At 69.3% G+C, this 55,360-nt stretch carries 60 protein-coding genes and 1 tRNA gene (2 of these 61 cut by a window edge); 41 read left to right on the top strand and 20 right to left on the bottom strand.

Annotation, left to right across the window (positions count from 1 at the left end):
* A protein-coding gene (locus DY023_RS15640; RefSeq protein ID WP_116243273.1) for a purine-nucleoside phosphorylase crosses the window boundary here: on the bottom strand, nt 1–116 show its 5' end (the start). 718 nt of this gene lie to the left of the window's left edge; only the first 116 of its 834 coding nucleotides appear in the window; its start codon is at nt 114–116; the stop codon falls past the left edge of the window.
* A gap of 84 nt (nt 117–200) precedes the next feature.
* On the opposite strand from DY023_RS15640, the gene DY023_RS15645 reads away from it, so the two are divergent.
* Nucleotides 201–1,640, top strand: a complete 1,440-nt coding sequence (locus DY023_RS15645; protein ID WP_425453471.1) for an NAD(P)H-quinone dehydrogenase — start codon at nt 201–203, stop codon at nt 1,638–1,640.
* Nucleotides 1,641–1,713: 73 nt separating this feature from the next.
* Here the strand turns inward: DY023_RS15645 and DY023_RS15650 are convergent, their stop codons facing one another.
* Nucleotides 1,714–3,480 carry an acetyl/propionyl/methylcrotonyl-CoA carboxylase subunit alpha gene (locus DY023_RS15650; RefSeq protein ID WP_116243275.1) on the bottom strand — a complete coding sequence of 589 codons (1,767 nt, stop codon included), beginning with the start codon at nt 3,478–3,480 and terminating at the stop codon, nt 1,714–1,716.
* Nucleotides 3,481–3,573: 93 nt separating this feature from the next.
* Nucleotides 3,574–4,230 carry a Maf family protein gene (locus DY023_RS15655; protein WP_116243276.1) on the bottom strand — a complete coding sequence of 219 codons (657 nt, stop codon included), beginning with the start codon at nt 4,228–4,230 and terminating at the stop codon, nt 3,574–3,576.
* Nucleotides 4,231–4,258: 28 nt separating this feature from the next.
* Here DY023_RS15655 and DY023_RS15660 point away from each other — a divergent pair, with 28 nt between their 5' ends.
* From DY023_RS15660 to DY023_RS15675, 4 genes are read left to right on the top strand one after another with little or no spacing between them, the layout of a single operon-like run.
* Complete coding sequence (locus DY023_RS15660; RefSeq protein ID WP_116243277.1) at nt 4,259–5,509, top strand: class I SAM-dependent RNA methyltransferase; 1,251 nt, start codon at nt 4,259–4,261, stop codon at nt 5,507–5,509.
* A 30-nt stretch (nt 5,510–5,539) separates the two neighbouring features.
* Nucleotides 5,540–6,202 carry a response regulator transcription factor gene (locus DY023_RS15665; RefSeq protein ID WP_116243278.1) on the top strand — a complete coding sequence of 221 codons (663 nt, stop codon included), beginning with the start codon at nt 5,540–5,542 and terminating at the stop codon, nt 6,200–6,202.
* Nucleotides 6,192–7,424, top strand: a complete 1,233-nt coding sequence (locus DY023_RS15670; RefSeq protein WP_116243279.1) for a sensor histidine kinase — start codon at nt 6,192–6,194, stop codon at nt 7,422–7,424. Before DY023_RS15665 ends, DY023_RS15670 begins: the two co-directional genes overlap by 11 nt.
* Nucleotides 7,421–8,434 (top strand): hypothetical protein, encoded by a 1,014-nt coding sequence (locus DY023_RS15675; protein ID WP_245958737.1) that lies wholly within the window; start codon nt 7,421–7,423, stop codon nt 8,432–8,434. The genes DY023_RS15670 and DY023_RS15675 overlap by 4 nt, the downstream gene beginning before the upstream one ends.
* A gap of 300 nt (nt 8,435–8,734) precedes the next feature.
* Here DY023_RS15675 and DY023_RS15680 read toward each other — a convergent pair whose 3' ends face one another.
* From DY023_RS15680 to DY023_RS15710, 7 genes are all read right to left on the bottom strand, one after another.
* The gene (locus DY023_RS15680) at nt 8,735–8,956 is read right to left on the bottom strand and encodes an acyl-CoA carboxylase subunit epsilon (RefSeq protein WP_116243281.1); all 222 of its coding nucleotides are present in this window, start codon (nt 8,954–8,956) and stop codon (nt 8,735–8,737) included.
* Nucleotides 8,953–10,542, bottom strand: a complete 1,590-nt coding sequence (locus DY023_RS15685; protein ID WP_116243282.1) for an acyl-CoA carboxylase subunit beta — start codon at nt 10,540–10,542, stop codon at nt 8,953–8,955. Before DY023_RS15685 ends, DY023_RS15680 begins: the two co-directional genes overlap by 4 nt.
* Nucleotides 10,543–10,634: 92 nt before the next feature.
* Nucleotides 10,635–12,023, bottom strand: coding sequence for a sugar porter family MFS transporter (locus tag DY023_RS15690; protein WP_116243283.1), 1,389 nt, complete (start codon nt 12,021–12,023; stop codon nt 10,635–10,637).
* A 99-nt stretch (nt 12,024–12,122) separates the two neighbouring features.
* Nucleotides 12,123–12,425, bottom strand: a complete 303-nt coding sequence (locus DY023_RS15695; protein WP_116243284.1) for a hypothetical protein — start codon at nt 12,423–12,425, stop codon at nt 12,123–12,125.
* 77 nt (nt 12,426–12,502) lie between these two features.
* Nucleotides 12,503–13,441, bottom strand: a complete 939-nt coding sequence (locus DY023_RS15700; RefSeq protein WP_116243285.1) for a hypothetical protein — start codon at nt 13,439–13,441, stop codon at nt 12,503–12,505.
* Between the two features lie 80 nt (nt 13,442–13,521).
* Nucleotides 13,522–14,214, bottom strand: a complete 693-nt coding sequence (locus tag DY023_RS15705; protein WP_116243286.1) for a phosphocholine cytidylyltransferase family protein — start codon at nt 14,212–14,214, stop codon at nt 13,522–13,524.
* Nucleotides 14,215–14,250: 36 nt separating this feature from the next.
* The gene (locus tag DY023_RS15710; RefSeq protein WP_181905876.1) at nt 14,251–15,237 is read right to left on the bottom strand and encodes a hypothetical protein; all 987 of its coding nucleotides are present in this window, start codon (nt 15,235–15,237) and stop codon (nt 14,251–14,253) included.
* Between the two features lie 193 nt (nt 15,238–15,430).
* Here DY023_RS15710 and DY023_RS15715 point away from each other — a divergent pair, with 193 nt between their 5' ends.
* The 3 genes from DY023_RS15715 to DY023_RS15725 are packed head-to-tail and all read left to right on the top strand — an operon-like array spanning nt 15,431 to nt 18,268.
* Entirely contained in the window at nt 15,431–16,411 is a 981-nt protein-coding gene (locus tag DY023_RS15715; RefSeq protein WP_245958738.1) for an ABC transporter ATP-binding protein, read from the top strand.
* Nucleotides 16,387–17,952 (top strand): hypothetical protein, encoded by a 1,566-nt coding sequence (locus tag DY023_RS15720; RefSeq protein WP_116243288.1) that lies wholly within the window; start codon nt 16,387–16,389, stop codon nt 17,950–17,952. Before DY023_RS15715 ends, DY023_RS15720 begins: the two co-directional genes overlap by 25 nt.
* A gap of 49 nt (nt 17,953–18,001) precedes the next feature.
* Nucleotides 18,002–18,268 (top strand): DUF3039 domain-containing protein, encoded by a 267-nt coding sequence (locus DY023_RS15725; RefSeq protein ID WP_116243289.1) that lies wholly within the window; start codon nt 18,002–18,004, stop codon nt 18,266–18,268.
* Nucleotides 18,269–18,279: 11 nt separating this feature from the next.
* Here the strand turns inward: DY023_RS15725 and DY023_RS15730 are convergent, their stop codons facing one another.
* Nucleotides 18,280–19,605, bottom strand: a complete 1,326-nt coding sequence (locus DY023_RS15730; RefSeq protein WP_116243290.1) for a nicotinate phosphoribosyltransferase — start codon at nt 19,603–19,605, stop codon at nt 18,280–18,282.
* Between the two features lie 137 nt (nt 19,606–19,742).
* Here DY023_RS15730 and DY023_RS15735 point away from each other — a divergent pair, with 137 nt between their 5' ends.
* The 7 genes from DY023_RS15735 to DY023_RS15765 all read left to right on the top strand — a co-directional run bounded on the left by DY023_RS15735 (nt 19,743) and on the right by DY023_RS15765 (nt 26,072).
* Nucleotides 19,743–21,209, top strand: a complete 1,467-nt coding sequence (locus DY023_RS15735) for a glycoside hydrolase family 3 protein (RefSeq protein WP_116243291.1) — start codon at nt 19,743–19,745, stop codon at nt 21,207–21,209.
* 14 nt (nt 21,210–21,223) lie between these two features.
* A complete protein-coding gene (gene murQ / locus DY023_RS15740) occupies nt 21,224–22,153 on the top strand; it encodes an N-acetylmuramic acid 6-phosphate etherase (RefSeq protein ID WP_116243292.1) in 930 nt (309 codons plus the stop codon).
* Nucleotides 22,154–22,164: 11 nt separating this feature from the next.
* Nucleotides 22,165–23,007, top strand: a complete 843-nt coding sequence (gene murI / locus DY023_RS15745) for a glutamate racemase (RefSeq protein ID WP_116243293.1) — start codon at nt 22,165–22,167, stop codon at nt 23,005–23,007.
* Nucleotides 23,000–23,731, top strand: coding sequence for a ribonuclease PH (rph, locus tag DY023_RS15750; protein ID WP_116243294.1), 732 nt, complete (start codon nt 23,000–23,002; stop codon nt 23,729–23,731). Before murI ends, rph begins: the two co-directional genes overlap by 8 nt.
* Nucleotides 23,728–24,321: an RdgB/HAM1 family non-canonical purine NTP pyrophosphatase gene (gene rdgB / locus DY023_RS15755; protein ID WP_116243295.1), complete on the top strand. Its 594-nt coding sequence runs from the start codon at nt 23,728–23,730 to the stop codon at nt 24,319–24,321. The genes rph and rdgB overlap by 4 nt, the downstream gene beginning before the upstream one ends.
* A gap of 48 nt (nt 24,322–24,369) precedes the next feature.
* On the top strand, nt 24,370–25,050 hold the full coding sequence (locus DY023_RS15760) for a hypothetical protein (RefSeq protein WP_147303314.1): 681 nt from the start codon (nt 24,370–24,372) through the stop codon (nt 25,048–25,050).
* Nucleotides 25,051–25,157: 107 nt separating this feature from the next.
* Nucleotides 25,158–26,072 carry a cation diffusion facilitator family transporter gene (locus DY023_RS15765; RefSeq protein ID WP_116243297.1) on the top strand — a complete coding sequence of 305 codons (915 nt, stop codon included), beginning with the start codon at nt 25,158–25,160 and terminating at the stop codon, nt 26,070–26,072.
* Here the strand turns inward: DY023_RS15765 and DY023_RS15770 are convergent.
* Entirely contained in the window at nt 26,069–28,468 is a 2,400-nt protein-coding gene (locus tag DY023_RS15770) for an ATP-dependent DNA ligase (RefSeq protein ID WP_116243298.1), read from the bottom strand. The genes DY023_RS15765 and DY023_RS15770 overlap by 4 nt on opposite strands.
* A gap of 83 nt (nt 28,469–28,551) precedes the next feature.
* Between DY023_RS15770 and ku the strand changes: the two genes are divergently transcribed.
* Nucleotides 28,552–29,361 (top strand): non-homologous end joining protein Ku, encoded by an 810-nt coding sequence (gene ku / locus DY023_RS15775; RefSeq protein WP_116243299.1) that lies wholly within the window; start codon nt 28,552–28,554, stop codon nt 29,359–29,361.
* A gap of 27 nt (nt 29,362–29,388) precedes the next feature.
* Here ku and DY023_RS15780 read toward each other — a convergent pair whose 3' ends face one another.
* On the bottom strand, nt 29,389–30,147 hold the full coding sequence (locus tag DY023_RS15780) for a DedA family protein (protein WP_116243300.1): 759 nt from the start codon (nt 30,145–30,147) through the stop codon (nt 29,389–29,391).
* Nucleotides 30,148–30,275: 128 nt separating this feature from the next.
* Nucleotides 30,276–30,357, bottom strand: a tRNA-Leu gene (locus DY023_RS15785).
* A gap of 79 nt (nt 30,358–30,436) precedes the next feature.
* Between DY023_RS15785 and DY023_RS15790 the strand changes: the two genes are divergently transcribed.
* Genes DY023_RS15790 through DY023_RS15820 form a run of 7 tightly spaced genes read left to right on the top strand, consistent with a single transcriptional unit; the run spans nt 30,437 to nt 34,840 of the window.
* Complete coding sequence (locus DY023_RS15790) at nt 30,437–31,579, top strand: TadA family conjugal transfer-associated ATPase (protein WP_116243301.1); 1,143 nt, start codon at nt 30,437–30,439, stop codon at nt 31,577–31,579.
* Nucleotides 31,576–32,433 (top strand): type II secretion system F family protein, encoded by an 858-nt coding sequence (locus DY023_RS15795; RefSeq protein WP_116243302.1) that lies wholly within the window; start codon nt 31,576–31,578, stop codon nt 32,431–32,433. Before DY023_RS15790 ends, DY023_RS15795 begins: the two co-directional genes overlap by 4 nt.
* A complete protein-coding gene (locus tag DY023_RS15800; protein WP_116243303.1) occupies nt 32,430–33,368 on the top strand; it encodes a type II secretion system F family protein in 939 nt (312 codons plus the stop codon). Before DY023_RS15795 ends, DY023_RS15800 begins: the two co-directional genes overlap by 4 nt.
* 20 nt (nt 33,369–33,388) lie before the next feature.
* Nucleotides 33,389–33,577, top strand: a complete 189-nt coding sequence (locus tag DY023_RS15805) for a hypothetical protein (RefSeq protein ID WP_116243304.1) — start codon at nt 33,389–33,391, stop codon at nt 33,575–33,577.
* 54 nt (nt 33,578–33,631) lie between these two features.
* Nucleotides 33,632–33,988, top strand: coding sequence for a TadE/TadG family type IV pilus assembly protein (locus tag DY023_RS15810; RefSeq protein ID WP_245958739.1), 357 nt, complete (start codon nt 33,632–33,634; stop codon nt 33,986–33,988).
* Entirely contained in the window at nt 33,957–34,406 is a 450-nt protein-coding gene (locus DY023_RS15815; RefSeq protein ID WP_116243306.1) for a TadE family protein, read from the top strand. The genes DY023_RS15810 and DY023_RS15815 overlap by 32 nt, the downstream gene beginning before the upstream one ends.
* Nucleotides 34,403–34,840 carry a pilus assembly protein TadG-related protein gene (locus tag DY023_RS15820; RefSeq protein ID WP_116243307.1) on the top strand — a complete coding sequence of 146 codons (438 nt, stop codon included), beginning with the start codon at nt 34,403–34,405 and terminating at the stop codon, nt 34,838–34,840. The genes DY023_RS15815 and DY023_RS15820 overlap by 4 nt, the downstream gene beginning before the upstream one ends.
* 3 nt (nt 34,841–34,843) lie before the next feature.
* Here DY023_RS15820 and DY023_RS15825 read toward each other — a convergent pair whose 3' ends face one another.
* The gene (locus DY023_RS15825; RefSeq protein WP_181905873.1) at nt 34,844–36,103 is read right to left on the bottom strand and encodes an MFS transporter; all 1,260 of its coding nucleotides are present in this window, start codon (nt 36,101–36,103) and stop codon (nt 34,844–34,846) included.
* A gap of 58 nt (nt 36,104–36,161) precedes the next feature.
* Here DY023_RS15825 and prfB point away from each other — a divergent pair, with 58 nt between their 5' ends.
* Entirely contained in the window at nt 36,162–37,274 is a 1,113-nt protein-coding gene (prfB, locus tag DY023_RS15830) for a peptide chain release factor 2 (RefSeq protein ID WP_116243309.1), read from the top strand.
* Between the two features lie 6 nt (nt 37,275–37,280).
* Here the strand turns inward: prfB and DY023_RS18315 are convergent, their stop codons facing one another.
* Together DY023_RS18315 and DY023_RS15840 are read right to left on the bottom strand one after the other, a co-directional pair.
* The gene (locus tag DY023_RS18315) at nt 37,281–38,228 is read right to left on the bottom strand and encodes a DUF2510 domain-containing protein (RefSeq protein ID WP_245958740.1); all 948 of its coding nucleotides are present in this window, start codon (nt 38,226–38,228) and stop codon (nt 37,281–37,283) included.
* 92 nt (nt 38,229–38,320) lie between these two features.
* On the bottom strand, nt 38,321–39,208 hold the full coding sequence (locus tag DY023_RS15840; RefSeq protein ID WP_116243310.1) for a DUF2510 domain-containing protein: 888 nt from the start codon (nt 39,206–39,208) through the stop codon (nt 38,321–38,323).
* Between the two features lie 187 nt (nt 39,209–39,395).
* Between DY023_RS15840 and ftsE the strand changes: the two genes are divergently transcribed.
* The 3 genes from ftsE (at nt 39,396) to smpB (ending at nt 41,888) form a co-directional block, all read left to right on the top strand.
* A complete protein-coding gene (ftsE, locus tag DY023_RS15845; protein WP_116243311.1) occupies nt 39,396–40,421 on the top strand; it encodes a cell division ATP-binding protein FtsE in 1,026 nt (341 codons plus the stop codon).
* Nucleotides 40,418–41,332, top strand: coding sequence for a permease-like cell division protein FtsX (gene ftsX, locus DY023_RS15850; RefSeq protein ID WP_116243312.1), 915 nt, complete (start codon nt 40,418–40,420; stop codon nt 41,330–41,332). Before ftsE ends, ftsX begins: the two co-directional genes overlap by 4 nt.
* A gap of 79 nt (nt 41,333–41,411) precedes the next feature.
* Complete coding sequence (smpB, locus tag DY023_RS15855; protein ID WP_116243313.1) at nt 41,412–41,888, top strand: SsrA-binding protein SmpB; 477 nt, start codon at nt 41,412–41,414, stop codon at nt 41,886–41,888.
* A gap of 9 nt (nt 41,889–41,897) precedes the next feature.
* Here smpB and DY023_RS15860 read toward each other — a convergent pair whose 3' ends face one another.
* Nucleotides 41,898–43,754 (bottom strand): S9 family peptidase, encoded by a 1,857-nt coding sequence (locus DY023_RS15860; protein WP_116243314.1) that lies wholly within the window; start codon nt 43,752–43,754, stop codon nt 41,898–41,900.
* A gap of 246 nt (nt 43,755–44,000) precedes the next feature.
* Nucleotides 44,001–44,687 (bottom strand): transcriptional repressor LexA, encoded by a 687-nt coding sequence (lexA, locus tag DY023_RS15865; protein ID WP_116243315.1) that lies wholly within the window; start codon nt 44,685–44,687, stop codon nt 44,001–44,003.
* A gap of 274 nt (nt 44,688–44,961) precedes the next feature.
* On the opposite strand from lexA, the gene DY023_RS15870 reads away from it, so the two are divergent.
* The 7 genes from DY023_RS15870 to DY023_RS15900 all read left to right on the top strand — a co-directional run bounded on the left by DY023_RS15870 (nt 44,962) and on the right by DY023_RS15900 (nt 50,123).
* A complete protein-coding gene (locus tag DY023_RS15870; RefSeq protein WP_116243316.1) occupies nt 44,962–45,318 on the top strand; it encodes a LysM peptidoglycan-binding domain-containing protein in 357 nt (118 codons plus the stop codon).
* Between the two features lie 30 nt (nt 45,319–45,348).
* Nucleotides 45,349–46,431: a histidinol-phosphate transaminase gene (locus tag DY023_RS15875; protein WP_116243317.1), complete on the top strand. Its 1,083-nt coding sequence runs from the start codon at nt 45,349–45,351 to the stop codon at nt 46,429–46,431.
* Complete coding sequence (gene hisB / locus DY023_RS15880) at nt 46,428–47,030, top strand: imidazoleglycerol-phosphate dehydratase HisB (protein WP_116243318.1); 603 nt, start codon at nt 46,428–46,430, stop codon at nt 47,028–47,030. The genes DY023_RS15875 and hisB overlap by 4 nt, the downstream gene beginning before the upstream one ends.
* Nucleotides 47,027–47,662, top strand: a complete 636-nt coding sequence (gene hisH / locus DY023_RS15885; protein ID WP_116243319.1) for an imidazole glycerol phosphate synthase subunit HisH — start codon at nt 47,027–47,029, stop codon at nt 47,660–47,662. Before hisB ends, hisH begins: the two co-directional genes overlap by 4 nt.
* Nucleotides 47,663–47,782: 120 nt before the next feature.
* Complete coding sequence (priA, locus tag DY023_RS15890) at nt 47,783–48,529, top strand: bifunctional 1-(5-phosphoribosyl)-5-((5-phosphoribosylamino)methylideneamino)imidazole-4-carboxamide isomerase/phosphoribosylanthranilate isomerase PriA (RefSeq protein ID WP_116243360.1); 747 nt, start codon at nt 47,783–47,785, stop codon at nt 48,527–48,529.
* Nucleotides 48,513–49,301 carry an SseB family protein gene (locus DY023_RS15895; RefSeq protein WP_116243320.1) on the top strand — a complete coding sequence of 263 codons (789 nt, stop codon included), beginning with the start codon at nt 48,513–48,515 and terminating at the stop codon, nt 49,299–49,301. The genes priA and DY023_RS15895 overlap by 17 nt, the downstream gene beginning before the upstream one ends.
* Before the next feature lie 42 nt (nt 49,302–49,343).
* Nucleotides 49,344–50,123 (top strand): DUF3626 domain-containing protein, encoded by a 780-nt coding sequence (locus tag DY023_RS15900; RefSeq protein WP_116243321.1) that lies wholly within the window; start codon nt 49,344–49,346, stop codon nt 50,121–50,123.
* A gap of 103 nt (nt 50,124–50,226) precedes the next feature.
* Here DY023_RS15900 and DY023_RS15905 read toward each other — a convergent pair whose 3' ends face one another.
* Nucleotides 50,227–50,631: a DUF1844 domain-containing protein gene (locus DY023_RS15905; RefSeq protein WP_425453472.1), complete on the bottom strand. Its 405-nt coding sequence runs from the start codon at nt 50,629–50,631 to the stop codon at nt 50,227–50,229.
* Nucleotides 50,632–50,906: 275 nt separating this feature from the next.
* Here DY023_RS15905 and infC point away from each other — a divergent pair, with 275 nt between their 5' ends.
* The 7 genes from infC to DY023_RS15940 form a co-directional block, all read left to right on the top strand.
* Entirely contained in the window at nt 50,907–51,500 is a 594-nt protein-coding gene (infC, locus tag DY023_RS15910) for a translation initiation factor IF-3 (RefSeq protein WP_245958741.1), read from the top strand.
* A gap of 79 nt (nt 51,501–51,579) precedes the next feature.
* Entirely contained in the window at nt 51,580–51,774 is a 195-nt protein-coding gene (gene rpmI / locus DY023_RS15915) for a 50S ribosomal protein L35 (protein ID WP_116243323.1), read from the top strand.
* A 30-nt stretch (nt 51,775–51,804) separates the two neighbouring features.
* Nucleotides 51,805–52,191 (top strand): 50S ribosomal protein L20, encoded by a 387-nt coding sequence (rplT, locus tag DY023_RS15920; RefSeq protein ID WP_116243324.1) that lies wholly within the window; start codon nt 51,805–51,807, stop codon nt 52,189–52,191.
* 66 nt (nt 52,192–52,257) lie between these two features.
* Nucleotides 52,258–53,058, top strand: a complete 801-nt coding sequence (locus tag DY023_RS15925) for a TrmH family RNA methyltransferase (protein ID WP_116243325.1) — start codon at nt 52,258–52,260, stop codon at nt 53,056–53,058.
* Nucleotides 53,059–53,149: 91 nt separating this feature from the next.
* Nucleotides 53,150–53,905 carry an amino acid ABC transporter ATP-binding protein gene (locus tag DY023_RS15930; protein WP_116243326.1) on the top strand — a complete coding sequence of 252 codons (756 nt, stop codon included), beginning with the start codon at nt 53,150–53,152 and terminating at the stop codon, nt 53,903–53,905.
* Nucleotides 53,906–53,956: 51 nt separating this feature from the next.
* Nucleotides 53,957–54,877: a glutamate ABC transporter substrate-binding protein gene (locus DY023_RS15935; RefSeq protein ID WP_116243327.1), complete on the top strand. Its 921-nt coding sequence runs from the start codon at nt 53,957–53,959 to the stop codon at nt 54,875–54,877.
* Between the two features lie 60 nt (nt 54,878–54,937).
* Nucleotides 54,938–55,360, top strand: partial view of an amino acid ABC transporter permease gene (locus tag DY023_RS15940; RefSeq protein ID WP_116243328.1) — the 5' portion only. Its footprint extends 225 nt past the window's final position; 423 of the gene's 648 nt are visible here — the first part of the coding sequence; the start codon lies at nt 54,938–54,940; its stop codon lies off the right edge, out of view.

A 55,360-nucleotide genomic window follows, 5' to 3' on the forward strand; every position in this document is an offset into this window, starting at 1 on the left:
GCGATGTCGTGGTGGGAGACCCCGGTCAGCCGCGCGATGTCGGCTGCCGCCTGAGCGGCGACCTCGAACGGGTTCGCGCTCGGGTCGTCGAGGGGGTTGGTGAGAGTGTCTGGCATGAGACCACTCTAGGAACGTGCGGCCCCTGCTGCCAGCTTGGGGCTGTGTGCGGGCTCCCGGCCGGTACTGCGAGAATGGTATCCATGGCTCATTCCCCCTTCGCGAACAGGCAGAGCGTCGCCGTCCTCGGCGGCGGCCCCGGTGGTTACGAGGCAGCGCTCGCCGCGGCCCAGCTGGGGGCTGACGTCACCCTCGTCGAGCGCGTCGGCGTCGGCGGCTCCGCCGTCCTCACCGACGTGGTCCCCTCCAAGAGCCTGATCGCCACGGCGGACGCCGCCGTCGCGATCGCCGAGGCGTCCGATCTCGGAGTGCAGTTCTACGCGAAGGGCGACCACGGCAAGCCGCTCAAGCCCGAGATCGCGATCAACCTCGCTGCGGTGAACAAGCGCCTGATGGCGCTCGCAGGCCAGCAGTCCGAGGACATGCGCACCGCGCTCCTGGATGCCGGGGTGAAGATCCTCTCCGGCCACGGGCGCCTCGACGGACACAATGCGATCGTCGTGTCGACCGCGGTGGGCGGGACGGACTTCGATCGCGTCGAGGCCGACACCATCGTCGTGGCCGTGGGAGCCGCTCCGCGAGAGCTGGACTCGGCCAAGCCCGACGGCAAGCGCATCCTCACCTGGACGCAGCTGTACGACATGAAGGCGCTCCCGGAGCACCTCATCGTCGTGGGATCCGGCGTCACCGGCGCCGAGTTCGCCTCGGCGTACATGAACCTCGGCGCGAAGGTGACGCTGATCTCCAGCCGCGACCAGGTGCTCCCCGGCGAGGATCAGGACGCCGCGGCGGTGCTGGAGCGTGTTTTCAAGCGCGGCGGCATGCAGGTGCTGTCGAAGTCGCGCGCCGACAAGGTCGAGAAGACCAAGGACGGCGTCGTCGTCACTCTCTCCGACGGACGCACGGTCGAAGGCAGCCACTGCCTGCTCGCCGTGGGCTCGATCCCGAACACGCACGGCATCGGGCTCGAGGAGGCCGGCGTCGAGCTCACCGAGTCCGGACACATCCGGGTGAACAAGGTGGCGCGCACCTCGGTCTCGAACATCTACGCCGCAGGCGACTGCACGAACTTCTTCCCGCTGGCCTCCGTCGCCTCGATGCAGGGCCGCACCGCGGTGTTCCATGCCCTCGGCGACATCGTGATCCCGCTCGAGCAGCGCCGGATCACGGCGAACATCTTCACCGCCCCCGAGATCGCGACGGTCGGCTACTCCGAGAAGGACGTGCAGGAGGGCGTGATCGAGGGCATCGTGCACAAGCTTCCGCTGGCCGCCAACCCGCGCGCCAAGATGATGGGCATCCGCGACGGCTTCGTGAAGCTGATCGCCCGGCGGGGCTCTGGCACCATCATCGGTGGCGTGATCGTCGCCCCGAAGGCCTCCGAGCTGATCTATCCCATCGCCGTCGCGGTGGAGCGCCGGCTCACGGCCGACCAGGTGTCGCGCGTGTTCGCCGCGTACCCGTCGCTCACGGGCAGCATCACGGATGCCACCCGCGCGATGCACCAGGTCGCGATCTCCTGACCTCCGCGCTTCGACAGGCTCAGCGACCCACGTGGTTGGGTCCCTGAGCCTGTCGAAGGGCCGTAAGGGTATGTCAGCTGATGGTGAGCAGCTGGTGCCCTGCGGACACGGTGGCGCCTGCGTCGGCGTTGATGTTGCCGATCACGCCGTCCTTGTGCGCCTGCAGAGGCTGCTCCATCTTCATCGCCTCGAGAACCACGACCAGGTCGCCCTTGACGACCTGCTGGCCCTCCTCGACGGCGATCTTCACGACAGTGGCCTGCATCGGAGACTTCACCGCGTCACCGGAGGCGCCGGAGTTCGCCGTGGTCGCGTGGCTGCGACGGGACGGCGGCACGGCTGCCGGGCGTCCTGCGGTGCCGGATGCCACGGCGACACGGTCGGGCAGGCTGACTTCGAGGCGCTTGCCGCCGACCTCGACGACCACGGTGTGGCGTCCCGGCGCGGCGGCCGGGTCCTCGAGCTCGCCGTCCCAGGCGGGGATGTCATTGACGAACTCGGTCTCGATCCAGCGCGTGTAGACGCCGAACTCGCCGTTCTCGGCGGTGAAGGCGGGATCACGGACGACCTTGCGGTGGAACGGCAGCACAGTGGGCATGCCGGACACCTCGAACTCGTCCAGAGCGCGGCGTGCGCGCTCGAGAGCCTCGGCACGGTCCTTGCCGGTGACGATGATCTTCGCCAGCAGGGAGTCGAAGGCGCCGGAGACCTGGTCGCCGGCGGTCACGCCGGAGTCGAGGCGGACGCCGGGGCCGCCGAACGTCTTGAAGACGTGGATCGGGCCGGGCTGGGGGAGGAACCCGCGACCCGGGTCCTCGCCGTTGATGCGGAACTCGAGGGAGTGGCCCTGCGGCTCCGGGTCGGCGTAGTCGATGGTGCCCCCGGCGGCGATGCGGAACTGCTCGCGCACCAGGTCGATGCCGGTGACCTCCTCGGAGACGGGGTGCTCGACCTGCAGGCGGGTGTTCACCTCGAGGAACGACACGGTTCCGTCGGCGCCGATGAGGAATTCGCAGGTTCCGGCTCCGACGTAGCCGACCTCCTTGAGGATCGCCTTCGACGCGGCGTACAGCTGGTCGTTCTGCTCCTCCGTGAGGAACGGCGCGGGGGCCTCTTCGACGAGCTTCTGGTGCCGGCGCTGCAGCGAGCAGTCGCGGGTGGAGATGACGACGACGTTTCCTGCGGAGTCCGCCAGGCACTGGGTCTCGACGTGACGCGGCTTGTCGAGGTACTTCTCGACGAAGCACTCACCGCGGCCGAAGGCCGCGACGGCCTCGCGGGTGGCTGACTCGAACAGCTCGGCGACCTCATCCAGCTCGCGGGCGACCTTCAGGCCGCGGCCGCCGCCGCCGTAGGCGGCCTTGATGGCGATGGGCAGACCGTGCTCCTGCGCGAAGGCGATGACCTCGTCGGCGCCGGCGACGGGACCGGGGGTGCCGGGCGCGAGCGGCGCGCCGACCTTCTCGGCCACGTGGCGGGCGGTGACCTTGTCACCGAGCGCCTCGATCGCCTCGGGGGATGGGCCGATCCAGGTCATTCCTGCGCCGATGACGGCGCGGGCGAAGTCGGCGTTCTCGGCGAGGAAGCCGTAGCCGGGGTGCACGGCGTCGGCGCCTGCGCGGCGGGCGACCGAGAGGATCTTGTCGATCTGCAGGTAGGTCTCCGCGCTCGTGGCGCCGTCGAGGGCGTAGGCCTCGTCGGCGAGTCGCACGTGCATGGCGTCCCTGTCCTGGTCGGCGTACACGGCGACAGAGGAGATCCCGGAGTCCCGGGCGGCGCGGATGATGCGTACGGCGATCTCGCCGCGGTTCGCGATGAGCACCTTGGCGATAGCAGGCATGGGTTTCAGCCTAGCGAGTGTCGGACCGATCTCTTTGACGACTCCCCACAAGAAAAACTCGAATTCGTGTCGGGATGCCTTCAAGCGGGTGGGTCACTGAGCCTGTCGAAGTGTCCAGAGCTCAGTCCACACGACGCCGAGTTCACCGGCCAGCCTGCGCAGCGTCGACAGCGACATCCCGACCACGGTCGACGGATCGCCGTCAACGCGGGTGATGAACGGCCCGCCCATGCTGTCCACGGTGAATGCGCCGGCGACGTGCAACGGCTCGCCCGAGGCGATGTACGCGTCGATCTCGGCATCGGTCACATCGGCGGCGAAAGTGACGGCAGCCTCGGCGACCGCGTGGGCCTCGACCGGGTCGGCACCGGGACGCACCCGGAACACGGAGTGTCCGGAGTGCAGCACACCGGTCTCGCCGCGCATCCCGTGCCAGCGCCGCCGCGCCTCCTCGGCCGTGTAGGGCTTGCCGAGCACCTCACCGCCGATCTCGAACATCGAGTCGCCGCCGATCACCAGTCCGTCGAAGTCCGGAGCATCCGCCTGCAGCCGGCGCACGACGTCCGCCGCCTTCGCACGGCCGAGCAGCAGCACGATCTCCTCCGGGGCGAGGGGCGCCCCGCGCTCGGACTCGGTCGCGGCGACGACGGCGTCCTCGTCGACACCGGGGGAGAGCGTCTCGGGTTCGATACCCGCCTGCCGCAGCAGCATCAGACGGGCGGGTGAGGTGGAGGCCAGGAGCACGCGCATGCCTCCCAGTATCTGGGAAGATCGAGGGATGACCTCTTCCGCGGGCGAACTGCTCGATCTCGACATCACCGGTTTCGCGCACGGCGGCACCGCCGTCGCCCGTCACGAGGGCCGTGTCGTGTTCGTCGCCGACGCCATTCCCGGAGAGCGGGTTCGCGTGCGTGTCGCAGATGCGTCGAAGACCGCATTCTGGCGCGCCGACGCCGTCGAGGTCCTCGAGGCCTCTCCGCACCGGGTGCCGCACATCTGGCCCGAGGCGGACATCTCGCGCGACCCGGTCGACCGCGTCGGCGGAGCCGACCTCGGCCACATCGATCTCGGGCACCAGCGCGTGCTCAAGCGCCAGGTGCTGCAGGAGGCGCTGGACAAGTTCGCGGGCACCGGACTCACCGCACCCGAGGTCGCCGGCCTCGACCCTTCGACAGGCTCAGGGCTGGCGAGCGACGGCACCGGCTGGCGCACGCGCATGACGCTGCACGTCGACGACGCCGGACGTGTGGGCCCGTACGCCGCGCGCAGCCACCGGGTCATCGAGGTCGATTCGCTGCCGCTGGCGCGTCCAGAACTCGCCGCAGCCGCCGAGGCCCTGGTCGGCACGCCCTCCGCCGGGCGCATCATCTTCGTCGAGCCGGCCGACGGCCGTGCCAGGGTGCTGCCGCGACCGGACCGGCCGACCCGGTCGCGACGCGGCGCGCGCGCCCACCGGCGGGAGCCGGAGGTCATCGTCGAGAAGGTCGGTTCGCGGGAGTTCCGTCTCGACGTGGACGGCTTCTGGCAGGTGCATCCGCTGGCCGCCGCCACGCTCGACGCCGAGGTGCGGGCGGCTCTCGAGGGGCGGGTCGACCCGGATGCCACGCACTTCGACCTGTACGGCGGGGTGGGACTGTTCGCCGCGGCCCTCGCCGATCTCGGCGCCACGGACGTGGTGACGGTGGAGTCGGACGCCCGCGCCACAGCGCACGCGGAGCGGAACCTCGCGCCGCTGGACGTGCACGCTGTCACCGCGCGGGTCGACCGCTTCCTGACATCCGTTCCCGCGGGAAGCCGGGCCGGCACGATCGTGCTCGACCCGCCGCGTGCCGGCGCGGGGAAGGCCGTCGTCGAGGCCGTGCACGGCCTCGCGCCGGAAGCCGTCGTCTACGTCGCCTGCGACCCCGTGGCACTGGCTCGCGACCTCGGCACCTTCCGCGCTCTCGGGTGGGAGGCGGACCGGCTTCGCGCGTTCGACCTGTTCCCGCATTCGCACCACTTCGAGACCGTGGTGCGGCTGACGCGCTGATCGTCCCCGCCCGCTGAGTATTCTGAGTCCATGAGCACCGTCGCCCTCATCGACGATCACGAGTCGGTACGTCTGGGCCTCGAGGCCGCCTGTCTGCGCGACGGGGATCAGCAAGTGGTGTTCTCCGGCGGCACGGTGAAGGACTATCTGCTGTGGCGGGCATCGGCCGGAGCGCCGCCCGTCGACGTCGTCGTGCTCGATCTCACGCTCGGCGACGGCACCACCGTCACGGAGAACGTCGCCACCCTCGTCGCCGACGGCGCGAGCGTCGTGATCCACAGTGTCGCGGACCGCCCCGCTGCTGTGCGCGAGGCACTGGTCGCCGGAGCGGCTGGCGTCGTGAGCAAGTCCTCCGCGCTGGACGACGTGCTCGACGCGATCCGTACCGTGGCGCGCGGGGACGCCCTGAACAACGTCGAGTGGGCCAGCGCTGTCGACGGCGACCGCGAGTTCGCGGACGCGCAACTGTCCACCCGCGAGCGCGAGGTGCTGCGGCTCTACGCCGCCGGCCTCCCGTTGAAGGTCGTCGCCGAGCGCCTCGGAGTGGCGTACTCGACGGCCAAGGAGAACATCACCCGCATCCGCGTGAAGTACGTCGAGGTGGGCCGACCCGCGCCGACGAAGGTCGACCTGCTGCGCCGCGCGATGGAGGACGGCATCGTCGCCCCGGACGGGGCAGCACGTGGCGGTTGACGCCCGCGGCATCCGGGAGGCGTGGAACCAGATCCCGTCGCCGGGTGCGGCAGGCTCCGGTCTGGAGCGGTTCACCGGCAACCGGATGGAGCGCATCCTTCAGATCGTGATCGCACTCGGCTCGGCCGCGCTGGGGGTGCAGGCGTTCCTCGGCGCGATCACGACGCTGTCGAGGATGGACGCTCCGCACCTGGCGATCCTGATCATGGTGTTCCTGCCGCTGGTGGGCATGATCGTCGCCTGCCTGACCGGGCAGTTCGTGCGGGTCGCCTGCGGGAGCTTCGCCGTCTCGTACATGTTCGCGCTGCTGCTCTGGCCGGTCGTCGTGATCTCCGCAGGGCGTGGCGCGTCGGAGCAGCCGTGGATCTTCTTCCTGGTGAACATCGGAGTGGTCGCCGCCGTCGCGGCGTTCCCGTTCGCCCTGCAGTTCGTGTGGGCGGCTGCCCTGCCCCTGGTGTACGGCTGGGTGCGGCTCGTGCAGGGCGGGTTCTCGCAGGAGTACTGGATCACGACCGCGTTCGACGTGACGTTCACCCTCATCCTCGGCATGGTCCTCGTGTCGCTGGCGTGGATGTTCCGCTCCGTCGCATCCGGCGTCGATGAGGCGCGAGCGAAGGCGGTCGACACCTATGCATCCGCGGCCGCCGCCACCGCCGCGGAGGAGGAGCGCGTCGCGCTGGCCGCGCTCATGCACGACAGCGTGCTGGCGGCATTGATCGCGGCGGCCAGGGCGGAGAGCCCTCGGGAGCAGGATCTGGCCGTCGGGATGGCACGGGAGGCGCTGACCCGCCTCGCCAACACCGAGGCTTCGGTGGCGCAGGAGGGCAGCGATGAACCCGTGAGCACCACCGGGATCGTGGCGGAACTGCGGCGAACGCTGTCGGAACAGGGCGCCGACGCCGTGGTCGAGGAGCGCGGAGAGCCCGGTTCGGTGCCGGGCAAGGTGGCCCGCGCGCTGGTGCTGGCGGCCAGGCAGGCGATCGGCAACGCACTGACGCATGCGGCGGGTCGGGGACTGCACGTGGTCGTGGAAGCGGCGGGAGCGGGCATCCGGATCATCGTGAGCGACACCGGACCGGGGTTCGATCTCGAGCACATCGGCGAGGACCGGCTGGGTATCCGCGCGTCGATCCTCGCGCGGATGGCGGCGGTCGCGGGAACGGCTGACATCTCCTCCGGAGAGTGCGGCACGGTCGTCACCCTGGGATGGGACGCCGCATGAGACTCACCGTCCGCAGCATGGCCACGGGCCTCGCCCTCGGGTTCGCGGTCTACTTCGCGGCGCGCGGCGTGTGGTGGACCCCGGTGCAGCCGGACGTGCCGCTGTTCATGGTCGCTGCGATCGGTCTGTACATCGCGACGATCCTCACGGCGGTGCTGGCGGGCATGGACCAGGGGGTGAGGATGCCGCTGTGGTGCGGGATCCTCGCGCTCGTGACCTCGATCGCCGTGCCGCATCTGGTGTCGGTCTCGCTCGCCAGTGCTGACAGGGTCGCACCGTTCGCCACCTGGTACATCGGGGCGACCGGTCTGCTCGGCGTGGTCTGCATCGTGCGGCGCCGGTTCCTGATCGGCTGGCTGACCCTGCTCGTGCTCATCGTCTTGTCGTGCGCGTTCATGGGGCCGGAGAACGCATTCACCCTCGGTCTGGTCGGATCCATCACCTGGGTCACCGTGGCCCAGCTGCTGGTGCTCTTCTGGGACCGTGCTGTGCGCGACACCGAGCGGCTGGCCGACATCCAGCAGGCGGTCTCGGCCTGGCACGCCACGCAGCAGGTGCGACAGCGAGAGCGGCGGATGCGGGTGCAGCTGGCGCTGGCGGTGGCGGGACCCCTGCTGGCCAGGACGGTGGCCGAGCGCGGCGCGCTGGATGCCGAGGAGAAGACCCGCGCGCGCATCGCCGAAGGGCGCCTGCGCGACGAGCTTCGAGGGGCGAGTCTGCTCAACGATGCCGTGCGCGAGGCCATCGCTGATGCGCGCGGCCGCGGTGTCACCGTCACGGTGTTCGATGAGGGAGGGCTGGACAACGTCGACGAGCAGCGCAGGGATGAGATCCGCGACGAGCTCGCCGGCGTGCTCGCGCAGGTGAGCACCGACCGTGTGATCATCCGCGCGGGCAGCGACGAGGTCATCGCGGTGACGGTTGTCGGCCGCGGCGGTGCCGGCGGATCGCGAGACGAAGACGAGGTCGACCTCTGGCACGAGATCCCGCGCGAGGCGCCGGGGACCTGAGCCTTCCGGTCCGGAAGAGAAAGGGCGAGGGGCGGCGAAGCCGCCCGCCCCTCGCCAACGCGGACGAGTTACCCGAAAACTGTCCGCATGTGGACGGTTATTCGCTTGCCTACCCTGGGACAAGGAGACCGTCTAACGCGAAGCGTTGCATCCAGTCTGCCGGGCGGAAAACAGGCTGTCTGTAGGTATTTCGGGGGACAAATCCGGCCTTTTTCGGGCGTTTCGGGGTCTTTCTGCCTCTGAAACGGTCCCTGAGCCTGCCGCTTGTACTGAGCGAGCGCAGCGAGACGAAGTGAAGGGTCAGCCCGAGAACCGGCCCCAGGGGATGTCGCGCCGCAGCGGTGTGCGGATGGGACGGCGGGTGCTCATCCATGCGGAGACGTGCTTCTCTTCGGCGACGGCAGTGGCGACCTCGGTGGTGTACGCCTCGCTGACGATCGCGACGAGCGCGGCGAGTTCCTCGTCGGTCGGGTTGCCTCGCACGACCTCGACGATCGGGGCGTCGGGCTGCTGCTCGGTCACAGCGGGATGTTCCCGTGCTTCTTGGGCGGCAGCTCCGCGCGCTTGCCCTTGAGGGCGCGCAGGGCCTTCGCGATCGACACGCGGGTGTTCGCCGGCTCGATGATGCCGTCGATCTCGCCGCGCTCGGCGGCGAGGAACGGGCTGGTCACGCTGTAGGTGTATTCGTTCGCGAGACGCGTGCGCACAGCGGCGACATCTTCACCGGCCTCCTCGGCGCGCTTGATCTCGCCGCGGTACAGGATGTTCACGGCGCCCTGCCCGCCCATCACGGCGATCTCCGCTGTCGGCCAGGCCAGGTTGACGTCGGCACCGAGCTGCTTCGAGCCCATCACGATGTACGCGCCGCCGTAGGCCTTGCGGAGGATCACGGTGACCAGCGGCACGGTGGCCTCGGCGTAGGCGTAGATGAGCTTCGCGCCGCGGCGGATGACGCCGGTCCACTCCTGGTCGGTGCCGGGCAGGTAGCCGGGCACGTCGACGAGCGTGACGATCGGGATCGAGAAGGCGTCGCAGAAGCGCACGAAACGGCTGGCCTTCTCACCCGCCTCGATGTTCAGCGTTCCGGCCATCTGCGAGGGCTGGTTGGCGATGATGCCCACCGAGCGCCCCTCGACGCGGCCGAAGCCGATCAGGATGTTCGGGGCGAACAGCGGCTGCACCTCGAGGAAGTCGCCGTCATCGACGATGTGCTCGATGACGGTGTGCATGTCGTAGGGCTGGTTGGGGGAGTCCGGGATGATCGTGTTCAGCACACGGTCGGAATCGGTGGTCTCGAACTCGAAGGGCGTGTCGTAGCCGGGGATCTCCGCCATGTTGTTGTCCGGCAGGAAGCCGAGCAGCGTGCGGGCGTAGTCGATCGCGTCGTCCTCGTCCTCGGCCAGGTAGTGCGCGACGCCGGAGCGGGTGTTGTGCGTGTAGGCACCGCCCAGCTCCTCCATGCCGACGTCCTCACCGGTGACGGTCTTGATCACGTCCGGTCCGGTGACGAACATCTGGCTGGTCTTGTCGACCATGATCACGAAGTCGGTGAGCGCCGGGCCGTACACGGCGCCGCCGGCGGCGGGACCCATGATGATCGAGATCTGCGGGATGACACCCGAGGAGCGGGTGTTCATCTTGAAGATCTCGCCGTACTTCGACAGCGCGAGCACACCCTCCTGGATGCGGGCGCCGCCGGAGTCGAGGATGCCGATCACCGGCATCCCGCTGGTGAGGGCGAACTCCATGATCTTGATGATCTTGTCGCCGGAGACCTCGCCGAGCGAGCCGCCGAAGGTGGTGAAGTCCTGCGAGTAGACGGCCACGGTGCGGCCGTGGATGGTGCCGATGCCGGTGACGACGGAGTCGCCGTACGGGCGGTTGCGGTCCATGCCGAATGCAGTGGTGCGATGCCGGACGTACTCGTCGAACTCGACGAAGCTGCCGGGGTCGACGAGAAGCTCGATGCGCTCGCGGGCGGTCATCTTGCCCTTGGCGTGCTGCTTCTCCTGGGCTTTCTTCTCGGCGTCGACGACGGCCTCGGTGTAGCGGGCGCGGAGGTCCGCGATCTTGGCTGCGGTCGTCGAGAGGTCAGGCGTGTCCGTCACGTTTCCACACTAGTGCCGGGGGCCGGAGCGCCGTTGGATGCTCGCCACAACGGATTCGCCGATCCTTTGGGGGCTTCGGTTCGCCTGCGTGATCAGTTCTTCGGCGTCCAGCTGCCGCCGTTCTGCCAGAACTGCCCGATGTCCTCCAGCGGGCGGCCCTTCGTCTCCGGGGCCAACCATGACACGAAGCCGAAGGCGAGCACTGCCATCACGCCGAAGATCGCGAAGGTCCACGCGCCGCCGGTGGCCTCGAGCAGGCTCGGGAAGATCGCGCCGACGATCACGTTGGCGACCAGGTCGGCGGTGAGCATGACCGTGGCGCCGAGGGCGCGCAGGTGTGCCGGCATCGCCTCGCCTGCGTACACCCACACCAGCGAGCCGAAGCCGAAGGTGAAGCCGGCGGTGAACAGCATCAGGCCGATGAATCCGAACACCGTCAGCGCGCCGCTGAACTCGCCGCCGCCGATGGCGAACACGGCGACGAGCAGAGCGTTCGCGAGGATCATCACGCCGATGCCGATGAGCAGCACCGGCCGGCGTCCCATCCGGTCGATCACCGCGAGGGCGATGAACACGGCGACCAGGCCGGCGACCTGCACCAGGGCGGAGAGGCCGAGCTGCACGATGTGGTCGCTCGATCCCATGGCGTCGAAGATGCTCGGGCTGTAGTACACGATCGCGTTGATGCCGGTGATCTGCACGAAGAATCCGAGGCCCACCACGAACAGCGTCGCGCGCAGGAAGGGCCCCCGGAGCAGGTCGGTCCAGCGGGAGGTGTGCGCGGTGGCGAAGCCGGCCGTGATGGTCTCGAGTTCGGCCTCGATGTCGACCGCGCCGCCCTCGATGAGCGACAGGGTCCGGCGGGCCTCGGCCGTGCGACCCTTCATGATGTACCAGCGCGCGGTGTCGGGCAGGCGCAGCAGCAGGATGGTGATCACGACGCCGGGAACGGCGGCGAGCCCGAGCATCCATCTCCAGCTCTCCGTCGAGGCGAGGGCCATCGCGACGAGGTAGCCGAGGATGATGCCGGTGACGGTGGCGACCTGATACAGCACCAGGAACGCGCCGCGCGAGCGTGTCGGCGCGGATTCGGCGACGAACACCGGGACCACGACGACGGACACGCCGATCGTGAGGCCGAGCAGGAAGCGGGCCACGATGAGGAATTCGAGAGTCGGGGCGATGCCGCTGAGCAGCGAGAAGATGGTGAACGTCGCGGCGACGGCGACCATGGTGGGTTTGCGTCCGACGCGGTTCGACAGCGCACCGCCGAACAGGGCGCCGAGGATCTCGCCGACCACGACGGTGGTGGTGACCAGGCCCTGTCCTGCGGCATCCAGGTGGAAGTCCTGGGTGAGATAGATCAGAGCGCCGCCGATGTTCGACGAGTCGTATCCGTAGATGATGCCGACAGTGGCAGCTGCGATGCCGACCATCACGGCGAGCCTGGTCAGCTTCGGGTTCTCGGTGAGAGTGTGCATCGCGATGCCTTCCTTCGGCGGGCGCCCCCAGAGCGCGGAGCGTAACCGAACGGTACCCCCCTGACATATGGCGGATCGGCCACGCGCCACCATGGGCGCTCACACCACGAACCGCCAGACGTACTCCAGCCCGTCCTCCGGGCGGAACCATGCCAACGTGACCACGACGTCATCGAGGTCCGCCGAGCACAGGCACAGCTCGAGCCTCTCGGCGGGCAGCACCTGGCCCCACAGGTCCGTGACGATGCCGGTGCTCGGATCGTCGCGGAACACGCGCACGAAGTCGACCGGCTCGTCACCGACGTTGAGGACGACCGGATGTGCGCGCTCGTCCCGCAGGATGCGCCACGGCACGCGGTAGGCGGGGACGGATGTCGGGAGCTGGGGGAGTCCGAGGGTCATGCCGCCACGCTAGGAACGGCGGCGGACAGGGCGCCGGCGCGCGGGCATCCGAGGCCGGGGCTGTGCAGGGCTGTACGTTATTCGTCGGGTGTGGAGAGCGTCTCGATCTCCGGCGCCGGCCTCCGGCGCACCGCACCGGTGACCTTCCGGCCGGCCCAGCCCACGCCGCGCACCGCGGTGCCCGCCGCGCTTGCCGCGGCCGCTCCCACGAAGCGCGCGCCGTGCAGCATCCGCAGTTCGAGTCGCTGCGCGCCGGGCACCGGTTCGAGTTCTGCCGGCAGATCGACCGGCGCCTGCCCGAAGGCCTTCCGCGATGCCGTCAGCACGCGCCGGCCGAGGACATGGTTGCCGGCGCCGCCGATCGCGGCGCCGATGCCGAACGGCAGCGCCTTGCCCAGGAACGACGCACTGCCGTTCACGGCGAACTGCTTGAGGAACATGCTCTTCAGACGATCGACGAGCGGCCCGACCGCCGCCCGCGGCAGCGACTTCGTCACCAGTTCGCCCCAGTAGGCCGAGCGTGTGCCGCCGCGGCCCGCCGCCTGCCTCGCCAACTGCGAGACCAGGTCGACGCCCTCCTTGCCGAGCATGAGCGTCATCACCAGCGCACGCGCCCGGTCGGGGTTCTCGATCGGGATGCCGTGCACCTCGGCGACCGACTGAGCGAACAGCGCGGTCGACTCCACGAAGCCCAGGGTCTCGACGCCCGAGAGCGTGAGCGTCACGCCGGTGCCGATGCCGGGAACCACGGCCGTCGCGCCGACGGCCGCGCCCCCGGCCGTCACGGCGGCGAGGTAGCGCAGCTCGAGGATGCGCACGATCTCGGCAGGCGTCGCGTTCGGGCTGCGCAGGCGGATGCTGCGGATGTGGGCGACCACCAGCGGACGCTGCACCGCGAGCACCCTGTCGACGCCGCGGATCACGAACGGATGCTCGTCAGAGCCCACCGGCGGCAGGCCGGTGTCCCAGGCGGAGTCCGCGGGGAGCGAATGGATCTTGTGCACCTTGTCGCGCATGCGCCGATCCTATGGAGTCCCGCCGCGAGAAAGCCGAAAGCCCGGCTCCGCAGGGAGCCGGGCTTTCGAAGGATGCGGAGTCAGACGAACAGGTTCGCCCGCTCGAGGTCCTCGGCGAAGTCGATCTCGACCGCGTAGAGGTCGGACACGTCCATCGGCTCGACGAGCACGCCGTCCTCGGCGATCGCCAGTTCGAGGCCGCGCTCGAAGTAGTCCTGGTCATCGACCCGCTGCAGCTGGCGCATGAACGCCTTCTTGTGCGCGGAGGAGATGTAATTGATGCCGACCGCTTCGCCGAGACCGCCCTTGACGGTCTTGGACAGCTCGTTGATGAAGCCCTCGGAGGTGACGGTGTACTTCACCTCTTCATCGCTGACCTTGGAGGTGTTGACGGTGACGAACGACTGGTCGCGTTCGATGAGCTCGATCGCACGGCCGAGGATGCGCGGGTCGAAGACGACGTCGCCGTTCATCCAGAGCACGCCGCCGCGCCCGGTGACGCTGAGCGCGCGCAGCAGGCTCTTCGACGTGTTGGTGACGTCGTAGCGCTCGTTGTGCACGTAGTTCACATCGGGGAAGGACTCGATGATCGTCTCGGCGCGGTAGCCCACGACGGTGGTGATCCTGGCGTCGCCACCGAAGGCGGCACGGATGTTCTCGTGCTGCTGCTGCATGATGGTGCGGCCGTCGTGCAGCTCGGTGAGCGGCTTGGGGAGGGCGCGCCCGAGGCGAGAGCCCATGCCTGCGGCCAGGATGACGGTCTGAAGAGTCACGAATGCTCCTAAAAAGTATCTGTGTTCACTGTCGATTCATCGACGAGACACCTCTTCGTGCCGGTCACATGCTACCGAAGCGCCCTGGGAGAGCCCCCGGCCGGGACTCGGCGTTGCCGTTTCGTGATCGAGTACACACCGGACACTCAGGATCCGTCTTAGGGCGAAATACCGCAGTTCGCAGACCCAGGAAAGCCCGAGGTCGGTTGATAGCGTAATAGATGTGACTGCTTCTTCCCCCTCTCCCGGAGATGACCCTGTGAAGGCCCCAGCTGCGTCGGAGGATGCCCCCGCGGCAGCGAAGAAGACCGGAACGGCGAAGAAGACGACCACGACGAGGAAGCCCGCGCCGACGAAGAGGGCGGCGTCGGCGGACACGGCGGCGGAGAAGAAGGATGCCGCGAAGCAGGCTGCCGCGAAGACTGCGGCTGTGAAGAGCGCGGCGCGCTCGACGGCTGCTGCGAAGACCGCCGCGGCGAAGAGGACCGGGGCGACAGCCGCTGCCAAGACGGCTGCTGCGAAGACTGCGGCGGCGCGCACCACAGCGGCGAAGTCGGCGGCGAAGGCCACCGCGGCGACGGCCGCGGCGAAGAAGACGGCGGCGGCCAAGACGGCCGCTGCAGCCAGGGAAGAGGAAGCTGCCGCGACCGGCGCGAAGAAGCCGGGGGCGCGGAAGACCGCGGCGACGGCTGCGGCCAAGAAGCCCGCGACGGCGAAGACGACGACGGCCAAGAAGACGACGACGGCGGCGAAGTCGACGACAGCGGCGAAGGCGGCGGCGAAGACGACGACCAAGACGTCGGCGGCCAAGAAGGCGACAACGACCAAGAAGGCGACAACGACGGCGGCAGCCGAGAAGACGACGACAGCGGCGAAGGCTGCGGCGGCGAAGTCGGCGATCACGGCGAAGGCTGCAGCGGAGACATCCGCAGCAGGGAGTACTGCCGCCGAGCCGGTGGCGGCTGAGATGACGGAGGCCAACGACGCTGCGGCGGCTAAGGCTGCTGAGGCGACCACGATCACTGCCGAACCGGCAGCAGCGGCATCCGACGAGACTTCGAGAGAAGTATCCGCGGAGACCGCAGGGGAGCCCGCGACGACGACACGCCCCGCAGCGAAGATCGCGGCAGTAGCCGCGGCGGCCGGTGTGGTGGAGACTGTGGCTGCAGATGCCGCGACCACGGGTGCTGGGGAACCCGTCGTGAAGGAGGTCGTCGTGACCGAGGAGACTCCGCAGACCGAGGCGCCGCCGCGGGACGACACCGTCGTCGTCCCCGCAGAGGCGGTCGCCGTCACGGCGGTGCCCGAGCCGGAACCTGCGCCCGTCGCATCCGGGCCCGAAACGGAGCCTCAGCCCGAGCCGGAGCAGGACCCCGCGCCGACGCGGGCGACGACGGCGCAGCCGAAGACCGACGCGGCACCGCTCGACGAGAACGCCGTTCCTGCCGTGATGATCCGCGGCCTGGTCAAGCATTTCGGTGACACCCGGGCGGTGGACGGCATCGATCTGACCGTTCCCGCGGGTACCTTCTACGGCATCGTCGGTCCGAACGGGGCGGGCAAGACGACCACGCTGTCGATGGTCGCCGGCCTCCTGCGGCCCGACGAAGGCAGCATCATCATCGGCGGTGTGGATCAGAAGGCGGATCCGGTCGCCGCGAAGCGCGCACTCGGCGTGCTGCCCGACCGGCTGCGCACCTTCGACCGGCTGACCGGCCGGCAGCTGCTCTACTACTACGGTCTGCTGCGCGGGCTCGACTCAGGCGTCATCGAGAAGCGTGCAGCCGACCTCGCCAGGGCCTTCGATCTGACCGAGGCGCTGAGCCGTGTGGTCTCCGACTACTCGGCGGGTATGACGAAGAAGGTCATGCTCGCCGGCGCGATGATCCACTCGCCGCGCGTGCTGGTGCTGGACGAGCCGTTCGAGTCCGTGGACCCGGTCTCGTCGGGCGTCATCCTGGACATCCTGCGTGCCTACGTCGAACACGGCGGCACCGTGATCCTCTCCAGCCACGGTATGGACCTCGTGGAGCGCGTCTGCTCGCGTGTCGCCATCATCGTCGGCGGGGAGGTGCTCGCCGAGGGCACGATCGACGAGGTGCGGGCCGGACAGTCGCTGGAGGCGCGCTTCGTCGAGCTCTCCGGTGGGAACGCCGAGGTGGAGGGGCTCGAGTGGTTGCACACGTTCTCCGCCTGAGGCTCGCGCTCCTGGCAGGATCTCTGCGCACCGGTCATCCGGTGCGCACGGTCGCCGGGCTCCTGGCGGTCGCAGCGCTGACCGTCGCGACCTGCGTCGCGGTGCTCAGCCTGAGCGACGGCACGCTGCAGACCGCACGCTCGGTGATCGTCCTGGGCGGCGCAGCGGTGTTCCTCGCGTTCCTGCTGGGGCCGGTGCTGGTCGGCACCAGCGACCAGCTCGACCCGCGCAAGTTCGCCGTCTTCGGCGTCGACGAGCGGCGGATGCCGTGGATGCTGGCGCTGGCGTCGGTGATCAGCATCCCGAGCGCCGCGCTGATCGCCGTCGGCGTGTGCGTGATGATCGTCGGGATCGGGTTCGGCGCGCCCTGGCCTGTCGCGGTGCTCTCCACTCTGCTGGGTGTCGCCGTGGCGATCGTCGCCGCACGGATCGGGATGGCAGTGAGCGCACTGCTCCTGCCGGAGCGGCGCTCGCGGGAGCTGACCGCCCTGTTCGCGCTCGCGCTGATCGTCATCGCGTTCCCGGTCGCGGTGTTCTTCGCCTCGATGGCGTGGGACGGTGCGGTGCCCCAGGCCGTCGCGACAGCCACCTCCATCATCGGCGTGACCCCTCTGGGAGCAGCGCAGGGCTTCCTGTTCTCGGTTGCGGACGGTGACATCGCGGCCGCGTGGCTGAGCGCGATCGTCGGAGTGCTCACGGCGGCCGGAGCCGCCGTGCTGTGGGAATGGCTCGTGCGCCGGCTGCTGACGACGGTGGAGCGGCCGGTCGCCGCGCGCGAGCGCTCCGGCCTCGGTTGGTTCGCCGTGCTGCCGTCGAACGCCTTCGGCGCTGTCGCGGCGCGCAGCCTGGTGTACTGGTTGCGCGACCGCCGGTACATCGTGAACGTCATCGTGGTTCCGATCGCCGGCATCCTCACCGTGCTGCCGCTGGTCGTCGCCGGTGTGCCCGTCGCGATCGCCGCACTGATCCCGGCGCCGCTGATCGCCCTGTTCCTCGGCTGGTTGCCGCACAACGACGTCGCGTACGACTCGACCGCGATCTGGGTGCACATCGCCAGCGGGATGAAGGGCGTCGCCGACAGGCTCGGGCGCCTGGTCCCCATGGTGCTGCTCGCGCTGCCGCTGCTCGCCGTCGCCGTGTCCATCACGCTTGCCGTCGTGGGCGACTGGTCGCTGCTGATGCCGTTCACCGGGGTCGTGGCGTGCCTGTTCCTCAGCGCGCTGGGGATGTCGAGCCTCTCGTCGGTCATCGCGCCGTATGCGGTGTCGCGTCCTGGCGACAGCCCCTTCCAGCAGCCGCAGCGCTCCGCGTCGTACGGATCGTACGGCGCGGCCCTCTCGCTGCTCGCGGCGCTCGTGCTCACGATCCCCGCCGGCTGGCTTTTCGTCCTCACACTGCTCGAGGGCGACAGACACGGGCCGGCGACGTTCTGGACCGGCATCATCGTCGGCGTGCTCGCGCTCGCCGCCGGAGTCTCTCTGGGCGGGCGGATCTTCGAGCACAGCGGCGAGCGCCTGATGGAGTTCGCCGAGACCACCTGATCGGCGCGAGGGCACCCCGGTGCCGTCGACGACGATTAGACTCACCGTCATGAGTACTCCGCTGGACAGCCCCGATCAGGGCGGCGCGGCAACGCTTGATCGCGAACTCGAGGAACTCCTCAAGGAAGAGCACTTCGAGCCGGGCGACCATGAGCGCTTCTCGCACTACGTGAAGAAGGAGAAGATCCTCGAGTCCGCGATCACCGGCAAGCCGGTGCGGGCGCTGTGCGGCAAGAAGTGGACTCCGGGCCGCGACCCCGAGAAGTTCCCGATCTGCCCCACGTGCAAGGAGATCTACGAGTCGATGGTGGGCTGAGCCCGCTCGGTTCAGACGGCGTCGACCCACAGCGTCGGGATCGCCGGATCCGACTTGCTGAGCGCGAGTGCGCGGATGGGAAGCTCCTCGCGCACACGCAGGTGGTGAGCGCGAGCCGATGCCGTGCCCTCAGCGCCTTCGAAGGACGTGTCGATCTCGCCGGCCTCGACGAGCACGACCTGCAGCGGCCGCGCGTCCGGGTGCTCCGACGGCACATCGACCTCATCGAAGCCGGCCGACACCGCGATCGTCTCCGCGCTGGCGGTGCCGTGCTCGAGCGAGCGGAACGCCGCTTTCCTGCCGCCCTTGGACGCCTTGTCGGCTGACGCCTTCGCGACCGGGACCCAGGCGCCCGCGGCATCCTGTCGGGCGACGAGCTTGTAGACCATGCTCGCGGTGGGGTAGCCGGATCCGGTGACGACCGAAGTGCCGACGCCGTAGGCGTCGACGGGCGAGGCCGCGAGAGCGGCGATCGCGTACTCGTCCAGATCGCTGGTGACCGTGATCCGTGTGCCGGTCGCCCCGAGCTCGTCGAGCTGGGCACGCACCTCCGCTGCCACGATCGGCAGGTCGCCGGAGTCGATGCGCACGCCGCCCAGCGATGTGCCGGCGACGCGGATGGCGAGCTCGACGCCCGCGCGGATGTCGTAGGTGTCCACGAGCAGCGTCGTGGCGGTGCCGAGCGCCTCGATCTGCGACCGGAAGGCCGACTCCTCGTCGTCGTGCAGCAGCGTCCACGAGTGCGCGGCCGTGCCCATCGTCGGGATGCCCCAGCGGCGACCGGCCTCGAGATTGCTGGTCGCCCCGAAGCCGGCGATGTACGCGGCTCGTGCTGCAGCGACGGCGGAGTGCTCCGCGGCGCGTCGGGAGCCCATCTCGGCGAGCGGCCGATCGCCGGCCGCGATGCTCATCCGGGATGCCGCGGTGGCGACCGCCGAGTCATGGTTGAGCACGCTCAGCGCCAGAGTCTCGAGCACGACAGCGTCGGCGAAGCTGCCCTCGACTGTGAGGATGGGGGAGCCGGGGAAGTACAGCTCGCCCTCGCGGTAGCCGCGGATCGTGCCGGTGAAGCGGTAGTCCTCCAGGTACGCCAGCGTCGCGGCATCCACCACGTCGTTGTCGCGCAGGAACCGCAGCTCGTCCTCACCGAAGCGGAACTCGCGCAGCAGGGACAGCAGGCGACCGGTGCCCGCCACGACACCGAAGCGACGCCCGCCGGAGAGCCGCCGTGAGAACAGTTCGAACACACAGGGGCGTGCAGCCGTGCCGTCGCGCAGCGCCGCGGCCAGCATGGTCAGTTCATAGCGATCGGTGTACAGCGCCGTCGACGTCGTCATGAGGATGAGCTTAGTGATGACGGCAGCGGTGCTCGTGGAACAGTCGCGTTCGGTCTCACCGGACGCCAGTACACTGAATCGGCCGGATCGAACACGCCGCAGCCCTGGCGACCACTGCATCCGGCGGAGGAGTGCGCGTGGACGATCTGACCCGGCTCGCCAACGGAGTCGTCTGGCCCGGCTTCCTCGGCGGAGACGTGCCTCGATGGCTCGAGGACGAGCTGCGGAGCGGACTCGCCGGCGTCGTCTACTTCGCGCAGAACCTGCACGGCGACACCGCTGCCCTCAGCGCGCGCATCCACGCGATCGCCCCGCATGCGCTGATCGGCATCGACGAAGAGGGCGGCAGCGTCACCCGCCTCGAGACCGGGACAGGATCGACGGTCCCTTCGGCGGCGCAGCTCGGAATGCTCGATGACGTCGACGCGACGCAGGACACCGCGGCGGAGATCGCAAGACGCTGCGCAGCGGTCGGTGTCGACGTCGTGCTCGCGCCCGTCGCCGATGTGAACACCGACCCGCGCAATCCGGTGATCGGTACGAGAGCCTTCGGCAGCGACACCGCGGTCGTCTCCCGCCATGTGGCCGCTGCTGTCCGCGGCATCCAGGGTGCCGGGATCGCGGCCTGCGCGAAGCACTATCCCGGGCACGGGGACACCCACACCGACTCGCATCACGACCTGCCGCGCGTCGATGCCACCGCCGAGGAGATGGCGCAGACCCACCTGCCGCCGTTCAGCGCCGCCGTTCAGGCCGGAGTGCGCGCGATCATGACCGCCCACATCGCCGTTCCGGCGTGGGGGGAGACGCCTGCCACGCTGAACCCCGCCGTGCTCGGGATGCTCCGCGACGAGGGGTTCGACGGGGTCATCGTCACCGACGCGCTGGACATGGCCGCGATCCGCGAGACGGTGGGGATCGGCGGCGGCGCCGTGCGTGCGCTCGCCGCAGGCGCCGATCTGCTCTGCGTCGGCAACCCGACCAACCCGGGACCGGCGATGCTGCCCGATCAGGACGAGCGCGACTTCCGTGCGGCTCGCGACGCGATCGTCGCGGCGCTCCGCTCGGGTGAGCTCAGTCGCGAGCGTGTGGAGGAGGCTGCGGCCCGCGTCGCCAGGATGGCGGAAGACCTCGCCTCTTCCCGAGGAGATCGTCAGGGCGGCGCGCTGAATGCCGAGAGCATCGTGCGACGCGCGATCGCCGTGCAGGGAGAGCTTCCGGCCTATGCGGACCTGCCGACAGACGTCATCGACGTCCGCCGCCCTTCCTCCCTCGCCGTGGACAGCGCGGCAGGGCACGTCGCGTCGACCCTCGCGGCCGGTGGCCGGGTGGTGCGCCTCGATGCCGAGACCGCGGATGACGCCGCCGTCGCGGACATCGCCGTCGGAGCGAGCCGGCAGCGGAGCATCCTGCTGGTCGACCGACTGGACGAGTCGTCCGCACAGCGCGCCGTGGCATCCGCGATCGCCGGTGCTGCACCGGACACGGCCATCGTCAACGTCGGGGTGCCCGGTGACGGGATCCCGGGCGCCGCAGTGCTCGACCTGGCCGCCGCGAGCCTGATCGCCGCGCAGGTCGCCCGCCGGATGCTGACCGGAAACTGAGGAAAGAGACGCAGATGACCCGTGACGACGCACTCCGCCAGGAGCTGGGCACACTGTCCACCGAAGCGGTCGACCCGGCGTACGCCGAGCTGGATCTCCTCGGCACCGACGAGCAGGTCGCGCTGATGCTCCAGCAGGGCGTGCAGGCTGCAGAGGCAGTGGCCCGGCAGGGACAGGCCATCGCACGCGCCGTTGACGGCATCGTCGGGCGGCGTGCCGCGGGAGGGCGGCTGATCTACATCGGTGCCGGCACCGCCGGCCGAATGGGCGTGCTCGACGCGAGTGAGATCCCGCCCACTTACGGAACAGCTCCTGACGAGGTCGTCGGGCTGATCGCGGGCGGCGACGTGGCGGTTCGGGCAGCCGTGGAGAACGCCGAGGACGACGACGTCGCCGGGCGCGCCGCAGTCGACGGAATCGGTCTCACCGCCGACGACGCGATCGTGGGCATCTCGGCCTCGGGTCGCACCCCGTATGTGGCAGGTGCTCTCGCGCGGGCGCAGGAGCTCGGTGCGTTCACGATCAGCCTGGCAGGCAACGGCGGGTCGGCCATCTCGCGGGGCGTGGACGTCGCGATCGAGGTCGACGCCGGTCCGGAGATCGTCGCCGGGTCGACGAGGCTGAAGGCCGGCACCGTGCAGAAGCTCGTGCTGAACGCACTGTCCACCCTGGCGATGGTGCAGGAGGGCAAGGTCCTCGGAAACCTCATGGTCGATGTGCAGGCCACGAACGAGAAGCTTCGCGTGCGCGCGCAGCGCATCGTCATGAACGCCACCGGATGCGACGCCACGACTGCGGCGTCGGCGCTCGATTCGGCCGGGGGATCGGCGAAGGTCGCGATCGCGATCGCCGCGAGCGGCACGGACTCGCAGACCGCGCGGGCCGCGCTCGAGGCCTCCGGCGGGCGGCTGCGCCCAGCGCTGGAGCAGCTGCGGGCCGAGTAGGCTGGAGCATCATGAACGACGCTCCGATCGGCATCTTCGATTCCGGGGTCGGCGGGCTCACCGTCGCGCGGGCCATCCGGGCCCAGCTGCCGCAGGAGTCGATGGTCTACATCGGCGACACAGCGCATTCGCCGTACGGTCCCAAGCCGATCGCCGACGTCCGCCGCTACGGCCTCGAGGTGCTCGACACTCTCGTCGAGCAGGGCGTGAAGATGCTCGTGATCGCCTGCAACACGGCATCCTCCGCCATGCTGCGCGACGCCAGGGAGCGGTACGACGTGCCCGTCGTCGAGGTGATCGGCCCGGCCGTGCGTCGCGCCGTCTCGACCACCCGTAACGGCCGGATCGGCGTGATCGGCACGGTCGGCACGATCGGGTCGCGCGCCTACCAGGACATGCTCGAGGTCAACGAGCGTCTCGAGGTGTTCGCCGCGGCCTGCCCGCGTTTCGTCGAGTTCGTCGAGGCCGGTATCACCGGCACTCCCGAGGTGCTCGCCACCGCCGAGGAGTATCTGGCGCCGCTGCGCGAGGCAGGCGTGGACACTCTGGTGCTGGGCTGCACGCACTACCCGTTCCTGCGAGGCGCGATCAGCTACGTCATGGGTGACGGCGTGAGCCTGGTCTCCAGCGACGACGAGACGGCCGCCGACGTCTATCGGCAGCTCGTCGCCGGCGATCTGCTCGCCTCTCCCGATGCGCAGCCGACGCACGTGTACGAGGCCACCGGCGATTCCGCCGACGACTTCACCGCGCTGGCGAACCGGCTGATGGGTCGCGAGGTCCGCGACGTGCAGCTCGTGCAGACCGGCGTGATCACGCTCCCGCATCTGTCCCTGGAAGGAAACAATGTCTGACATCACCCGCGCCGACGGCCGCACCGCCGACCAGCTCCGCGAGATCACCATCGAGCGCGGCTGGAGCGCACAGGCCGAGGGGTCGGCGCTGATCAGCTTCGGCGGCACGAAGGTGCTGTGCACGGCATCCTTCACCAACGGCGTGCCCCGCTGGCTGACCGGCAAGGGCAAGGGGTGGGTGACCGCCGAGTACGCGATGCTGCCCCGTGCGACCAACTCGCGCAACGACCGCGAGAGCGTGAAGGGCCGCATCGGCGGACGTACGCACGAGATCTCCCGCCTGATCGGTCGCGCGCTGCGCGCCGTCGTCGACACCAAGGCGCTGGGTGAGAACACCATCGTCATCGACTGCGACGTGCTGCAGGCCGACGGCGGCACTCGCACCGCTGCGATCACCGGCGCCTACGTCGCTCTCGCCGACGCGATCGAGTGGGGTCGCGAGAAGAAGTTCATCGGGAAGAACTCCACGCCGCTGCTCGACTCGGTCGCCGCCGTGTCGGTCGGGATCATCGACGGCGAGCCCATGCTCGACCTGGCATACGTCGAGGACGTGCGCGCGGAGACCGACATGAACGTCGTCGTCACCGGCCGCGGGCTGTTCGTCGAGGTGCAGGGCACCGCCGAGGGGGCGCCGTTCGACAAGCGCGAACTCGACGCGCTCCTCGACCTCGGCGTCGCCGGCTGTGCCGAGCTGAAGGATCTGCAGCTGAAGGCGCTCGCGTGAAGATCGTCCTCGCCACGCACAACCCGCACAAGGTCGACGAGTTCCGCGCGCTGGTCGGCAGCGTGCGGCCCGACATCGAGATCGTCGGCTACGACGGCCCCGAGCCGGTCGAGGATGGCGTGACGTTCGCCGAGAACGCCCTCATCAAGGCCCGCGCCGCGGCGGTGCACACCGGCCTTCCCGCTGTGGCCGACGACTCCGGCATCTGCGTGGACGTGCTGGGCGGCTCGCCCGGTGTGTTCTCCGCGTACTGGGCGGGGCAGAAGAAGGATGCGGTCGCCAACCTCGAACTGCTGCTGGACCAGCTGCGCGACGTCGCCGACCCGCACCGCGCGGCCCAGTTCCACGCGACGATCGCGCTCGTCGTCCCCGGCGGCGCGGAGCAGACCGTCGAGGGCGTGTGGCCCGGACGGCTCGCGCACACCCCGGCCGGCCCCGGCGGCTTCGGCTACGACCCGATCTTCATCCCTGACGGGCAGGACGCCGGCGCCGAGCGCACCGTGGGGGAGTACTCCGCCGCGGAGAAGCAGGCCGACTCGCATCGCGCGAGGGCGTTCGCGGCACTCCTGCCGCTGCTCGAGAAGCTCTAGTCGCTACTGGGAATCATCCTCAGGGCTCGAGGCGATACGTTCGTACCCATGACGGATAAGGCTGCTTGGTCACCGCCCATGATGGTCGGAATAGACGGCGGGCCATTGACTCCGCTTGATGACCTTCATCGTTTTCGGCTTCCAGCCGATCAGACCTACCCGATCCTCGACTTGCAGACGTGCATCTCGGATCTCGACACCGTCATCGCAATCGGGGAGGTCCTCGAAGAGCAGGCCGGAGCAGGCACCTTGGATTTCGGATTGTGGCACGCGCTCGTCATAACGTACGGACGTGGATTCCAGGACGGAAAGTCGTTTGGGGTTGGCAAGCCGCTTGCCGGCCTGCGGCAATTCCTGCCATCACTCGATGCTGATCAAAGGCAGCATCACGACCATCTCTTGAGGACGCGCAACCGTCAGGTTGCTCATACGGTCGACAAAGGTGGCGCAGCGATCACCGTTGCGTTCCACGCCGACGGCAGTTTCGCTGCGGTCGATTCGTTCCACGTAGGGCAATCCGCAAGTACTGCGGATGTGGAGGATGCCGTGTGCCTGGCGCGTACGCTGCGCGAACTTGCCTGGACTGAGCGCGGCAGACTCATTGACCTGCTGGAAGAGCGGTGGCGCGGGCGGTCGCTCTCGTCAGAGGAATTGGCAGCAGCAGCAAAAGCCAGGACCGATTTCGTTGCGGAGGTGCGCGCCAGTACAGACGGACCTGACGGGAGTTGACGCAACACGTTGCGAATTACGTGACTCTACTGAGTCCGGTTCTCATCCTCATTCCCGACTAGGCGAAAAGGCGCTTCACCAGGGAGTTCCCGGCCTACCCTGGAGGCATGCACGATCACGCACCGACCGACCTCCGCTCGTCGAGCAATCGGCGACTGCTGACGATCTCGCTGTGTCTGACGGCGACGGTGATGGTCGTGCAGATCGTCGGCGCGGTGCTCAGCGGCTCGCTCGCGCTGCTGGCAGACGCGGCGCACATGTTCACGGATTCGTCGGCGCTGGTGATCGCGCTGATCGCGAGTGCCGTGGCCATGCGACCTGCCGACGACCGGCGCACCTTCGGCTATCAGCGCGCCGAGGTGTTCGGCGCACTGATCAACGCCATCATCCTCATCGTGCTGATGGTCGTGGTGGCCGTGCAGGGGGTCTCGAGGCTGATCGAGCCGGGAGAGGTCGAGGTCGCCGGCCCCCTGATGCTGACGGTCGCCGTGATCGGCATGGTCGCCAACGGCGTATCGATGTGGCTGCTCAGCTCGGCGCAGAAGCACAGCATCAACGTGCGCGGCGCCTATCTCGAGGTGATGGGTGATCTCATCGGCTCGGTGATGGTGATCATCGCCGCGATCGTCATCGTGACGACGGGATGGATGCCGGCCGACGCGATCGCCTCGCTCGTGATCGCGGCCATGATCCTGCCGCGAGCGCTCTCCCTGCTTCGGGAGGTGTTCTCGGTGCTCGCCGAGTCGGCGCCCAAGGGCACCCAGGTCAGCGAGATCCGCGAGCATCTGCGCGGTTACGACGGCGTCGTCGACGTGCACGACGTGCACGTCTGGCAGCTCACCCGCAGCGCGCCGGTGTTCACCGCGCACGTGCAGGTCGACCCCGCAGTGCTCACGAACGGCCGCGCGGCGACCCTGCTGGACGAATTCCACACCTGCCTCTCGGAGCATTTCGACGTGGAGCACTCGACGTTCCAGCTCGAGCCGGCCGACCGGTCCGAGTGCGAGGCGGCGCACGACTAGCTCTCGAGGCGGACCTCGGCGACGGTCTTGTCGGGCCGGAGGCCGCGCCAGCGGGCGTGTCGCAGGATGCCGCCGGGCGTCCAGTTCGCGAACTCCACCTCTCCGACCAGTTCGGGACGCACCCAGAGCGCGTCCGATGCCTCGGGCGGCGGCACGTCGACTGCAGGCTCGTCCACGCGCAGCGGCTGGAGCCGGGTCAGGAGGTCGCGCAGCATCCGGTCGGTGAATCCGGTGCCGACTCTGCCGGCGTAGCGGAGTCGGCCGTCGTCGCCGGGCACCGCGAGCAGCAGCGACCCGAACGTGCCGGCCCGATCGCCGTTGCCCGGGCGGATGCCGACGATCACGACCTCCTGGGCGCGGGTGAGCTTGAGCTTCAGCCAGGCGTCCGACCGGACGCCTGGACGATACCGCGACTGCGGATCCTTGGCGACGACGCCCTCCAGCCCGAACTCGCTGCTCGCGGCGAGGGCGGCGTCGACGTCATCGAACACCGGCGTCACCTGCACGGGCGCATCGAGGCCCTCCACGAGCTGCTCGAGCAACTCGCGGCGCTGGCGCAGTGGCGCGCCGGTGAGGTCGTGCCCGTTCAGCCGCAACAGGTCGAAGAGCAGGTAGACGACGGGGGTGCGCACCACCTCGCGCTCGATCTCGCGCGCCCTCGTGAGGTGCATCCGGTTCTGCAGGCGTGTGAAGCTGGGCCGTCCCTCGCTGTCGAAGGCCACGATCTCGCCGTCGACGATGGCGTCGTCGGCGGGCAGGTGCGGTGCGCCGTCGGCTGTCAACTCCGGGTAGCGTGCCGTGACGTCGGTGCCGCTGCGCGCGTGCAGTCGCATCCGCCCTCCGGACCAGCTGCCCAGCGCGCGGATGCCGTCCCACTTGATCTCCGCCCAGCCGCGAGAGCGGGCGAGACCGGCCGTGCCGTTCTCGGCGAGCATCGGCTGCGGCGCGGCCGTGTCCTGCCCGGGTCCTGAGCGACCGGAGCGAGACGAAGGGCGCTCGGGGCGGGCGACAGGCCTGCCCTCCTTCATCCGGTGCAGCAGCCACTGCGACTTCTCGCCACTGCCCGAGGTGCGGATCAGCGCGAGCCGGGCCGTGCCGAGCCGCCCGCCGGGGCGGCCCGTGAACGTGCCGATCACCTCGTCGTCGCGCCACTTCTCGAGGTCGACGGTGCCGCTGTCCCAGATCGTCATCCCGCCGGCGCCGTACTCACCGTGGGGGATGGTGCCCTCGAACTCGAGGTACTCGAGTGGATGCGGCTCGGTCATCACCGCGAGGTGGTTGCGGGCGGGGGAGTCCGGCACCCCCTTGGGGACGGCCCAGCTGATCAGCACGCCGTCACGCTCGATGCGCAGGTCGTGATGGAGGCTGCTGGCGTGGTGCTCCTGGATGACGAACCGCGTCGCGTGCGAGGCAGCCGCCGCCGTCGCGGGCATCGGCTCGGGCGTCTTCGACGCATCGCGCTTGGCGAGGTACGGCGCCAGCGCGGCGGGCACGGGGGCGAGGACAGCGAAAGGATCGATGCCGGCCGCCACCCTGGCCAGCACGTCCTCGAACTGGAGCTGGGCGAGCCCGGGGTCGTCGAGCTCCTCCCAGGTGCGCGGCGCCGCCACCCAGGGGCGTGCCCTGCCGCGCAGGGAGTACGGGGCGATCGTCGTCTTGGACGCGTTGTTCTGGCTCCAGTCGATGAACACCTTTCCGGGCCGGAGCGCCTTCGACATCACGCTGGTGGCCAGGTCGGGATGGTCGGCCTCGATCGAGCGGGCCAGCTCCTTGGCGACCGCGGAGGTCTGCTCACTGGTCTGCGCGCCGGTGCCGTCCTCTTCGACGGGCAGTGCGGCGTACAGGTGGATGCCCTTGCTGCCGCTCGTCACCGGCACCGGGTCGAGACCCATGCCGGTGAGGATGCCGCGCGCGACGCGCGCGATCTCGGCGCACTCGGCGAGTCCCGCGCCGGGGCCGGGGTCGAGGTCGAGCACGAGGCGATCGGGCCGGCCACGGCCGCCGGATGAGGTGAAGCGCCACTGCGGCACATGCAGCTCGAGGGCGGCGACCTGTGCCAGCCAGACCAGCGTCGGCACGTCATCGGCCAGCGGATACTCCTTCGGCCCCTCGGAGTGCTCGATCGGCATTCTGCGGATCCACTCCGGAGCGCCTGGCTCCAGCTGCTTGGTGAAGAAGGACGACTCGGGAGCATCCGCTGTTCCCACGCCCTCGACCCACCGTTTACGGGTGACCGGCCGACCACGCAGATGCGGCAGCATCACGGGCGCGACCCGGGTGACGTAGTCGATGATCTCGCCCTTGGTCGTGCCGGTCTCGGGATAGACCACCTTGTCGAGGTTGGTGATGCGCAGACGGCGGCCGTCGATCTGCACGACCTGCCCGCCCGAAGTCATGGGGAAAGGCTAGGGCACATCTCTCGCGGCCGGTATGTCAAGGGGGCTGGCCCGCGCCGGTGCCGCTGGTGTGTACTGGTGCCATGAGGACGATCTGGAAGGGCGCCCTGACCTTCGGGCTGGTGAACGTGCCGGTGAAGGTGTACTCCGCCACCGAGGACCACGACGTGTCGCTGCACCAGGTGCACGACGAGGACGGCGGACGCATCCGCTATCAGCGCGTGTGCGAGGTGTGCGGACAGGTGATCCCGTACGCGGACATCGACAAGGCGTTCGTGGACGACGACGGTCAGACGGTCGTGCTCACCAAGGACGACCTGGCGGCCCTGCCTGCGGAGAAGAGCCGCGAGATCGATGTGCTGGAGTTCGTGCCCACCGAGCAGGTCGATCTGCTCACGCTCGACAAGGCCTACTACCTGGAGCCCGACTCGAAGTCGCCGAAGGCCTACGTGCTGCTGCGCAAGACGCTCGAGCAGACCGACCGCACGGCGATCGTGCGTTTCACTCTGCGGCAGAAGACACGGCTCGCGGCGCTGCGGGTGCGCGGCGACGTGCTGGTGCTGCAGACGCTGCTGTGGGCCGACGAGGTGCGTGAGGCCGCGTTCGCATCGCTCGACGAAGAGGTGAAGATCAGCAAGAAGGAGCTCGAGCTCTCGTCATCGCTGGTCGACAGCTACTCGAGCGACTTCGATCCGGAGGAGTACGTCGACGAGTACCAGCGGGAGCTGCGCACCCTCATCGACGCGAAGATCGAGGCCGGCGAGGGCTTCGACGTCTCGGAGACGTTCGTCGAGGAGGGCGCCGCGGAGGGCGGCGAGGTCATCGACCTGATGGAGGCGCTGCGCGCCAGCGTCGAGAAGTCCAAGGCCGCGCGCAAGAGGGATGCCGGGTAGCCGGCATCCCGTCCGTCCCGCGCCGGGTCAGTGCTTGCCGTCGCCGTCGAAGTCGGGCGCGCGGTCGAAGACCTCGGGGTCCAGCGCCAGAGCCGACGTCTCCGGAGCGGTGATGCCGGCAGCGGCATCCCTCTCGGCCTCGATGCGCACCTTGCGGCGCTCCGAGAGGTAGTGCCAGACGGTGATCAGTGCGGTGCCGAGCACCGCGGCGATCAGGATCAGGTCGATGTACTCCTGCACGAAGTGGCTCAGCCACGGGATGTAGGCGATCACGTAGCCGAACATGGTCAGGCCGAAGCCCCAGAGGATCGCACCGATGAAGTTGTACAGCGTGTAGCGACGCCACGGCATGTGTCCGACGCCCGCCGCGACCGGGGCGAACGTGCGCACCATCGGAACGAAGCGCGCGAGCACGATCGTCAGGCCGCCGAAGCGCTCGAAGAACGCGTTCGTGCGCTCCACGTTCTTCATGCTGAACAGGCCCGATTCTTTGCGCTCGAAGACCGCGGGGCCTCCCTTGTGGCCGATGTAATAGCCCACCTCACCGCCGACGAACGCGGCGAGGGCGATCAGCAGCGCGACCACCCAGATGTTCACGCCGAAGATGTCGCTGGTGTGGGTGAGCAGGCCCGAGATCACCAGCAGTGTGTCGCCGGGCAGCAGGAAGCCCACCAGCAGACCGGTCTCGGCGAACACGATGAAGCACACGACGAGGAGAGCCCAGGGCCCCGCGCCGGCGATGATCGTCTCGGGGTCGAGCCAGGGAATGAGTCCGGCGTGGTGCAAAAGAGGCTCCCGTCGAAAGGCTGTGAAACGGGCATGCGGGTACGGCCGAAGAACGGCACCCCTGCCCGCGTTCCAGCATAGGGGCGTGAGGTGCCCGGCTGGCTGTGACTCTGCCTGACGACCCAGAGTGCGGAAGGTGGGACTCGAACCCACACGCCCGAAGGCACAGGAACCTAAATCCTGCGTGTCTACCGATTTCACCACTCCCGCGCGGCGTCAGTCAGTCTACTGTCGCGTGCCCTGTGGATAACTTTCGAGGCCGTTTCACGATTTCTGACACGATGCCCTCGTGAGTCATCCGTCCGTGGTCGTCGCCGAGCGCGTCAGGCGGCGCCTGCGCCTGGAGAACACCGATCCGTCCACGGCGCCCGAAGAGGCGCGGCGCATCGCACAGGCCGAAGTGCGTCGGCACAACGACCTGGCGCTCGCCCGCGGCGAGGTGTTCATCGACGACGAGCCGGCCCTGGTGCGTGACGTGCTGGCATCGGTGTCGGGCTTCGGGCCGCTGCAGCCGCTGCTCGACGACCCCGACATCGAGGAGATCATCATCAACGCGCCGGATCGGATCTTCGTGATCCGCGACGGTGAGAAGATCCGGCTCGACCTGCGCCTCACCGAGGTGATCGTGCGCGATCTCGTGGAGCGGATGCTGCACGCGACGGGGCGCCGGGTCGACATCAGCCAGCCCTTCGTGGACGCCTCGCTACCCGACGGCTCCCGGCTGCACGTGGCGATCGCAGACGTCGTGCGGGGGTCGTGGGCGGTCAACATCCGGAAGTTCCTGCCCCAGCACCGCACGCTCGACACCTTGGTCGCCGCGGGTTCGATGCCGCCGGACGTGGGGCGGATGCTGCGCGCGGCCGTCTCCGACGGACGGAGTATCATCGTGTCCGGTGCGACGCACGCCGGCAAGACCACGCTCCTCGGCGCGCTCCTGGCCACCTGCGCCCACGAACAGCGCATCATCACGGTCGAGGAGACCTTCGAGCTTGCGGTCGAGGGGCCCGACGTCGTGGCGCTGCAGGGCAGACAGGCGAGCCTGGAGGGCAACGGCGAGATCACGCTGCGCCGACTGGTCAAGGAGGCACTGCGCATGCGACCGGAGCGTCTGGTCGTCGGCGAGGTGCGCGACGCCGAGGCGCTCGACCTCGTGCTCGCACTGAACACGGGCGTGCCCGCGGCAGGAACCGTCCACGCGAATTCGGCGTCCGAGGCGCTGGACAAGCTCTGTCTGTTGCCGCTGCTGGCCGGACGCAACATCGACCGTGCGTTCATCGCCCCCGCGCTCGCCGCGTCGGTGTCGCTCGTCGTCCACGTCGTGCGGGATGCGGACGGGCGGCGACGCGTGGCCGAGATCCTGGCGCCGACCGGTGAGGTCTCAGACGGACGCATCCTCACCCGTCGCGTCTACCGGGCGGAGGGAGTCGCGTGACCCTGTTGCTCGGAGCAATGCTCGCCGCCGGGCTTGTGCTCGTCGCATCACCCTGGTTGTGGCCGGCGGGCGCACGACGCGAGCGGCCCCCGCGCGACGGGGCGCTGCTGCGCCTCCTCGGTGAATCCGGGTACGGCCGCACCTCGCCGCGAACGCTGATCGCGGTCATGATCGCCGCCGCGCTCGGCGCCGCGGCCATCGCATGGCTGTTGACGTCCCTTCCCGTGCTCGGCGTCCTCGCGGGTCTCGCGGGCGCTGTCGCACCGGTGCTGTATCTGCGGGGACGACGGTTGCGCCTGCGCAAGGCCCGGCGCCAGCTGTGGCCGGACGTGTGCGACCTGCTCGTCGCCGCGATCCGCGTGGGGTTGTCTCTGCCCGACGCCGTGGCCTCCCTCGCCGACACCGCACCGCAGGCGGTGCGTCCGGCTTTCGCCGTGTTCGCCCGCGACCTGCGGGCGACGGGTCGTTTCGAGACCAGCCTCGACCGGTTGAAGAGCACCCTGGCCGACCCCATCGCCGATCGCATCGTCGAGACGCTGCGCATGGCCCGCCAGGTGGGCGGAACGGAACTCACGGGCGTGCTGCGCGCACTCTCGTCATCGGTGCGCGCCGATGCCGCGCTTCGTGGCGAGGTGGAGGCGAGACAGTCCTGGATCCGCGGCGCCGCCGTACTCGGCAGCGTCGCGCCCTGGGTGATCCTGGCGCTTCTCGCGATGCGTCCGGAGGGGGCAAGGGCGTATTCGACTCCCGAAGGCGTGATGGTCATCTGCGTGGGGGCGATCGTGTCCGTGCTCGCCTACCGGATCATGCTCCGCATCGGGCGGCTGCCCGAACCAGGGCGGTGGTTCGGATGAGCGGCGTGACCGATGCCGCGATCGCAGTTCTCCTCGGCGGCGCGCTGGCCGCCGGGTTGATCTCGATCCTGTTCGCCCTCCCGCGCTGGCGCGCGCTGCCGCTGGACCGTCGCATCGCACCGTATGTGCGTGATGTCGTCCCCGACGAGTTGCTGCCGGCAGGGGTGCTGCCCAGCCCGGGGCTGCTCCCGGTCAGCGGCCGGCGGACTCGTGATCGTCTGCTGACCGGACTCGAGCGGATGCTGGGTGGAGGAGAGGCCCTGCGACAGCGGCTCTCCCAGGCCGGCGGCGATCAGCAGCCGGCGACGTTCCGGGCACGTCAGCTGGGCTGGACGCTCGCCGGACTCGCCGCAGGTGCGGCTGTCGTCATCGCGTTGGCGATGTCCGGGCGGCTGAGCGTGCCGACGGCGCTGCTGCCGATCATCGGCGCGGCCGTCGCCGCGATCGGCTACGACGCGCAGCTGACGGCTCGGGCGAAGGCACGTCGCGCGCGGCTGGCCGACGAGCTGCCGACGATGCTGGAGTTCCTCGCCCTGTGCCTGTCTGCGGGGGAGTCGCTGCCCGACGCGCTGAAGCGGGTCTCGTCGATCGGCACCGGCGAGCTGACCACCGAGCTGCGCAGGGTGGTGCTGTCGGTGAACACCGGCTCGCCCCTCGCGGACGCCCTCAGCGAGATGGCGAATCGTCTGCAGCTTCCCGCGCTGAGTCGCGCCGTCGATCAGCTGGTCGCAGCGCTGGAGCACGGCGCACCGCTGGCCGGAGTGCTGCAGGCGCAGGCCGGCGACGCACGTGAAGAGGCCAAACGTGTGCTCATCGAACAGGCGGGGCGCAAGGAGATCTTGATGCTTCTGCCGCTGGTCTTCCTGATTCTGCCCTTGAGCGTTCTGTTCGCCATCTACCCGGGGATGTTCATTCTGCGGCTCGGCCTCGGCTGAGTCACGATCGGAGGAGACACATGAAGACCATCAGACGCTGGTTCCGTGACGCCCAGGAGCTCGCCGCCGACGAACGCGGCGACGTGCCGGGATGGGTGCTCGTGACCTTGATGACGGCCGGCTTGGTCGTCTTGATCTGGGCCGTGGCCGGCCCGGCGCTGACCGACCTGTTCCAGCAGGCGATGTCCAGCGTCTCCGGCATCGGCTGAGCGCACATGGCGAGGCGGGAGTGGAAGCCGGCGGACGAACGAGGGTCGAGTCCGGTGGAGTTCGTGCTCGTCGGGGCCCTGCTCACCGCACTCACTCTCGCCGTCCTGCAGCTCGGTTTCGCCGTGTACGTGCGCAACGTCGTGCACGACGCCGCCGTGGAGGGTGCCCATCACGCCGCGCTCGCCGACACCTCCCTCAGTGAAGGCGCGGCACGCACCGAACAGGTCATCGCCAGGGCCGTCGGCACGGACTTCGCGGAGGACGTCGCCGTCGGCGAGAGCGGATCGCTCTGGCATCCGACCGTCGTCGTCCGAGTGCGCGCGACCCTGCCGGTGATCGGCCTGATCGGCATTCCGTACGCGATGGAGGTGGAAGCGCATGCGCCGGTGGAGACTCTGGGTGAAGGATGACGAGGGTTCGGCCGCTCTGGAGTTCATCACCGCAGGCATCCTGCTGCTCGTCCCGCTCGTGTACCTCGTGATCGCGCTCGGCGCCGTGCAGGAGCAGACCCTGGGCGCCGAGGCCGCGGCCCGGCACACGGCCCGCGCCATCAGCCAGGCCACGGACCAGGGCGCCGCGAACGCGCGCGCCGACGCCGTGCTCGCCAGCGTGCGGGACGAGTACGGGATGGACGACGTCGACGTCGCACTGGAATGTCTGCCCGCCGGCGACCCCTGCCCGAGGGCGGGAGCGACTGTCATCGTGAGGGTGTCCACGCGAGTGGCCCTGCCGTTCATGCCGCCCGTGGCCGGACTCGACCAGCTCACGGCGATCCCGATCGAGGCCTCCGCCGCGCAGAAGGCCTCCCGACTGTGGGGCGCGGAATGACCCGCTTCGCGCGGCTCCGCCGCGACCTCGCGGACGACGAGGAAGGCAGCATCCTGCCGCTCATCCTCGGCTACGTGCTGCTCGCGATCGCCGTGATCTTCGTCTGCGTGTGCGCGACCGACATGTACATCGCCCAGAAGCGCCTCGACGCGCTCGCCGACGCTGCTGCGCTCGCCGGCGCAGACGGCTTCAGCCTGACCGTCGAGGGCGACGGGGTCCGTGCTGAGCTCACCGACGATCTGATCCGCGAGCAGGCCTCGGCGATCGTGTCCGCGACGGCACCTGACGCCGCGCTCGTGTCGGCCACGAGCCCCGACGGCGTCTCGGCCCGGGTGACGGTCGCCGCGGAGTGGCATCCGCCGCTGTTCTCGCCGTTCGTGCCCGACGGCGTGCCGCTGCGCGCCACCGCCACCAGCCGCACGGCGCTGCAGTGAGCCTCAGGACGGTGGCCGCGGGGCGAATCGCGGAATCCACCGGATGAATCCGGCCGCGCCGAGCAGACCGACCACGCCCATCGCGGCCGCCGCGAACGGCAGGGCGAACAGCGCTGTGATCGCCGACACGAGCAGCGGGGCGATCGCGCCACCGGCATCCGTCAATGTGCGCCACGAGCCCAGGTAGGCGGCGGGGTCGCGCTGCGGGGCGGTGTCGGCGCCGAGCGTGAGCAGGATGCCGCTGGAGAGGCCGTTGCCCACGCCGAGCACCGCCGCCAGCATGCCGAACCACAGCGTCGCCGAGTCCAGGTCGTGCGTCAGCGACAGCACGAGGAAGCCGCAGCCCATCAGGATCATCGCCGGCATGGCCGCCCACAGCCGCCCGAACCGGTCCATCACCTGGCCGCTGGCGTAGAACAGCGCGAAGTCGATCGCCCCCGAGACGCCGACCACCAGCGCGATCGTCTGCGCATCGAGGCCGAGCGACACACCCCACAGCGGCAGCACCACCTGTCGGGTGGAGCGCGCGGCCGACAGCGCCGCCGCAGCCAACCCGAGCCTGCTCAGCACCCCGCGGTTCTCCCACATCGTGCGGAACACCCCACCGGGCGCGGTCGGGATGCCGCCGGTGACCGCCTCGCCGGTGTCCTCCCGCATCCGCTCGTCCGCGACCGGAACGGGGGCGAACTCCTTCTCGGGGTCCGGACCGAACGTGACCAGCGCGACCATGGCGATCAGGCACACCAGGAGGAACCAGATGGCGGCGTACTCGGTGCGGAACAGCCCCAGCAGCGCGGCGGCGACGAACGGGCCGATGAACACGCCCAGCCGGTAGCTGCCGCCCAGCAGCGACAGCGCCCTGGCACGGAACTCCAACGGAACCCTGGTGGTCATGAACGCATGCCTGGCGAGGCCGAACGCGGCGGCGCAGAATCCGAGCAGGAAGACGGATGCGGTGAATCCCCACAGCACGGGGGAGAGCAGCATGCCCGCCGCGGCGCCCATCGACACGATGCCGGCGATCACCATGGACCAGCGCTCGCCGAGCCTGGCGACCGCCCAGCCCGCGGGCAGATTTCCGCAAAGCTGGCCGACCACCAGCGCGGATGCGACCAGCGCGGCGAAGGCCACGTCGGCACCCAGCCGTGACGCGATGATCGGGATCAGCGGGATGACCGCACCCTCGCCGAGCGAGAACAGCAGCGTCGGCGCGTACACCATCGGCCCGAACTGTCTCAGGACCGATCCCGCACTTGTGCTCATCTCTCTCACGGTACCGGCATCGGGATATCGGACCGCGCGGCGGTAGGCTGGTGGGACCATGCTCGAACTCGATCTCTCCGCCGACATCCAGGCCCTGCGACTCACCTTCGGCGACATCCGCGAGGTCGTCGACGTCTCCCGATTGCGCGACGAGATCGCGCGACTCAGCGAAGAGGCCGGCGCCCCCGACCTCTGGGACGACACCGAGCGCGCCCAGAAGGTCACCAGCGCCCTCAGCCACCGTCAGTCCGAACTCGCACGCATCGAGGGCATCGCCCGGCGCCTGGACGACCTCGAAGTGCTCGTCGACCTCGCCAACGAGATGGGCGACGAGGACTCCGCACAGGAGGCCCGCACCGAGCTCGCCGCACTGACCGACACCATCAACCAGCTCGAGGTGCAGACGCTGCTCGACGGCGAGTACGACGAGCGCGCGGCCATCGTGACCATCCGCTCGGGTGCCGGCGGCGACGACGCCACCGACTTCGCCGAGATGCTCATGCGCATGTACCTGCGCTGGGCCGAGCGCCACAAGTACCCCGTCAAGGTGATGGACACCTCCTACGCCGAGGGCGCCGGCATCAAGTCCGCCACCTTCGAGATCGACGCACCGTATGCGTTCGGCACCGTCTCGGTCGAGGCCGGCACGCACCGCCTCGCCCGCATCAGCCCGTTCGGCTCCGCAGACAAGCGTCAGACCTCCTTCGCCGCGGTCGAGGTCATCCCGCTCATGGAGGAGGCCACCGAGGTCGACATCCCCGAGGGCGACATCCGCGTCGACGTCTTCCGCTCGTCGGGCCCCGGCGGCCAGTCCGTCAACACCACCGATTCGGCCGTGCGCATCACGCACCTTCCCACCGGCATCGTGGTCTCGATGCAGAACGAGAAGTCGCAGATCCAGAACCGCGCCGCCGCCATGCGCGTGCTGCAGACCCGCCTGCTGCTGCTGCAGAAGGAGGAGGAGGCCGCGAAGAAGAAGGAGCTCGCAGGCAACATCACCGCGAGCTGGGGCGACCAGATGCGCTCCTACTTCCTCTACGGTCAGCAGCTGGTCAAGGACCTGCGCACCGGCTACGAGTCGGGCAACCCGGCGAACGTGTTCGACGGCGACCTGGACGGCTTCATCTCGGCCGGCATCCGCTGGCGCAAGCGTCGCGACGAGGACGACTGATCCGGATCAGCGCGCCGCGCCCTGCAGACTGCCGGTGACGACGTTGCCTGCAGGGTCGTAGACGACGCACTGCACGGTGCGGTCGTCGCCGTAGTCCCAGGTGTCCTCGTTCGGCCAGAACCCGTAGAAGTCCAGTTCGGAGTCCTCGAACGCGATCCCGACGAAGCCGGTGAACGCCTCGCGGCACGCCTTCGTGGCCTCGAGTTCCGTCGCCTTGTCGCCGGGGAACTCGTCCTGTGTCATCTCGTACTCGTGGTACACCTCTTCCGAGTGCAGCCAGGTGCACGGCATGACCACGAGTTCACCGGTGTCCTCGTAGAACGGCTGGTCCGTGGGCAGGCAGTCGCCCACCTGCAGTTCCCACCAGTCGATGGTCTCCGATCCGGGCGGTGCCGTTGCGGCCGGCGGCTCCGCCGATTCCTCTGGCAGCGGCCAGGTGCTCGTCGGGTCTTCGTCGAAGCGGTCGAAGGAGCCGCTCACGAACGTGACGAACAGCACGACGAAGGCGATCATCACGCCGATGCCCGAGACGATCAGTCCGGTGATGCCAGGCCATCGGGCGCCGGGGCGGACCAGCGCGACGATCGACAGCACGATCGCGGCGAGGAGCACCAGCAGACCGACGCCGACCACAGGCGGGATGCACGCGAGCGCGAGACCGGCGATCGACAGCCCGAATCCGATCCAGCCGGGCACGGACGGCCGACGAGGGGCAGGTCCGACCGGTGCAGCAGTGTAGGTCACGGTCTGCGGCGTGCCTGCGTATCCGGATGCCGCGGGGTCCGTGCCCGACAGCGACCACTGATCACCCGCCCCGGCATCCGCGATGTAGGGCGGTTCGAAGGCGGGGACAGGGGCTGCGTCGACCGGCGCGAAATGCGCGGTCCACTGTGCGCCGTCCCACCAGCGCTGGCGACCGGAACCGTCGTCGTACCAGCCTGCGGGGATGCTCATGGCTCATCTTCGCACGGAGAAGGCGCCGCGGACACGACGAAGGGCCCGGAGAACCGGGCCCTTCGTGACGGGTCTCTGGTCGCCGAGGCGGCTCAGCGCAGGGCGCAGGTCGGCGCGGCGTCGATCAGCTCCTGCCCGAACGCCGACAGCGCCTCCGCGTCGGTGAGTGCCGGCTCGCCGGAGGCGATCACCTGCAGCACGTCGTCGGGGATGTCGGAGGCGACGAACTCCTCACCGAAGCACAGCAGCTGGGAGTCGGTGAAGGTCTCGGTCGTGCCGGTCCCGGCGATGATGACCTCGACGCCCGCAGCGACCTCCTCAGCCGTCGGACGACCCGTGCTCGACGAGGAATCGGTGTCGTCACCCGTCGTGTCGTCCGTGCCCTCGGACGGGGTGTCCGAGCTGCTGCTGTCGGACGAGCCGTCGTAGGTGTTCACCTGATTGAGAGCGAACACGAGCAGGCCCGTGAAGACGGCGGCCACGACCAGGCCGACGATGGAGACCACCAGGCCGACGATGCCGGGCCACTTGGCGCCCTTCATGAACAGGACGATGATCGACAGCACGAGGCCCACGAACGGCAGGAACGGACCCACGAACGGGATCCAGCACAGCAGCAGGCCGAGGATGGCGATGCCGAAGGCGATCCAGGCGAGCACCGTGGGCTTCTTCTTCTCCGGACCGCCGGGGACACCGCCGACGGGGTACGCGCTCGGCGTGTAGGCGCCGGGATACGCGGACCCCGTGTCCTGGCCGGTCAGCGGGTAGCCGTCCGCCGCGAACCCGGGGCTCTGCTGCCCGGCGGGCTCCGGGACGCCTGCTGCGGCCAGTTCTGCGGACAGGTCCTGCTGCAGCGAACCGGCCGACGTCGGTGCGCCGCTCTCGAACTGCTCGGGCGCGAACTGATCGGTCCACTGCGCGCCGTCCCACCAGCGCTGCCGGCCGGAGCCGTCGTCGTACCAACCTGCGGGAATGCTCATGATGCTCCTCGTCGCGCCGTCGATGCCGGCGCCGATCCTCCGTGTCGGGCGGAATCGCCCCGTGTACGTGTATATCAGCAGCGCGGGACCGCAGCCATGGGCAGCGCTGCCCGTCGGGGCGGCGGTCCGCACGCGGGGGAGTGTCGCTGAGAGCCTGTGCGTCGGGCCCGCTTAGGCTCGAATGGCCATGATCCGATTCGAGAACGTCACCAAACGGTACCGCGGCACCAAGCGTCCCGCCCTGGACGAGGTCGACTTCGAGGTGGAGCGGGGCGAGTTCGTCTTCCTCGTGGGAGCCTCGGGGTCGGGCAAGTCCACCTGCCTCCGCCTCATCCTGCGCGAGGACGTGCCCACCACCGGCCGCGTCGCCGTGCTGGGCCGCGACCTGCGCTCGCTGGCCAACCGCAAGGTGCCGTACTTCCGGCGCAACATCGGCTCGGTGTTCCAGGACTTCCGCCTGCTGCCGTCGAAGACCGTCTATCAGAACGTCGCGTTCTCGCTTCAGGTGATCGGCTCCTCGCGCGGGTTCATCCAGCAGGCCGTCCCCGAGGCCCTCGCGCTGGTCGGCCTGGAGGGCAAGGAGAAGCGGATGCCGCACGAGCTCTCCGGCGGAGAGCAGCAGCGCGTCGCGATCGCCAGGGCGCTGGTCAACCGCCCGCAGATCCTGCTCGCCGACGAGCCGACTGGAAACCTCGACCCGGCGACCTCTGTCGGCATCATGCAGCTGCTGGCGCGGGTGAACGCCGGCGGCACCACTGTGCTGATGGCCACGCACGAGGCGGGCTTCGTCGACCAGATGCAGCGCCGTGTCATCGAGCTGCAGGACGGCGTGATGGTCCGCGACGAGAGCAGCGGCGGCTACGGTGACACCTCGAACATCCCCCGGCTCACGCCCGAAGTGCTGCGCGGCGCGGCGGCGACCGCCGCGCTCACGGCCGTTCAGGAGGTGCAGCGGCAGACCGAGGCGGTTCCGGTGATCGTGCCGGATGCCCCGGAGACGGCGCCCTCACCGCCGGCGGAATCCGCTCCGGAACCGTCCGCCGACCAGGCGCCGCCCGCAGCTCCCGAGCCCACTGCTCCCGCGCTCCCGCCGGACGGGCATGCCCCTCGCACGCATCCGATCGTCCTTCCCGATGTCGACGTCGCCGAACTCGGTGTCGCCGGCCGGCTCGGGCTGAGGGACGACGACGAGGAAGTGGGACCCACCTCGTGAACTTCGGACTCATCATCAAAGAGGCCCTCGGGGGGCTCCGCCGCAATCTGTCGATGGTGATCTCGGTCATCCTCGTCACCTTCGTGTCGCTGACCTTCGTCGGCGCCGCCATGCTGATGCAGACCCAGATCAGCACCATGAAGGCCTTCTGGGGCGAACGCGCCGAGGTCACCGTCTACCTGTGCTCGCCGTTGTCGACGACAGAGGGCTGCTCGGCCGGCGCAGCCACCCAGGACCAGATCGACGCCGTCGAGGCGCAGCTCGAGGGCGAGGCCCTGAAGTCGCTGATCAGCGATCTGCGCTTCGAGACCAAGGAGGAGGCCTTCGAGGACTTCGTCGATCAGTTCGGACAGGAGCAGGCGGACGTCTACGGCGTCGAAGCGATGTCCGAGTCGTTCCGGGTGACGCTCGAGGACCCCGCGAAGTCCGACGTGATCACCGAAGCGGTGGGCGGCATGCCGGGCGTCGACGAGGTCAACGACCAGCGCAAACTGCTCGACCCGCTGTTCTCGGCGCTGACCGTCGCCACCTACATCGCCGTCGGCATCGCCGTGCTGATGCTCATCGCGGCTGTGCTGCTGATCGCCACCACCATCCGGCTGTCGGCCTACGCCCGGCGCAAGGAGATCGGCATCATGCGCCTGGTCGGCGCCTCCAACCGTGCCATCCAGACGCCGTTCGTGCTCGAGGGTGTGTTCTCGGCGTTCATCGGATCGGTGCTCGCGGGAATCGCCGTGCTCGCCGGGGTGAAGTTCGGAGTCGAGGGCTACCTCGCCGAGCGGGTGCCGTTCATGCGCCCGCTGGTGGGCATGCAGGATGCGGTGTTCGTAGTGCCCGTGCTGATCGGCATCGGCGTGCTGCTGGCCGCGTTGTCCGCCGGATTCGCGATCCGTCGCTGGCTGCGCACCTGAGTGCGTGGTCCGGGCCGGCGAGCTTCTGAGCTAGACTGATCGGCTGGCCCGGAGCGGGCCTGCGGAAACAGGAGACATCATGCCCAGGGAACGCGGTGAGAAGGTCATCGCGACCAACCGTCGCGCACGCCACGACTACAACCTCGAGAAGTCGTACGAGGCGGGTCTCGTGCTCACCGGCACCGAGGTGAAGTCGCTGCGCCAGGGGCGCGCGAACCTCAGCGACGGCTATGCGTTCGTCAAGGGCGGCGAGGCATACCTCGACGCCGTGCACATTCCGGAGTACTCGCAGGGTCACTGGACGAACCACTCGGCCAAGCGCATCCGCAAGCTGCTGCTGCACCGCGAGGAGATCGCCAAGCTCGAGCACGCCGTGTCAGCGGGCGGTTACACGCTCATCCCGCTGCGGCTGTACTTCTCAGACGGGCGCGCCAAGGTCGAGATCGCCCTGGCCAAGGGCAAGCGCGAGTTCGACAAACGGCAGACCCTGCGCGAGCGTCAGGACAACCGCGAGGCCGAGCGCGCGATGCGCATGCGCAACCGCATGGGGGAGTGACTCCCGACCTCACGCCGGGGTGAACCCGAACGTCCGGCCGAGGAAGCGGAGCTCGGTCTCGAGGGACGTGATGATCGACTCGGCTGCGCGGAAGCCGTGCCCCTCGCCGGGGAACAGCACGTACTCGTGAGCCACGCCGCGCGAGGCGAGCGCGGCCGCGATCGCCTCCGACTGGGACGGGGGCACCACGCGATCCTCGCCGCCCTGCTCCAGCAGCACCGGTACGTCGATGCGGTCGGCGTTGGTCAGCGGTGAGCGGTCGATGTACACCTGCTCGGCCTCGGGCAGCGGACCGACCAGACCGGTGAGGTAGTGCTTCTCGAAGTCGTGCGTGTCGGCGGCCAGCATCCGCAGGTCTGCGACGCCGTACCGGCTGATCCCCGCGGAGAACACGCCACCGCGCACGAGCGCGCCGAGCACGGTCCACCCGCCTGCCGAGCCGCCGCGGATCGCGATGCGGGCAGGGTCAGCGGCGCCGGACGCTGCGAGTCCCTCCGCGGCGGCGATCACGTCGTCCACGTCCACCACGCCCCATTGGCCGTCCAGCCGCTCGCGGTAGGCGCGGCCGTAGCCCGTGGAGCCGCCGTAGTTCACATCGAGCACGCCGATGCCACGGCTGGTCCAGTACGTGTATGCCGTCGATGCTGCGCCGCCGACGTGGGCGGTCGGGCCGCCGTGCACCATCACGATGTACGGCGGCAGCTCACCGTCCGGTGCCGAGGAATCCGGATTCGTCGGCGGGTAGTCGAACGCGTGCACGGGGCCGTGCGGGCCGTCGAACGTCACCGGCCGGGGCGTCACGACCCAATCCCGATCGACCGGTGCGCCGCCGCGCACGGCGAAGCTCTCGCCGGTCGCGGTGTCGAGCAGCCACAGGCCGCGATCGACGGTCGCGCCGGTACCGGAGACCAGGATCCGGCTGCCTGCGGCATCGTCGATGCTCGCCTCGCTCGTGACGGGCAGCGGCAGGCGCGCGCTCGCACCGTCGCGTTCGATCAGCACGATCTCGTCTGCACCGTTGGTGCGCACTGCGGCGATCCTGCCGTCGTCCAGGGGGCGGTACCAGCGGCTGCCGAGCACCCACAGGCCGCCGCCGGTGTCGGCATCTGCGGGATACGTCGTCCGAGAGAGCACATGCAGGCCGTCCAGCTCGATCCGCTCCAGGTTCCACCTTCCGGACGGGTCGTCCAGGAACAGCAGCTCGTGCTCGGAGGTCCACTCCGGCTGCAGCGCGGTGCTGCTCGCGATCGTGGCGATCTCATCGGTGTCGATCGTCGCGATGTGAAGCAGGCACTGCTCCCACGGCATCCGGATCGTGCTCCATTGCACCCAGGCGAGCCGGGTGCCGTCCGGGGAGAGCGCGGGGTGAGCGACGAAGCCGCTGGTCGCGACGAGGACGCGCACGGCGCGCTCCTCCTCGGCCGCCGAGCCGTCGAGCGGGACCTCCACGATCGCCCTTGCGTGCTGGTCCGGTCGCAGATCCTCGCGCACCGCGAACAGCCGCCCCTGCTGCACCGAGAGGCCGCCGTACTGGGAACCAGGCGCAGTGAGCGGCTCGGGAACGCCGCCGCGCGGCATCCGATAGACGCGCTGATCGCCGCCGTCGACGAAGAACAGCGTGCCGGAGGCATCCGCCGTCCAGGCACCACCGCCGTACTCATGCACGCGCGATCGTGCGTTCCACGGGGCGGGAAGGATCTCCTCCCCGGTCGAACTGCGCACGGTGACGCGGCCGCTCTCGGCGGGGACGGACTCGCCCCACCAGATCTCGTCGCCGACGAACCGTGCACCCTCGATCCGGGGCGACGCGGCCGCCATGCTCGCGGCGTCGAAGGGGGAGGACCAGGTGCCGTACGGGGATGCCATGACTCGAGCGTAGGACGCTGCGACTCACGGCGTCACGCACCATGCGGGTCGTACGCGCGCTGCTCCAGGTGTACAAACTGTGCGGCGCGCTCGTGCTCGCGCTGCACGTTGCTGTTCGCGCTGCACGTTGCTGTTCGCGCTGCATGTTGCTGTTCGCGCTGCATCCTTCTGCTCGCGCGGCGCGGATATGCGTAGCGCGAGCCGCGCTCTGTAGCGCGAGCAGGACTCAGCAGCGCGAGCGGGCGCTCAGACCGCGCGGAGCACCGCGACGACCTTGCCGAGCACGACGGCGTCGTCGCCGAGGATCGGCTCGAAGGACGAGTTGCGGGGCAGCAGCCAGGTGTGTCCGTCGCGCTGGCGGAAGGTCTTCACCGTCGCCTCGCCGTCGAGCATCGCCGCGACGATCTCGCCGTTCTCGGCCGTGTGCTGGGAGCGCACGACGACCCAGTCGCCGTCGCAGATGGCGGCGTCGATCATCGACTCGCCGTTGACCTTGAGCATGAACAGCTCGCCCTTGCCCACCAGCTGGCGGGGCAGCGGGAAGATCTCCTCGACCTGCTGCTCGGCGGTGATCGGCACACCGGCGGCGATCTGGCCGACCAGCGGGACCAGCGCTGCGTCGCCGACGGGGGGAGCGGTGTCGGCGGGGTTCTCGGTGCTCGAGCCCGGAAGGTCGATCAGCACCTCCATGGCGCGGGTCTTGCCCGGGTCGCGGCGCAGGTAGCCGCTCAGCTCGAGCTGGCCGAGCTGATGGGTGACGCTGGAGAGGGACTTCAGACCGACGGCGTCGCCGATCTCGCGCATGCTCGGCGGATAGCCGTAGGTCGCGATAGAGGTCTGGATCACCTCGAGGATCGCCATCTGCTTCGCGCTCAGGCTCTTGCGGCGGCGGGTGCGCGGCACCTCGGATGCGTTGCCTGCGATGTCGCTCATCGGTGCTCCTTCGTGCGCCGGCCCACCGTGCTCCGCTGCGTGCCGATTCGAATGTCGGTGGTCCGTGGTGGGGTGTCGTTATCGAAACCGTATCCGAGAAGTCGCCGGAATCGGAAGATCTGTTCGAGCGTGTCGGCGAACTCGAGGGTGCGTATTTCGAAGAACGCTTGACAAGTATTCGATATCGAAGATAGCTTCGGAACACAGCTTCGCATCCGCCGTTCCCGGCCGAGCGGCGGATGCGAAAGCTGATACCACTGACGAGGAGCACGACATGAGCACCATCGGCATCGCCCCCACCCCGATCGTCGGCACGCGCACGCGGCTGCGGTTGACGCGGCGCGGACGCCGTGTGCTCAGCGCACTCGTCGCCGCTCCGATCGCATTCGCGATCGCCTACGCGGGCATCGCCGGGGGGTCGGCGCTCGCATCCGGTGAGCACGCTGCTCCGGTGCACTTCGAGACCGTCATGGTCATGCCGGGAGACACCCTGTGGTCGATCGCCGGAGAGATCGCGCCCGCTGCTGACCCTCGAGATGTGATCGACGAGATCAGCAGCCTGAACAACCTGCACGGCGGCGTGCTCCAGGTCGGTCAGGAACTGGCTGTCCCGCAGCGTTACACGGACTGATCGGCGAGGCGATCGCCATACGATTGACAGGTGACCTCACTCGACGATCTGCCCCTCCGCGATGACCTGCGCGGACTCACTCCGTACGGCGCGCCGCAGGCGCCGCTGCCGGTCGCGCTGAACGTCAACGAGAACACGCATCCGGTTCCGGACGACGTCGCCGCCCAGATCCTCGACGACGTCGCGGCGGCGCTGCGCGAGGTGAACCGCTACCCGGACCGGGAGTTCACGCGGCTGCGCGAGGGCTTCGCCGCTTACCTCGGCCACGGCTTGCGTCCCGAGCAGATATGGGCCGGAAACGGTTCGAACGAGGTGCTGCAGCACGTCCTGCAGGCCTTCGCCGGCCCCGGACGCACCGCGTTCGGCTTCGCGCCGACCTACTCGATGTATCCGCTGCTGTCGCAGGGCACCGGTGCCCGGTGGATCGCGGGCACCCGTGACGACGATTTCCGGATCACGGCCGAGGACGCCGCGGCCCAGGTCGCAGTCGCCGACCCCGACGTCGTCTTCCTGTGTGCGCCGAACAACCCGACGGGCACGCCGCTCGGGCTCGACGTCATCGAGGCCGTGTACGAGGTCGCCCGCGGCGTGGTGATCGTCGACGAGGCGTATCAGGAGTTCGCGCCCAAGGCGGCACCCTCCGCGCTCACCCTGCTCGAGGGGCGTCCGCGTCTCGCCGTCTCGCGCACGATGAGCAAGGCCTTCGCGTTCGCCGGGGCCCGCGTCGGCTACCTCGCGGCCGACCCGGTGTTCATCGATGCACTGCGTCTGGTGCGCCTGCCGTATCACCTGAGCGCTCTGACCCAGGCGGCGGCGACAGCAGCGCTGCGGAACTCGGCGACGATGCTCCGCATGGTCGACGAGATCGTCGTCCAGCGCGACCGCATCACTGCAGGACTCGCCGAGCTCGGCTACCTGCCGCACGAGTCCTGGTCGAACTTCGTGCTGTTCGGCGGTGTGGACGACCCGCGTGCGACCTGGCAGGCGCTCTACGACCGCGGAGTGCTGATCCGCGATGTCGGCATCCCCGGTCACCTGCGTGTCAGTGCGGGCACCGAGGCGGAGACCACGGCGTTTCTCGACGCCATGGCGTCGGTAGGATCGGCAGCATGAGCGACCGCACCGCCAGCCGCACCCGCAGCACGTCCGAGTCCACCGTCGAGCTCGAGCTGAACCTCGACGGTACGGGTCGCAGCAGCATCGACACCTCGGTGCCGTTCTTCGACCACCTGCTGACGGCGTTCGCGAAGCACTCGCTCACCGACCTCACGGTGCGAGCCTCAGGCGACACGCACATCGACGCGCATCACACCGTGGAGGACGTGTCGATCGTGCTCGGCGATGCGATCCGCGAGGCTCTCGGCGACAAGGCAGGCATCTCCCGCTACGGCGACGCCCTGGTGCCGCTCGACGAGGCGCTGGCTCAGGCCGTCGTCGACATCTCCGGCCGGCCCTACCTGGTGCACTCCGGCGAGCCGGAGGGCTTCGAGTTCCACCTCATCGGCGGTCACTTCACCGGATCGCTGGTGCGGCACGCCTTCGAGGCGATCACCTATCACGCGGGCCTGACCGTGCACGTCCGCGTGCTCGGCGGTCGCGACCCCCATCACATCGCCGAAGCGGAGTTCAAGGCGTTCGCGCGCGCCTTCCGTCAGGCGAAGGCCCTCGACCCGCTGGTCGTGGGCATTCCCTCGACGAAGGGCGCACTGTGAGCCGCAGCCCCCGTGTCACCGTGTACGACTACGGGTCGGGCAACGTGCACTCCGCCGTCAAAGCGCTGGCGGTGGCGGGCGCCGATGTCGAGCTGACCGGCGACCGCACGAAGGCGCTCGAGGCGGACGGACTGTTCGTGCCCGGCGTGGGTGCGTTCGCCGCTGTCGCGCAGGCGCTCCGGTCTCACGGCGGCGACGAGATCATCGAACGACGCCTCGCCGGCGGGCGCGCCGTGCTCGGTGTGTGCGTCGGCATGCAGGTCATGTTCGAGCGTGGCGTCGAGCGCGGACAGGATGCCGAGGGACTCGGCGAGTGGCCGGGAACCGTCACCGAGCTCGAGTCGCCCGTGCTGCCGCACATGGGCTGGAACACCGTCGAGCCCGGCGAGGGCACCGTCCTGTTCCGCGGCATCGAGGAGGAGCGGTTCTACTTCGTGCACTCCTTCGCCGCGAAGCAGTGGGAACTCGACGTGCAGGCGCCGTTCCCGCAGCCCGCGGTGACCTACGCCACGTACGGCGAGCGCTTCCTCGCCGCCGTCGAGAACGGTCCGCTCGCTGCGACGCAGTTCCATCCCGAGAAGTCCGGCGAGGCCGGCATCCGGCTCCTGCGCAATTGGGTGTCCTCCCTCTGAGGGGGGCGTCCGAGCAGGACCGGCCGGGAGCGTCACGGCATTTGAGACGGCGCGGCGCCCGGGCTACGCTTTTCACTCGTGCCCGGGCTCGGGCATCCGATCTTCCCGAACAAGGACGACATGAACGACTTCGCGTCAACTCCCTCGCTCATCCTGCTGCCCGCGGTCGACGTCGCCGGCGGAAAGGCGGTGCGCCTCACCCAGGGCGAGGCCGGCACTGAGACCAGCTACGGCGACCCCGTCGACGCGGCAGGGGAGTGGGTCGACCAGGGCGCGCAGTGGATCCACCTCGTGGATCTGGATGCGGCGTTCGGGCGCGGCAGCAATGCCGGCATCCTGCGCAAGGTCATCAAGCAGTACCGCGGTGTGAGCGTCGAGCTCTCCGGCGGGATCCGTGACGACGCGAGTCTGGAGGCCGCTCTGGAGTCCGGCGCCTCCCGCATCAACCTCGGCACCGCCGCGCTGGAGAACCCGGAGTGGGCGGCCGACGTCATCGCCCGCTACGGCGAGGCCGTCGCCGTCGGACTCGATGTGCGCGGCACCACGCTCGCGGCGCGCGGCTGGACGAAGGAGGGCGGCGATCTCTGGGAGGTTCTCGACCGCCTCGAGGACGCCGGCTGCAGCCGCTACGTCGTCACCGACGTCACCAAGGACGGCACGCTGCGCGGCCCGAACCTCGACCTGCTGCGCGAGATGACCCAGCGCACGCCGAAGCCCGTCGTGGCCTCCGGTGGCATCGCCAGCCTCGACGACATCGCCGCCCTTCGTGAGCTCGTCCCGCTGGGCGTCGAGGGCGCGATCGTGGGCAAGGCGCTCTACGCCGGCGCGTTCACCCTGGCCGAGGCGCTGGATGTCGCCGGCGACTGACGACGCCTGCGACCACGGCAACGGGGCCGACTCTGCCGGCGTTCCCTGGGAGGGCCGCAGCTTCGAAGCCAACCAGCACGCGGCTGACGACGGCTCCGCCGACCCTGCGCTGCTGGACGCCCTGCTCCGGTTCCGGTCCGGTGACGGCTCCCAGGTCGAGGTCGTGGACGCCTTCCGCTCCGCCCGCGTGCTGGTGCCCCTGGTCGCCGAGAAGGGCGACGAGGGCGTCGGCCCGACGGGTCTGAAGGTGGACAAGACCCAGGAGCTCTCGATCGTCACGGTCGCGGCACCCGACGGACGCCGCGTGCAGCCGGTGTTCTCGTCGGTTCAGACGATGTCGCAGTGGGATGCTTCGGCACGGCCGATCCCGGTCGAGGCCGTGCGCGTGGCGCTGTCGGCCTCGAGCGAGGAGACCGATCTCATCGTGCTCGATCCGGCATCCGACACGGAGTTCGTGTTCCGCCGGCCGGCCGTCTGGGCGATCGCTCAGGACCAGCGCTGGGAGCCGAGCTTCCTCTCACCCGAGGTGTTCACCGCTCTGCAGGCGAGTGTCGCGCACGAGCTGGCCGTCATCGATGTGCACGTCTCGCCCGGTGATCCGGATGCCAGGATGCGCGGCCCCGAGCTGATCGTGACTCTCGAGCTCGCCGACGGGCTGGATCAGCAGACCCTCGACGCCGTGCTGGCCCGTCTCGCGCAGCGCTGGGCCGCCGACGACCGCATCGCGGTGCTCGTCGACTCGCTGAGCGTGAAGCTCACCCGCGCCGTCTGAAACATGTCCGGGCGTCAGGTGACGCTCACCTAGAGTCGAGGGATGCCCACGACCGTCGCGCTCCATTTCCACCCGAACTGGCCCTTCCAGAGCGGATCAGTGATCGAGGCGATGGCCGAGGCGGGAAGGTACCGCTCCCAGTTCGAGACCGCCACCTCCAACGGAGGTTTGACGGCGCATCCGGGAGGAGACCGTTGGCGGTGGGAGAGTCGTCTGTTCGCCGGTCGATACGACGGCCGCCCGGCCGAGGAGCGCCCGGTGTACGGGGCGGTCGCCGGAGAGGACGACTACGGCCCTGCGACGCGGTTCGGATCCGCTCATCTGCGGCTGCGTCCGGAGGTCACCGCGCGGACCACCTTCTGCTACCCGGATTCGGTGTTCGAGCCGGACGGCGTCGTCGAGCAGGGCGGCGTCGACGTGCTCGTCGCACGGATGCAGGCGGACGACCAGGACCTGCTCGATCGCTACGTCGAGGCGCACGTGCACGGCGGGATCCGTTTCGCTGCTGACGTCGAGGCGATCGTCCTCGACCCGTGCTTCCGTGGAACCGCGGTGCAGGATGCGGCCGAGCGCCTGGGCTGCGCCGTCGAGTTCCATCCCGGGTTCCTGGTGCGCACCGAAGACCTCGACGAGGAGTATCGCGGCCCCGAGCCTCTGCGGCTGGCCCGAGAACTGGGGGCGGAGCTGACACCGGAGGTCGTCGGTGCGGCGGTGCGGACGGGTCGTCACGACCCGCAGACGCTCAAGCGCGTCTGGCATCTGCTCGCCCGCTACGGCCGTTCGGTGCCCGCCCCGTCTCTCCAAGGTCAGACGGAGGCGTGAGGCGGTCGGGAGGTTCCCGGAGCGAGCATCGGGAGGGGCCCGCGAAGCGGGAAGGAACCCGCTCTGCGAGCGCAGGGAACCTCCCGACCGTCGACCCCTCGACTCAGCTGACCGGCCCCGTCCACTTCTCGCCGGGGCCCTTGCCCACGGGATCGGGGACGGGGGAGGCCTCGCGGAAGGCGAGCTGCAGCGAGCGGAGCCCGTCGCGCAGCGGGCGTGCGTGCGCATCGCTGATCTCGGGTGCGCCGGCGGTGATGAGACCGGCGAGCGCATTGATCAGCTTGCGCGCCTCGTCGAGATCGAGCTGGGAATCGGGGTCGTCCGCGAGGCCGAGCTTCACGGCCGCAGCGCTCATCAGGTGCACGGCGGTGGTCGTGATGACCTCGACCGCGGGGACGTCCGCGATGTCGCGCGTGGCGGCGTTCGCCGCCGCTTCCTGCTGCGCCCAGCGCTCGTGGCGGTCGTCGTCGTGGTCGTGCTGGGGCTGGTCCTGGGCAGGAATCGTCACTTCGGGGTGCCTTCTGGTAGACTTCAGCGGGCTCCGGAGCGTCATGCTCCGGCACGAAAGAGGATTCATTCCCACCCGCGCTTGCCGTTCCAGGCTACCGGGTTCTGCACCCCGCCGGATTCCGGTGGAAAGGGTGTGTAAGCCGGTGCTTCGTATGCATCGGCGGGTGGGGAGACTCCGATTTCGCCCGGGACGTCGCACGACGGACCGGTGGCCGAAACCCCACGTCTAAGGAGTTCCGCATCAGCGATCCCCGCACCAATGACCGCATCCGAGTGCCCGAGGTCCGCCTCGTCGGCCCCGGAGGCGAGCAGATCGGCGTCGTCGCCATCCAGGTGGCGCTGCGTCTCGCACAGGAGGCAGACCTCGACCTCGTCGAGGTGGCTCCCAACTCGAAGCCCCCCGTGGTCAAGATCATGGACTACGGCAAGTTCAAGTACGAGGCTGCGCAGAAGGCGAAGGAAGCGCGCCGCAACCAGGCGAACACCATCCTCAAAGAGGTCCGGTTCCGCCTGAAGATCGAGGCTCACGACTACACGACCAAGCTCAAGCGCGCAGAGGGCTTCCTCAAGGCCGGCGACAAGGTCAAGGCCATGATCCTGTTCCGCGGTCGCGAGCAGTCGCGCCCCGAGCAGGGCGTCCGCCTGCTGCGCAAGTTCGCGGAGGATGTCGCCGAGTTCGGCACCGTCGAGTCGAACCCGACGATCGACGGCCGCAACATGGTGATGGTCGTGGCCCCCCTGAAGAACAAGTCCGAGGCGAAGGCCGAGCAGAACGCGGTCCGCACCGCGAACAAGCAGGCTGCACGCGAGGCCAAGAACAGCGCCGGCGCACCGGCGCAGGCCGCTGAGGACGCCTCCGCGGAGTGATCCGCCCCACAGCTCCCGCCGCGTAAGCAGGCGGGTACCCCACCAGCATCCGCACGGGTGCCACACGAAGGAAGAGAAGATGCCGAAGCAGAAGACCCACTCGGGTGCTAAGAAGCGCTTCAAGATCACCGGCAGCGGCAAGCTGAAGAAGCAGCAGGCCGGTATGCGCCACAACCTCGAGCACAAGTCGAGCCGTCGCACCCGCCGTCTGAACCAGGACCAGGTGCTGTCGAAGGCAGACACCAAGGTCGCGAACAAGCTCCTCGGCCGCTGACGCGCCCGAACGCACGATAGGAACACGAAAATGGCAAGAGTCAAGCGCGCAGTAAACGCGCACAAGAAGCGTCGGGTCATCCTCGAGCGCGCCTCGGGTTACCGCGGCCAGCGTTCGCGCCTCTACCGCAAGGCGAAGGAGCAGGTCACCCACTCGCTCGTCTACGCGTACCGCGACCGTCGCAAGCGCAAGGGCGACTTCCGCCGTCTGTGGATCCAGCGCATCAACGCCGCTGCCCGCCAGAACGGCATCACCTACAACCGCTTCATCCAGGGCCTCGGCCTCGCGGGTGTGCAGGTCGACCGTCGTATGCTCGCCGACCTGGCCGTGACCGACGCCGCCGCGTTCGCGACGCTGGTCGAGGTCGCGAAGAAGGCGCTTCCCTCGGACGTCAACGCTCCGAAGGCTGCTGCCTGATCATCCGGCATCCATGAAGGGCGTCTCCCGCAGGGGAGGCGCCCTTCTTGTCTCTAGACTGGTGGCGTGCTGGAGAATCCTCGCTCGCCCCGCGTCCGTGCCGTCGCCAAGCTCACGAAGCGCAGTGCGCGCACCGAGACCGGCCTGTTCCTGCTCGAAGGCCCGCAGGCGGTGCGCGAGGCGCTGACCTATCGCCCCGAGGCGATCGTCGACCTGTTCGTCACCCCCACCAGCTGGGAGAAGCACGCCGACCTGCGCGACATGGCCGAGGATGCCGGTGTCGAGGCCGAGTTCGTCACCGAGAGCGTGCTCGCCGCGATGGCCGACACCGTCACGCCGCAGGGGCTGGTCGCCGTCGCCAGGCAGACCCCCACCTCGGTGAAGGACATCTTCGCGGCATCCCCGCGCCTGATCGCTATCTGCGAGGAGGTGCGCGACCCCGGCAACCTCGGCACGATCATCCGCGCCGCGGATGCGGCGGGGGCGGATGCCGTGGTGCTGACCGGCCGCACGGTCGACCCGTACAACCCCAAGGTGGTGCGTTCCACCACCGGCTCACTGTTCCACCTGCCGGTGTCGGTCGGAGGCGATCTCGCCGATGTCGTGCAGCGTGCGCACGCGGCGGGCCTGCAGATCCTCGCCGCGGATGTGAAGGGCGACGATCTGCTCGCGGCCCGTGCCGAGGGCGTGCTCGCGCAGCCCAGCGGATGGCTGTTCGGCAACGAGGCCCGCGGCCTCGCCGATGAGGCGCTGGAGCTGGCCGATCGTGTGCTGAAGCTGCCGATCTTCGGCCGGGCCGAATCGCTGAACCTCGCCACCGCGGCCAGCGTCTGCCTGTACGAGAGCGCCTTCGCGCAGCGCGCCTGAGAGGTTTCCACCTCGTTTCCGCCTGGTCACGAAAGCACAACAGCGTATTTCGCTCTCGCGCGGTGTCCGGCGTGCGCTCTAGTGTGGAGGAATGGCAGAGAGCAAGGGCGCGGACGCCCTGGTCGTGGTCGACCACGTCGAGAAGCACTATGGCGACTTCCACGCGCTGAAGGACATCAATCTCACCGTCGACAAGGGCGAGGTGGTCGTCGTCATCGGCCCGTCAGGGTCCGGAAAGTCGACGCTGTGTCGCACGATCAACCGCCTCGAGACCATCACCAGCGGTGAGATCCGCATCGACGGCGCCCTCCTCCCCGCCGAGGGCAAGGGCCTCGCGAAGCTGCGTGCCGATGTCGGCATGGTGTTCCAGTCGTTCAACCTGTTCGCGCATCTCACCATCCTCGAGAACGTCACCCTCGGGCCGATCAAGGTGCGCGGCATGAAGAAGGCGGACGCCGACAAGCAGGCGATGATGCTCCTGGAGCGGGTCGGCGTCGGTCAGCAGGCGCAGAAGCTCCCCGCGCAGCTGTCCGGCGGACAGCAGCAGCGCGTCGCGATCGCGCGCGCCCTCGCCATGCAGCCGAAGGTGATGCTGTTCGACGAGCCCACCAGCGCCCTCGACCCGGAGATGATCAACGAGGTCCTGGACGTCATGGTGCAGCTCGCGCACGAGGGCATGACCATGATCGTGGTCACCCACGAGATGGGCTTCGCCCGTAAGGCCGCGAACCGCGTCGTCTTCATGGCGGACGGCTCGATCGTCGAAGAGGCGACGCCGGAGGAGTTCTTCACGAATCCGAAGAGCGACAGGGCGAAGGACTTCCTCTCGAAGCTGCTCACCCACTGACCTTCCCCGCGCGGAGATCCCGCGCACACACAGCACACGAAGGAGACGCACATGCGACGCACCAAGACTCTCGCGGCGATCGGAATCGCCGCGACCGCCCTGCTCGCCCTGACGGCGTGCAACAGCGGAACCCCCAGCAACCCCGGCGGCACGGGCGGCGGAGACGGCGACGGCGGCGACGCCGACAAGACGCCCTGGACCGTCGCCGAGGACGTCGCCCTCGAGGGCAGCCCGACCTTCGACGCGATGGAGGAGCGTGGCAAGGTCGTCATCGGCGTCAAGGAGGACCAGCCGGGTCTCGGGTACATCGATGTCACGACCCAGGAGCGCTCCGGCTTCGACGTCGACATCGCCCGCTGGATCGCCGCCTCGCTGGGCTTCGACGAGGACCAGATCGACTTCCAGGCGATCGCGTCCGCGAACCGCGAGCAGGCGATCGTGAACGGTGACATCGACTACTACGTCGGCACCTACTCGATCACCGACAAGCGCAAGGAGCAGATCGACTTCGCGGGTCCGTACTTCATCACCGGTCAAGGCCTCCTCGTCGCGGCCGACGACGACACCATCAAGAGCGAGAAGGACCTCAACAAGGACACCACGGTGTGCTCTGCGACCGGCTCCACCCCGATCCAGAACATCCGCACCAACTTCCCCGAGGTCCCCACCAAGGAGTTCGATCTGTACTCGGCCTGCGTCGAGGCTCTGCTGAACGGCACCGTCCAGGCTGTGACCACCGACCAGGCCATCCTGATCGGCTACGCCGCACAGGACCCCGAGAAGCTGAAGGTCGTCGGCGAGCCGTTCACCGTCGAGAAGTACGGCGTGGGTCTGGCGAAGGGCGATGACGCGCTGCGCCAGCACATCAACGACCTGTTCACCGACGGCAACGACGTCTGGCAGCAGATCTTCGACAACAACCTCGGCTCGTCCGGCATCACAGTCGAGCAGCCCGAGGTCGACGCGTACTGATCACCAGGTCGGGGGCGGCGATGGCCGTCCCCGACCTCGCACCTGACAGGGGGAGGCTCCATGGGAGTCATCTTCGACAACATGGATCTGTGGCCCCAGGCTCTGGGGAACACCCTCATCCTCTTCTTCGCGGGCGGACTGCTCGCTCTCGTGCTGGGCATCATCGTGGGCGCCATGCGCGTCTCGCCGGTGCCGATCGCTCGGGCAGTCGGTACGGTCTACGTCAACCTGGTGCGCAACACACCGCTGACACTGGTCTTCTTCTTCTTCGTCTTCGGCTACCCCCAGCTCGGACTTCCGCGTCTCAACGCCGTCACTCTCGGAGTTCTCGCGCTCGGCATCTACACGGCGACATACGTGGCCGAGGTTCTCCGCGCCGGCATCAACACCGTGCCCGTCGGGCAGGCGGAGGCCGCCCGCGCGATCGGACTCCCGTTCGGGCAGGTCATGACGCTGGTGGTGCTGCCGCAGGCCTTCCGCTCG

The organism is Microbacterium bovistercoris (assembly GCF_003387575.1).
Taxonomy (GTDB): domain Bacteria; phylum Actinomycetota; class Actinomycetes; order Actinomycetales; family Microbacteriaceae; genus Microbacterium; species Microbacterium bovistercoris.

What these genes read in the sequence shown, in the direction of transcription:
- DY023_RS15675 (WP_245958737.1), top strand. Translation starts at nt 7,421, where the DNA reads ATGAGACTCACCGTCCGCAGCATGGCCACGGGCCTCGCCCTCGGGTTC.
- ftsE (WP_116243311.1), top strand. Translation starts at nt 39,396, where the DNA reads ATGATCCGATTCGAGAACGTCACCAAACGGTACCGCGGCACCAAGCGT.
- prfB (WP_116243309.1), top strand. Translation starts at nt 36,162, where the DNA reads ATGCTCGAACTCGATCTCTCCGCCGACATCCAGGCCCTGCGACTCACC.
- DY023_RS15650 (WP_116243275.1), bottom strand. Translation starts at nt 3,480, where the DNA reads ATGCCTGCTATCGCCAAGGTGCTCATCGCGAACCGCGGCGAGATCGCC.
- ku (WP_116243299.1), top strand. Translation starts at nt 28,552, where the DNA reads ATGAGGACGATCTGGAAGGGCGCCCTGACCTTCGGGCTGGTGAACGTG.
- rpmI (WP_116243323.1), top strand. Translation starts at nt 51,580, where the DNA reads ATGCCGAAGCAGAAGACCCACTCGGGTGCTAAGAAGCGCTTCAAGATC.
- DY023_RS15825 (WP_181905873.1), bottom strand. Translation starts at nt 36,103, where the DNA reads ATGAGCACAAGTGCGGGATCGGTCCTGAGACAGTTCGGGCCGATGGTG.
- DY023_RS15930 (WP_116243326.1), top strand. Translation starts at nt 53,150, where the DNA reads ATGGCAGAGAGCAAGGGCGCGGACGCCCTGGTCGTGGTCGACCACGTC.
- DY023_RS15760 (WP_147303314.1), top strand. Translation starts at nt 24,370, where the DNA reads ATGACGGATAAGGCTGCTTGGTCACCGCCCATGATGGTCGGAATAGAC.
- lexA (WP_116243315.1), bottom strand. Translation starts at nt 44,687, where the DNA reads ATGAGCGACATCGCAGGCAACGCATCCGAGGTGCCGCGCACCCGCCGC.
- DY023_RS15655 (WP_116243276.1), bottom strand. Translation starts at nt 4,230, where the DNA reads ATGCGCGTGCTCCTGGCCTCCACCTCACCCGCCCGTCTGATGCTGCTG.
- DY023_RS15695 (WP_116243284.1), bottom strand. Translation starts at nt 12,425, where the DNA reads ATGACCCTCGGACTCCCCCAGCTCCCGACATCCGTCCCCGCCTACCGC.
- DY023_RS15860 (WP_116243314.1), bottom strand. Translation starts at nt 43,754, where the DNA reads ATGGCATCCCCGTACGGCACCTGGTCCTCCCCCTTCGACGCCGCGAGC.
- rph (WP_116243294.1), top strand. Translation starts at nt 23,000, where the DNA reads ATGTCTGACATCACCCGCGCCGACGGCCGCACCGCCGACCAGCTCCGC.
- DY023_RS15660 (WP_116243277.1), top strand. Translation starts at nt 4,259, where the DNA reads ATGACCTCTTCCGCGGGCGAACTGCTCGATCTCGACATCACCGGTTTC.
- DY023_RS15800 (WP_116243303.1), top strand. Translation starts at nt 32,430, where the DNA reads ATGAGCGGCGTGACCGATGCCGCGATCGCAGTTCTCCTCGGCGGCGCG.
- DY023_RS15665 (WP_116243278.1), top strand. Translation starts at nt 5,540, where the DNA reads ATGAGCACCGTCGCCCTCATCGACGATCACGAGTCGGTACGTCTGGGC.
- hisB (WP_116243318.1), top strand. Translation starts at nt 46,428, where the DNA reads ATGAGCGACCGCACCGCCAGCCGCACCCGCAGCACGTCCGAGTCCACC.
- rplT (WP_116243324.1), top strand. Translation starts at nt 51,805, where the DNA reads ATGGCAAGAGTCAAGCGCGCAGTAAACGCGCACAAGAAGCGTCGGGTC.
- priA (WP_116243360.1), top strand. Translation starts at nt 47,783, where the DNA reads ATGAACGACTTCGCGTCAACTCCCTCGCTCATCCTGCTGCCCGCGGTC.
- DY023_RS15765 (WP_116243297.1), top strand. Translation starts at nt 25,158, where the DNA reads ATGCACGATCACGCACCGACCGACCTCCGCTCGTCGAGCAATCGGCGA.
- DY023_RS15690 (WP_116243283.1), bottom strand. Translation starts at nt 12,023, where the DNA reads ATGCACACTCTCACCGAGAACCCGAAGCTGACCAGGCTCGCCGTGATG.
- DY023_RS15730 (WP_116243290.1), bottom strand. Translation starts at nt 19,605, where the DNA reads ATGACGACGTCGACGGCGCTGTACACCGATCGCTATGAACTGACCATG.
- DY023_RS15840 (WP_116243310.1), bottom strand. Translation starts at nt 39,208, where the DNA reads ATGAGCATTCCCGCAGGTTGGTACGACGACGGCTCCGGCCGGCAGCGC.
- DY023_RS18315 (WP_245958740.1), bottom strand. Translation starts at nt 38,228, where the DNA reads ATGAGCATCCCCGCAGGCTGGTACGACGACGGTTCCGGTCGCCAGCGC.
- DY023_RS15900 (WP_116243321.1), top strand. Translation starts at nt 49,344, where the DNA reads ATGCCCACGACCGTCGCGCTCCATTTCCACCCGAACTGGCCCTTCCAG.
- DY023_RS15870 (WP_116243316.1), top strand. Translation starts at nt 44,962, where the DNA reads ATGAGCACCATCGGCATCGCCCCCACCCCGATCGTCGGCACGCGCACG.
- DY023_RS15725 (WP_116243289.1), top strand. Translation starts at nt 18,002, where the DNA reads ATGAGTACTCCGCTGGACAGCCCCGATCAGGGCGGCGCGGCAACGCTT.
- DY023_RS15815 (WP_116243306.1), top strand. Translation starts at nt 33,957, where the DNA reads ATGCGCCGGTGGAGACTCTGGGTGAAGGATGACGAGGGTTCGGCCGCT.
- smpB (WP_116243313.1), top strand. Translation starts at nt 41,412, where the DNA reads ATGCCCAGGGAACGCGGTGAGAAGGTCATCGCGACCAACCGTCGCGCA.
- murQ (WP_116243292.1), top strand. Translation starts at nt 21,224, where the DNA reads ATGACCCGTGACGACGCACTCCGCCAGGAGCTGGGCACACTGTCCACC.
- murI (WP_116243293.1), top strand. Translation starts at nt 22,165, where the DNA reads ATGAACGACGCTCCGATCGGCATCTTCGATTCCGGGGTCGGCGGGCTC.
- DY023_RS15805 (WP_116243304.1), top strand. Translation starts at nt 33,389, where the DNA reads ATGAAGACCATCAGACGCTGGTTCCGTGACGCCCAGGAGCTCGCCGCC.
- DY023_RS15770 (WP_116243298.1), bottom strand. Translation starts at nt 28,468, where the DNA reads ATGACTTCGGGCGGGCAGGTCGTGCAGATCGACGGCCGCCGTCTGCGC.
- DY023_RS15820 (WP_116243307.1), top strand. Translation starts at nt 34,403, where the DNA reads ATGACCCGCTTCGCGCGGCTCCGCCGCGACCTCGCGGACGACGAGGAA.
- DY023_RS15645 (WP_425453471.1), top strand. Translation starts at nt 201, where the DNA reads ATGGCTCATTCCCCCTTCGCGAACAGGCAGAGCGTCGCCGTCCTCGGC.
- DY023_RS15700 (WP_116243285.1), bottom strand. Translation starts at nt 13,441, where the DNA reads ATGCGCGACAAGGTGCACAAGATCCATTCGCTCCCCGCGGACTCCGCC.
- DY023_RS15895 (WP_116243320.1), top strand. Translation starts at nt 48,513, where the DNA reads ATGTCGCCGGCGACTGACGACGCCTGCGACCACGGCAACGGGGCCGAC.
- DY023_RS15935 (WP_116243327.1), top strand. Translation starts at nt 53,957, where the DNA reads ATGCGACGCACCAAGACTCTCGCGGCGATCGGAATCGCCGCGACCGCC.